Raw genomic sequence first — 55,436 nt, forward strand, 5'->3', positions numbered from 1 at the left:
CCATCACGCTGGAACACTGTCCGCCATCAGCATGGAATCGTGTCCGCCATCGCGTGGAATACGCAGGAAATCGTTGCCGAGGCGCTGGCGCTGCACCCGAGCGGCCCGCTGTTCACCAACATGGATGACGGGCACGGCAAGGCGATCCCGGTCAGTGTCGACACGCTTTCGGCGGCGGTCACGGAAATGTCGAAGGCCATGGTCAAAGCCGAAGAGGCGCGCTCGTCGTTCTCCCTTCGAGACATCCGCAGGACCTGCGAAACCCAGTTGGCCGCCCTGGGCGTGAGCAAGGACGTGCGCGGCCAGTTGCTCAGCCATGGCCTGGGCGGCGTGCAGGACCGGAACTACGACCGGCACAGCTATTGGTCCGAGAAGGTGAGGGCGCTCAAGTCCTGGGAGAAGCGCCTGAAGGCCGTGGCACAGGGGAAGAACGAGAAGGTCACGCCGATTCGGCGAGGGGTTCACGCATGATTGCGGCAGCGGGCATCAAGCCGAGCGAGATGATTGCGCGGTGGGCAGAGGAACAAGCGTTTCTCGCGCGCGCGGTTGATCGAATCCCCTACGCCATGCGCCTGCACCATTACAGATGCTTGCAGCGGGTAGAGAAGTTGATCGCGCAGCACAGAATCGTTACCACGGTGCCGCGCCTGACGAGCGCTTATCGGCAACTCTCCAAGAAGAGTCTCTACGGGGCTGGTGCGCTGGGTGACCTCGGGGCGCGCCCACTGGGGATACTTTTTCTCACGCACGGCGACGAGGAAATCACGGCTCCGCTGGGCCTCCTTCTGGCCGTGCACGATCTCGTCGCAGCGGTGGATCGGATCGTGCAGTTCGATGCGACCAAGTACCTGAGCCCCGCTGTGCACCGCCAGGCTCAACGCAAAAACGCCAAGCGCGGCCGGCCGAACGCCCGGACCAGAGAAGAGAAGCTGAGGGACATTGGCAGGGAGCTGAAGCGCCGTGGCTGGATCGCTGGCAAGCGCAACCAGGACTTGCTCGTCAAAACGATGATCCTCTACGACTGCTGCGAGAAGGACGTGAGGGATGACCTTGCCCCTGTTTCGTGTAGCTCTTAACCCACGGTTCACGCGGCCTTTTTACGCTGTGCCTCGTACCAGCGCTGCTCGTACTGCATCGGGCTGAGGTAGCCCAGCGACGAATGCAGCCTGCGGTGATTGTAGAAGGCCATCCAGTCCATCACCGCCTGCCTGGCCTGCTCACGGGTAGCGAATTTGCACCCATGTACGCTGGCTGTTTTCAGCCGGCCCCAGAAGCTCTCGGTCGGTGCGTTGTCCCAACAGTTACCCTTTCTGCTCATCGATGAACGCATGCCCCAGCCCTTCAAGGCATCCTGGAACTCATGGCTGCAATACTGGCTGCCCCGGTCGCTGTGGAATATCAGCCCAGGAGGCGGCCTGCGGCGCCACCACGCCATGGCCAGCGCGTCCTTGACCAGGCTGGCCTGCATGTGCGGCTGCAGGCTCCAGCCCACCACCTGACGGTTGAACAGGTCGATGACCGCAGCCAGGTACAGCCAGCCCTCGTCGGTTTGGATGTAGGTGATGTCGCCACTCCAGAGCTGGTTGGGCGCCTCGGGGTTGAAGCGCCGCTGTACCAAGTCGGGCGCCACCGGCAGGCTGTGGCGGCTATCGGTGGTCACCACGAACTTGCGTTTGGTCTTGGCCCTGATGCCGTGCTGCTGCATGAGCTTGCGCACCCGGTCTTTGCCCACTCGGATGCCCCGGGCCAGCAGTTCCTTGTGCATGCGTGGCCAGCCGTATTCCCCCTTCACCTCGGCGTGGATGGCGCGCATGTACGCCAGCAGGGCTTCGTCGCTGTGACGCCGGGCAGGTCCACCGTGGCCAGACTCACGCCGGCGCAGCCAGTTGAAGTACCCGCTCGCGCTGACCTCCAGCTGAGGTTGCCCCTGAAAAGTGGAGTTCTTATCCTCTCTTCATGGCCAGAGCGGTCCTGCAAGAGTTGATAGAGTCCTTGCAATCTACCCAGGGAGTAAAGCCATGTTGATTGCCCTGCACAAGAACGCCCGCACCACGCCCGCGGTGCGTGCCGAGATCGCAGCCAGCAACGAGCCAGCCAACGTCCTGGCCCTGCGCTTCGGGATCACTGAGCAGACGGTTTACAAATGGAAGAAGCGCGATGTTTTTGCAGACCGCTCGCATACGGCCCATCACCTGCAGACCGTGCTCACGCCTGCGCAAGAGACCGTGGTGCTCCACCTCAGGCGTACCCTGCTGCTGCCCCTGGATGACCTGCTGGCGGTCACGCGCGAGTTCATTTGCCCCCATGTCTCACGCTCTGGCTTGGACCGCTGTCTGCGCCGCCATGGCGCGGGCAACCTCAACGCCCTCAAACCCCAGGAGCCTGCGGTAGCACACAAGGCCTTCAAGAGCTACGAGCCTGGCTATGTGCACATGGATGTGAAGTACCTGCCCCAGATGCAGGACGAGAGCAGCAGGCGCTATCTGTTCGTGGCCATTGATCGGGCTACGCGCTGGGTGTTTGTGCAGCTCAAGACCAACAAGACGGCCGCCAGTGCGCAAGCCTTCCTGAAGGCATTGCACAAGGCCTGTCCACTCAGGATCACCAAGCTGCTGACCGACAACGGCAAGGAGTTCACAGACCGCCTGTTTGCCAGCCGGGAACGCGAACCCAGCGGCAACCATGAGTTCGATCAACTGTGCCAGGAGCTGGGCATAGAGCACCGGCTGACCAAGCCCAGAACACCGAGAACCAACGGTATGGTGGAGCGGTTCAATGGGCGTATTGCAGACGTCCTGAAGACCCACAGGTTCAACAGCCGCGAGGACATGGAGCAAACCTTGTTGCGCTATGTGGCGCTGTACAACCACCAATTGCCGCAATCAGCGCTCAAGAGCAGTACGCCCATGCAGGCCATGAAACAGTGGTATCAGTCGCACCCGCATCTGTTTAACAAGCGACCATATGATCGTCCGGGATGCGACAGTTAGGACGACTCCACTCGGGAATCAGTAGCTTGCGCAGCAAGACCCATAAAAAAGCCCGGAAGGCGAGTTGTACGCTCCTCATTCCGGGCTCGAGTGCCGTTAAAGCAAGGGTTAGTCCAGCTTTTCAAGCTTGGCTTCAGCAATTACCTTGGCCCAATGCTGCTGGCACTTGATGTATGCCAGGAAGCCGTCCCGCGTGTTGATGAACGGAATACCGCTCTTTCGCATCTCGAGCTGCGCAAATAATTTGCGAATAGGTCTTGTCACGATTCCGCCGTAAATCCGAGTTTTTTGACCAACCGACCCCAGACGTCGTGCTGTTTTCGAAGGCTTTCGCTCATCTCGGCAGCGCTGGAACCCTTTGCGACAAGGCCGAAGCTGGCAAGTGATTCGGCTACATTCCTGCTTCCTAGGGACTGGATGATGCTCTTGTTTGCCTTCGCTATCAGGTCATCAGGTGTAGACGCCGGGGCGAAGAAGCCGAACCACTGCTCCTCGGCAGGATAGCCGTCACCAAATTTCTGTTCGGCGAAGGTGGGGGTTTCTGGTGTGAACGGTGTGCGTCGCACGCCTGATGTGGCTAGAAGCCGCAACTTACCCGATCGCTGAAAGCTCAAGAAATTTCCCGTTGGGGCGATCATGGCGCTGATCTGCCCTCCGACCAAATCGGCTACACCAGGCGCCGCCCCACGGTAAGCCACATGGGTAAGTGGGACTCCTGCTTCTCTGCTCAGCAATGATCCGAGCAAATGCAAGGGGGAGCCCGTGCCCGGAGAGCCGAAACTTGCCTGCTGTGGGTTGGCCTTCGCCCAGGCCATGTAGTCTCTCAGTGTCTTGACCTGATCCGGCACCATGGGTCCAACTGCCAGAGCATCTGTGGTCAATGCCCCAACGGAGATTGGGAGGAAGTCTCTGAAAGGATCGTAGTCGAGCTTGTTGTATATGAACGGGTAAAGCGACAACACCGTGTCGGGTGTCAGCAGCAGAGTGTGGCCGTCGGGCGCGGCGGTCTTGATAGCCGTGCAGGCGATGCGCCCTCCAGCGCCTGACCGGTTGTCAACGACCACTGAATTTGCGTAACCCGCATTGACCATGCCTTCACCAACACGTCGGCTGACCGTGTCGACAACGCCACCCGCCGGGAACCCGTTGATCACCTTCAGCACACTTGTCCCTTGCGCCATTGCGCGGGATGTGGAACCAAGTGCGACGATAGCGCCGATTGAATGAATTATCGAACGTCGGTTGAGCATTCTGCTGAAGTCTCCTCTCATGATTGGGCGGTGAATCCAATTTGCTTCACCACGCCGCGCCAGCGCTGGAGGTCTGAGTTCAGGCGCGCAGCCAAGTCTGCCGAGGAGCTCCAGATTGCCTCCATGCCCATTTGCCCATAGGCATTTACGAGCTCGGTGTTAGTCAGAGCGGCCTTGATTGCAGCATTCGCTTGTTGCACCAGCTTGTCCGGGGTGCCTGCTGGTGCAAAGACGCCAAACCACTCAGTCATGTCGCTGAGTGCAATGCCCAGTTCCTTGAACGTCGGTGCATCCGGCAGAAAGCGTGACCGCGCCTTGCCGGTGACGGCCAGCATTCGGATTTTTCCGCTCTTCATGTGGGGCAGGAATTCGCCAAGGGGCGCTGCCACTGCGGGAATGTGTCCGCCTAGCAGATCCAGTAGCGCTGGTTGCGAGCCGCGATAGCCTGTCTGCGTCATTTTCACGCCCGACAGTCGGCCCAGCAGTTCTCCGAGGAAGTGTGGTCCAGATCCGGTGGCGCCGTGCCCGAATGTTGCAGCAGCCTCCGAAGTCTTGATCCATGCCTGGTAATCCGCCATGGTTTTTACAGACTCTGGCACTGCAGAGCCGACGCCATAGCCGAGTTCAGAAGTCGACACGAGGGCAACAGAAACCAAGTCCTTTACTGGGTCGTAGGCAAGATCCTTATAGGTGTGGGGGTAGATCGCCATCATGGAAGCTGGCGTCAGCAGCAGCGTGCTGCCGTTGGGGGCGGCTGCCTTTACATGTTGGATGGCTAAGCGTGCGCCTGCACCAGTGCGGTTTTCTACGACAACAGTCTTCGCATAGTTGCCGCGGATGCCCTCAGCTAACCTGCGGGCGGCCGCATCAGTGGCGCCACCTGCAGCGAGACCGACTACGATGGTGGCCATGCCGACCGGTGGTTCGGCGTGGGCGAGAGTCGGTATGGTGCCTGCGGCGAGCATCCCAATGCTGGTCAATGCATGACGGCGGGTCATTGTCAAATGTGTCATTTTGATGTCTCCTTCATTAAGTGTTCTTCAAGTAGGAACAGGCGATCGTTGCCCCACCACATCTCATTTCCCACGGCCATGGTGGGTACTCCAAAAACGTGTTGCGCGATAGCGTCCTCGGTGGACTTACGGTACGCCTGCAGTCCTGGTTCGCTTTGGGTGAACTCGATGAAATCATCAGAATCCCAGTTCATGTGGTGGGCTACTGACGCGAGGGTTTTTGGGTCATCCGGTGCTAGTCCGAGACCCCAGACGAGACCGTAGGCTGTACCTACATATTCGGCCTCGCAACCCTTACATGGTTCGTAGTACAAGCCAACATTCAGGCTGCTACTGTTGTAGTTTGGCGGGAACGTCAATGGAATGCCGTAAAGGTCAGCCCAACGCGACAAATCCTTGGCAAGATAAGTTAGTTTCACTGGCATGTCGCGGTTGGCAGGCCCTACATTGCCAATGGCCCTCTTGGCATGACTCAGGTCTATGCTCCGAAAATCTATCTGCCAGCCATGACTGGCAGATAGATTCTTCAGGCGATGTTGCGCCAAATAAGCATAAGGACTGAGAAAGTCAAAATAGAAACGAACCTGCACATTTCCATGTGCGGTTATCTGCTCGTGAGCTTTCTTGTTCATGGCGCTCACCGCGCCGTTTCAGGCCTGCTTTGCGTAGCGCGCATGCAGCGCGGCCCAGGCTTCACCGGATTTCCGAGCGCCAGCCAAGTATTCTTCTGGGACTATGTGATACGGCGGACGGCATGGGCCGGCCTTGAGCCAGCCTGCAGCGTCCATGCGGGCCTTCTCCAAGCCAATGTTGTACTTGGAGAACTCCGAAAAATCTCCGCGAGGAAAGAGCGACAAATCTGCTTGCCGCATGGCATCAGAGATCCCTTTGGCGTCGGTCCAATTCCCGGTTCGTTTTGCTTCGGCCACGACGTCACGCAGGCGCATCGCCGTAGCGGGGCCACACATGGAGCCACTAGACCAGAAGGCGGTCATGCGCTCAGGATCGATCCGCGCAGCTGCGTAGTAATCGTCCTCGTGCGGAAGGAAGCGGATGCTCGGCGCCAGTTTCAGGTCGAGATCGAGCATGCCAATTCCAAGGTACTTGGCGGCAACTACTTGAGGAATGTTCGACACCTGCGCCCAGAACGGCCGCGGAAAATCGAACTTGAAAGCCTCCGGGTTCGCATAAATGGCGATGGCTGCCTCGGGTACTGCCTCTGAGACGTCGCGATAGAACTGTACTGCAGTTGGAACTTCCATCTTGCACCACATCGGAACGCCCAACATGGTTCCGCTTGCGCCAATGTCCATGGCTTCCCGAGTCTGGCGGATGACCTCGCGGGTATGTAAGGCTGTTGTGCCGCAGAAGAACGGCACGCGGCCACGTGCAGTCTCGACTACAGTAGCGATAAAGTCGCGTTTTTCGTCCCATGTCAGGGTGGCACATTCACCAAACGTGCCATTGCTGATGATGCCGTCCACGCCCGCACTGATTAGTGCCTCGACGATGCGGGCCGTTTCGTCCAGATCGACCGTGTGTTGAACGCGCCAGTCGGAAGCGTCTGGAGTTGCAGGTGTTGGCATGATGGTCCATGCGCCGCTGATGTCGTCGGCAGTCAACCGTGTTTTCTTCAAATTTGTCATGAATTTCAGTGCGTTTCGATTCAGAAGGGGTATTGCTGTTTCGATGGCTCAATCGTGAGCCACTTCAGTTCGGTGAACTCATCAATGACGGCGCGTCCGTCGAATCGGCCATAGCCACTGTCTTTAGTGCCGCCATAGGGAGCTTGAGCCTCGTTTTGAACGGTGGCTCCGTTGATGTGGCAGCTGCCAGATTCAATGCGCATCGCTACTGCCAACGCACGAGTGACGTCCCGACCGAATACCCCAGAAGATAGTCCGTAGGCTGTGTCGTTCGCGATGCGCACCGCATCCTCGGTATTTCGCGCTCGGACGACAGTCGTGATGGGGCCAAAGGTCTCTTCGTCGTAAATCTGCATGCCGGGCGTGACGAAGTCGATGATCGTGGCGGGCATCACGGCTCCATCGGCTCGGCCGCCAGCAGCGATCTTGGCGCCCTTGGCCAAGGCATCGTCAATCATGCGGTTGAGTCGTGCGCCGGATTCCCTTACGATCATCGGGCCAATGATGCAGGCCTCCCCAGTGGCAGGGTCACCAACCCGAAGTTCACGAGCCCGTGCGGCGAATTTTTTTACAAACTCATCCGCAATTCTCTCGTCAACTACGATGCGCTCGGTAGACATGCAGATCTGTCCTTGGTAGAGGAACGCGCCGAACACGGCCGCCTTGACTGCTTCGTCGATGTCCGCGTCGTCCAAAACGACAAGGGGTGACTTTCCGCCTAGTTCAAGGAGGCACCGTTTCAGATGGCGGCCAGCTTTCTCTGCGATGATGCGACCAATGCGGGTGGATCCTGTGAAGTTGATGCGACGCACTGCCTTATGAGAGATCAACGCATCAACCACCTCGGCTGCGTCGCTTGGGTCGTTCGTGAGGACATTCAGTACACCTGGCGGCAGCCCAGCTTCCACCAGTGCCTCTGCGATCAACAGGTGGGTTCTAGGGCTGGTCTCTGAAGCGCGGAAAACCACGGAATTTCCGCAAATGATCGGGTACGCGATGGCGCGCGCAGCCAGAACCACGGGGCCATTCCATGGCGCGATGCTCAGGATCACGCCTACCGGTTGACGTACGGTCATCGAGAGCGCGCCAGGCTTGTCGGTCGGGATAGTCTCGCCTTGGATTTGTGTGGCCAGCGCTGCAGCCTCGCGAAACAGGTTGGCTGCCAGCATCACATTGAACCCGGACCAAAGCTCCGAGGCGCCAATCTCCTTTGCCATGGTTTCGATGAATTGCGGTGTTTTCGATTCCAGAATGTCGGCCGCTTTCAACAGGATTCTTCGGCGCTCCGTAGGGCCGCTCTGCGACCAGGACTGGAATGCACGGTGTGCCGATTCCACAGCCGCTACTGCATCGCCTACGCTGGCCGCTGCTGCGCGGGTGACTGCGCTGCCTGTGGTTGGATGGAGTCTGACGTAGGTGGCGTTGCCGGACGCAGGCAAGGCCTGGTTGTCGATGATGAGCTGGGTCTCCATTCTTGGTTTCTCCTGAGTTTGGTCATAGTGCGAAAGAAGACTGCCAACTCTAGGAGTACTACCGATGCCAGTAAAACGGAGAATTCGGATGCCACGTATCGGTCATCCCGATAGTAGTTTGGAACCCCGAGCGTCATCAGTTAGGGATGTCCTGAACAACTCGAATTCGCGAGTGCTACAAGGCCGCAGTTTTCAGATGGCGTAGAGGACGCCATTTTTTCCCTGCAGATGGGCCTGCTTTTATGCGGCCCCGGGGCCCTTGTCGCCGCTTTGGCAACCATTTGGCTTGACCTGCCCCCTTCCTCCGTACCAATCGAACGTAGGAAGTCCGGGGTTGAAAGGTTAATCGATTTGGCTGCTGGGTAACTGGTCTTCGGCAGCATCGACAGCTTGCTGGCGATGCTGCTCCGCAAAGCGTGCGGGGGGAATGCGACCAAGGCTGCTGTGGGGGCGCACCTCGTTGAAATCCTGGCGCCAGGCTGCAACGACAGCTCGGGCTTGAGGCAGCGTTTGGAACCAGTGCTCGTTCAGGCATTCGTCGCGGAACTTGCCGTTGAAGCTCTCGATGTAGCCGTTCTGCATCGGCCGCCCGGGCTCAATCAGGATGTGCCGGATGCCGTGACCTTGAGCCCAGGCCATGAAGGCCCTGCTGGTGAACTCCGGGCCGTTGTCCGTGCGCACGGCACGCGGGTAGCCGCGGAACCGCGCGGTCTCGTCCAGCAGCCGTGTAACGTACTCGCCCGAGATCCCAAAGTCGGCGCCGATCTGCACGCACTCATGGCTGAAGTCATCTGCCACGGTAAGGAACTTGATGCGGCGGCCGCTGGCCAGGCTGTCGCTCACGAAGTCCATGCTCCAGACCTCGTTGACGGCGCGGGCCAGCTGCAACGGCATGCGCTCCGAGGCCGGACGCTTGGCCTTGCGGCGCTTGCGCACCGACAGGTTCGCCTGCTGGTACAGCCGCAGCACCCGCTTGTGGTTGACGCCGGCGAATTCCGGACGCAGCAGGTCGTGGATGCGCCGATAGCCGAAGCGCCGGCGCACATGGGCGATCTCGATGATCTTGGCGCTCAGAGCCTGGTTCATCTCGGTTTCCTGGGGCGGATGGCGGTAGCTGTCACGGGAGAGCCCCACGAGGCGGCAGGCACGGCGCTCAGACAGGTGGAACTGCTCCACCATGGCGGCGATTGCCGTGCGCTTCGCCTGTGGGGCTAGCGCTTTACCCCGAAGACGCCCTTGAGCGCGTGGATGTCCAGGTGGGCCTCCGCCAGCAGCTTCTTCAGCTTGGCATTCTCGGATTCGAGCTCACGCAGCCGCTTGGCGTCGGGCACATCCATGCCACCGTACTTGGCGCGCCACTTGTAGAACGTGGCGTCGCTGAAGCCGCCCTTGCGGCACAACTCCTTCACCGGCATCCCCGCCTCTGCCTGGCGGATGAACCCGATGATCTGCTCCTCCGTAAACCTGCTCTTCTTCATGTCCGTCATTCTCCTGGTTGACGGACCTCGCTAACCTCAGACTGGTACGGCAGGGAGGGGGCAGGTCAGGCTGGGCGGTCTCAAATCTGAAGTGCAACACCCTCACCGAGGGTAATGTATGCAGATGAGAAAGAGATACGAACACTTGCAGCCAGAAGATAGGGTGACGTTGGCATCGCTGCGCCAGCAGGGCTGGAGCATCAGGGCCATAGCCCGCCTTCAAGGCCGCAGCCCAAGCACCATCAGCCGTGAGTTGCGGCGCAACGCCTGCAATGGCAGTTACGCCAGCGCGCCTGCGCAGCGCCTGTGCCAGCAGCGTCGCATTCAGGTCAGGCCATGCCCCAAACTGCACAGCTCCGGGGCGTTGTGGATGCTTGTCACCACCATGCTGTGCTGGCTGTGGTCGCCCCAGCAGATTACACACACACTCCAGCGCATGTATCCCCAAGAGCCAAGCAAGCATGCCTCGCACGAGAGCATCTACACCGCCATCTATGCATACCCACGCGGCGAGTTGCGCCGCCAGCTCATCGCACTGCTGCGCCAGGGCAAGAGTACACGCCGCCCGCGTTCAGCAGGCTCTCATCGGCGCGGTCAGATTCCAGACATGGTCTCTATCCATGTTCGCCCACCCGAGGTCAATGATCGCGTGATGCCGGGGCATTGGGAGGGGGATTTGATCAAGGGCGCTGGCAACAAGTCGGCGGTGGGTGTGCTGGTCGAGCGCTCAACGCGCCTGGTGCTGCTGTGCAAGATGCCTGACGCATCGGCTGAGAGTGCACTGGCTGCGTTCACCAACAAGCTGCGCCAGATTGCAGACCCGATGCGCCAGACGCTCACCTATGACCAGGGCAAGGAGATGGCCCGGCATAAGGAGCTCGCCGAAGCCCTTGGTATGCGCGTGTACTTTTGTGATCCGCACAGCCCTTGGCAAAAGGGCAGTTGCGAGAATACCAATGGGCTGCTGCGCCAGTTCATGCCCAAGGGCACAGACCTGAGCGTGCATGACCAGGAGGCGCTGGATTCCATGGCCGATCTGATGAACAACCGTCCTCGGCAGACGCTCGGATGGGATTCTCCCTATCAGGCCTTACAGCGATTCATGGCGGCTATCGCCGAGAGGAACTCCGCTACCATTCATTGAATATCAACCAGCGGTGTTGCACTTCAGATTTGAGACCGCCCTGTATTCAGGCGCACTCAGCCTCAGATGAAGCCTGGCGCACCAGGTTTCGTAACCAATTCAGGTCTGGAAAGGCTTCTCGGCTTCTTGCCCAGATCATGACCAGATCCATGGTCGGCAACTCGAAGGGCGGTTTGAAGATGTCAATATCGAAGATTTTCACGTAGTGGAGCGCGAGCGATCGGGGCACCAAGCTGATGATGTCTGTATTGACAACCAACTGAGGGAGCAACGTGAAATAGGGAACCTGGAACTGAGTACGTTGTCGCAAGCCTAGGCGGTTCAGAGTTTCCTGCTCAATGGTCTCGTGTCCGTCTGTACGACAATAGACGGCGTGTGGACGTTCGAGGTACTCGAGCTGACTCATTGCCTTTGCACTGCCTGAATGCGCGCGCCACTGGATTGCCACCAAGTCGTCTTGCATGAAAATTTCATACTGAAAATCCTGATCGCTGCGGCTTATGCCGCAGGCTTGCCAATTGGATGGAAGATTGGGGCAGATAATCAGGTCAAGTGATCCGAGTTGCAGTTCTTTGGCGGATGTGCCCGGCGTAGGCGTGAGGGTAAGGGTAATGTTCGGGGCTAGCGTCTGCAGGACAGCCCCTAGCCTCGACGTCACGAGTGCCGAAACATAGTCTGCTGTTGCAATGCGAAAGCGCGATGCAGCCGTGTAAGGATCGAATTGCTCCGTTTGGAACAGACGGCCAGTCAACTCCATGATGCGCTCTACCTCTGGTACCAGTCGCTTGGCTCTTTCAGTAAGAACCATTTCCCGGCCATGCTGCATCAGTAGCTCGTCGCCGAATATCTCGCGCAGCTGACGAAGTGATCCACTGACCGTGGATTGAGTGAGGTGCAGCCTGCCCGCAGCTCTGGTTACATTAGCTGTCCGTAGCAACTCAGCCAATATCGGCAGCAGGTTCATATTGACGCTGCGCAGTGTGTTAACCGAATTTTTCATGGCATGCATTCTCCCGTTTGGCGCAGGCTCTGAACCTTGCCGGACTGCAGTCAATCCAGGCGCAGTATGACCCGCCTGTTTTAATTCTTGATGGGTTAGTCTTACTGTGACCTTGCCCCTGTTTCGTGTAGCTCTTAACCCACGGTTCACGCGGCCTTTTTACGCTGTGCCTCGTACCAGCGCTGCTCGTACTGCATCGGGCTGAGGTAGCCCAGCGACGAATGCAGCCTGCGGTGATTGTAGAAGGCCATCCAGTCCATCACCGCCTGCCTGGCCTGCTCACGGGTAGCGAATTTGCACCCATGTACGCTGGCTGTTTTCAGCCGGCCCCAGAAGCTCTCGGTCGGTGCGTTGTCCCAGCAGTTGCCCTTTCTGCTCATCGATGAACGCATGCCCCAGTCCTTCAAGGCATCCTGGAACTCATGGCTGCAATACTGGCTGCCCCGGTCGCTGTGGAATATCAGTCCAGGAGGTGGCCTGCGGCGCCACCACGCCATGGCCAGCGCGTCCTTGACCAGGCTGGCCTGCATGTGCGGCTGCAGGCTCCAACCCACCACCTGACGGTTGAACAGGTCGATGACCGCAGCCAGGTACAGCCAGCCCTCGTCGGTTTGGATGTAGGTGATGTCGCCACTGCACAGCTGGTTGGGCGCCTCGGGGTTGAAGCGCCGCTGTACCAAGTCGGGCGCCACCGGCAGGCTGTGGCGGCTGTCGGTAGTCACCACGAACTTGCGTTTGGTCTTGGCCCTGATGCCGTGCTGCTGCATGAGCTTGCGCACCCGGTCCTTGCCCACCCGGATGCCCCGGGCCAGCAGTTCCTTGTGCATGCGTGGCCAACCGTATTCCCCCTTCACCTCGGCGTGGATGGCGCGCATGTACGCCAGCAGGGCTTCGTCGCTGTGACGCCGGGCAGGTCCACCGTGGCCAGAATCACGCCGGCGCAGCCAGTTGAAGTACCCGCTGGCGCTGACCTCCAGCACCCCGCAGGACACATTCACCGGGTACAGCTTTCTCATTTGGTGAATCCAGGCGTACCTCGCAGCGTGTCCTGCGCGAAGTACGCCGCGGCTTTTTTTGCGATGTCGCGCTCCATGCGAAGGCGAGCATTCTCTGCACGCAACCGGGCTATCTCCATCTGCTCGGGCGAGACTTGGATTCTCTTGTCACCACCGCCCGCACCGTCCAATTCTCCCTTGGCTGACAGCCGCACCCAGTTGCCCAGGCTCGCTTTGGGAATGCCCAGTACCTTGGCCACCACCGCAATCGCCTGACCCGAGCGGACCTGCCGAACAGCCTCCTGCTTGAACTCTCGCGTGTACTGCGCACGCACCTGCTTGTCACTCATCTCTGAACTCCTTGTCGGTATTTTCAACAAGGGTTAAGAACTCCAGTTTTCAGGGGCAACCTCAGGAGGCAGCGCGTTTGGCTGGACTCACGCGGCGCTACGCGCGGACATAAGCCAGGTCTCCGAGTTCCACATTGTCACCGTCCGAACAGCATCGTATTGACTCGTATAGGTCATTGGAAATCAACGACTTAGCGCTGTCTCGATCGCAAGCATCGCGCCATGAATTGGCAATTTAACCGCTTTGCCAAATTGCTGTGAGTGACCATTGAACGCATCCGAACTAGGACAGCGCCCAATGGAAACCAAGACCACCGCACCCGAGGCAGGGCCACAGCCCACGCAGCAGCCGATCCAGCCGATCGCCGCTGTGATGCCGACAGAGGGCTTTGTCGCCGTAGATCAAATGTTCAGCCTTCGGCCGCGCGGCGACAAGCGAGGCCGCACAGGCTTCACGCCGTTCGGGCGTACGGCCTTCTACGGCTTCATCAAGGATGGCGTGATTCCGAAGCCCAAGCGCCTCGGCAAGCGCTCCATCTACACCGTGGACGCGGCGCGCGACGTGCTGCGCAAGCTCGATCAGCTTGCCAAGGCGTCCTGACATGGACGCCCCAATGAAAACGCCCGGCGGGCAGGCCGGGCGTGGTGAGAACAAGCAGCAATGCTCAATCGAGCCCCGCCAGTCTGCCATGGTGGACACGGCTACGCGCAAGGCCCTGGCCACCCTTCAAGCCGAATTCGCCCTGACCGGCCACGCGATGACCTGGTGCGCCGATGACGACGGCCTCATCACCATCCTGGTCAGCCGCTGGGTCTTTGCCCGCGAGTTCGACAGTATTGAGCAGGCGCGCGCGTTCCTGCGGCAGATCGGGGGGGCCCGATGAACGACATCACCGAGATCAATCGCGTCCGCGCCGCGCTGCATGCCGATGACCGTCCGGCCCGCTGCTGGGGCTGTTTCCAGATGCGCGCTCCCGCCCCCGGCTGGCTGGTGTGCAGCTACAAGCCGCACAACCCCGCCCATCCGAGCCTTGTCTATCTGGTTTGCCCGAAGTGCGCCAAAAGCCAGAAGGCGATGCGGGGCGCGAGGCGCGCCATTGAAACGAAAGCGCGCTCCATTGCGGAGGCGGCGAGGTGAGCGCAGCCCACGAACTCAATCGCGCCCGGGAGGCGCTGGGACACATCCCGCCCGACCTGCCGCGCGATGAATGGGTGCGCGCCGGCATGGCCGCCCAGGCGGCTGGACTGGACTTCGACGCCTTCGACAGTTGGAGCGCCCAGGCCGCCAGCTACGACAGCCGCGCCGCGCGCGACACCTGGCGCAGCTTCAAGCCCGGCAAGGGCGTAGGCGCCGGCACGCTGTACCGCATGGCCACTGAACACGGCTGGCGCGATGACGCCAAGCCCACGCGCCAAGCCCCAGCCAAGCCCCGCAGCAAGCCCCAGGCGCCCACGAAAGCCCCGCGCCCAGGTAGCACCCCTGCCGATGTGTGGGCGCGCTGCGAGCCAGCTACAGCACAGCATGCGTACATCGTGCGCAAGGCCGCCCAGGGCGTGCCGCTCGATCTGCTGCGCGTGTTGCCCCAGGGTGACCCGCTGCGCATCGGTGGGCACAGCATGGCCGGCGCGCTGGTGGTCCCCGCCCATGGCCCGGCCGGCGAGCTGCAAAGCCTGCAGCTGATTCCGCCCGATGGCCCCAAGATGAACCTGGCCGGGGCGCCGATGACCGGCGCATCGCACATCGTCGGCACTGGCGACGGGCCGCTGTACGTGTGCGAGGGTATCGGGGCTGCATGGGCTTGCTGGCAGGCGACCGGGCATCGCGCCGTGGTGTGTTTCGGCTGGGGCAACGTGTCCCGCGTGGCCGCGCAGTTGCGCCAGCGTGATGCATCCGCCCGGCTGGTGCTGGTGCCCGACGTGGGCAAGGAACCGGACGCCGAAACCATTGCGCGCGAGCTGGGCGCCGCCGTGGCCGCGCTGCCCGAGGGCTGGCCCGCCAATTCGGACGTGGGCGACCTGGCGCAGCGTGACGGCTTGGAAGCGCTGGCCGCGCTGCTGGAAGCTGCCGCAGTTCCTGAGCCGCCCGCGCCGCTGCTGACGCCCGTCAGCGTGCTCGACGTGCACAGCAACCCCAGCCCGCCGCCGCGTTTCGTGTGGGATGGCTACTGCCCGCGGAACGTGGTTACGCTGCTAGGTGCGCACGGGGGCACCGGCAAATCGACGGTTGCCCTGATGCTGGCTGCTGCCGTGTCGACAGGACGGGAGCTTTTCGGGGCTGGCACCGACGCCGTGCCCGTGGTGTTTGCCAGCCTTGAGGATGGGGCCGGCATCGTGCGCCACCGGCTGGCGCACATCTGCCAGTGCTGGGGCATCTCCCCTGCCGAGCTGGGCGCACTGCACATCGTTGACGGCACCGAAAACCCGGAGTTGTTCGCCAGTGAAGGCCGCGGGCCTGGAGACGTGACGCCGGTCTATGCCGAGCTGCGCGAGCTGGTGCGCAGAACCGGCGCCGGGCTGGTCACCATCGACAACGCATCGGACGCCTACGGCGGCGACGAAATCCAGCGCCGTCAGGTGAGGGCTTTCATGCGCTCGCTGGCCGCGATTGCCCGCGAAGCCGATGCCGCCGTGCTGCTGCTGGCGCACGTCGACAAGAACACCAGCCGGGCACGCAAGGCCGAAGGCGGCGAGGGTTACAGCGGTTCCACGGCGTGGCACAACTCATCCCGCAGCCGGATTTTCATGAGCCGCGCCGAGGATGGCTCGTTGACGCTGGAGCACCAGAAGAGCAACCACGGCAAGATGCGCGCGCCGCTGGCGCTGGAATGGCCCGAGGGGGGCTTACCGCAGGCCGTGCAGACGCTTTCGCCAGTGGTGCAGGGTATCAGCGACCGCGTGAACACCAAAGCCCTGCTGAGGCTGATTGCCGAATTCACCGAGCGTGGCGAGCACGTCACCACGGCAACGACAAGCCGCACCCATGCCGCGAAGCTGCTTTGCAACGAGCCGGGCTATCCGAGGGGTATCAAGCCCGCCGACGTGTTCGACTTGCTGCGCCGTGCCGAGCGGGCCGGGCAACTGGTGCGCGTGATGCGCAGCGCCGAAAACCGGCACCAGAAAGAGGTATGGGAGCTTACACCGCAAGGCCGCGAGTTTGCCGAGCCGCAGCCCATTGCGCTGACTGCGCTGACTTGCGCTGACTTCGAAGTCAACGCACCCGGCGAAGTGTCTGCGCTGACTGCGCTGACTTCGCAGGGGGGTACGGGGGGAAGCGCGCGCGCAGAGGAAGGCGCAGAGGGGGGTGGGCAATGAGTGCGCCCCGGTCGGTTTTGCGCCGACTTCAAGCCGCCGCCATGCGTGCTTGCGATCACTGGGGCGACTCGCCAGCCGCTCGCCAGGAGATGCGCCGCCAGCTCGCCGAAGTCCCGCCCGAGCACCACGCTGCCCTGCTGGAGCACTTCGAGCGCGCCTACCCCGCACAGGAGATCGATCCATGGGCGCCATGAGCCGCACCAAAGGCAAGGTGGGCGAGCGCGAGATTGCCGCCCTGCTGGCCGAACTGACCGGCTGCGACGTGCGCCGCCGCGTGCGCCAGCACGATGGGGATTCCGACCTGGAAGGCCTGCCCGGCTGGTGCGTGGAGGTGAAGCGCCATGCCCGCGCCTCCCGCGCCCTGATCGCCGGCTGGTGGGCACAGGCCGCCGCCCAGGCCGAACGGCACGGCGGCATCCCGCTGCTGCTGTTCCGCCAGGACCGTGACGCCTGGCGCGCCGTGTGGCCGCTGTCCGTCAACCTGACCATGCAGACCGCTGCCATGTGGCGCGGCTACGAATGGACGGCCGAAGGCTCGCCCAAAGCCTGGGCCGCCGTGTTCCGCGAAACCCTGACCACCACCAACCAGGAAACCACCCCATGATCGATGCACTCGTCGCCGGCAAGCTGTTCGGCCAGGTCCAGCAGCGCACCGGCAAGACCGGTCAGCCCTACGTCACCGCCAAGATTCGCGCGGCCGATGGCCAGGGCGAAGGCCAGTTCATCAACGTGATCGCGTTCAGCCGCACCGCCTGCGATGCGCTCATGGCGCTTGGCGATGGCGACAGCACTGCGGTTTCAGGCGCGCTCACCGTAGGCACCTGGACGGACAACACCGGCAACGCGCGCCCCAGCCTGAACCTGCAGGCGCATGCGGTGCTCACGCCGTACCACGTCACCAGAAAGCGCCAGGCAGTCGCCAAGGACAAGGACACGCCACCGCAGCGCGCACCCGCAGCGGCCGGGTACCTGCCCGACGACGTCATGCCTTTCTGAAAGGCACCCCATGAGCATGGATTGGATGCTGCGCCAGCTTGCCCAGACGGGCGGCGCGACGACGGCGCAGGAAGCGAGAAGGGCCGCCTTCAACCCAAAGCCGCCCGGCAGCGTGCAGGTCGGATCGGCCACGCATCACGTCCTGCGCAAGATGGCGACGGCGCCGGCTGAGTGGTGGGCCTACCGCCAGTTGGCCGTGGGCGTGCCCACCCGGTCGAGTTTCCACTGGGCGCTGACGCTGCTGCTCGCGCGCGGCCACATCGAGGCCAGCCGCAGCGATCCGCGGAACACCCGCAACATGAGGTACCGGCTCACCCCGGAAGGCCAGAAAGCCGCGAGGAAGCGCCCATGAGTAGCTGCACCGATCCCCTGGGATGCGAGCGCGCTCACCAGGCCGTCGTACTGGCGCGTCAGGCGGTTTTGAAGCTGACGGATGGGGCTGCCCAGCTTCGCATCGCCAAAGTCGGTTCTGAGGCGATCCTGGAGCGCCTGGACGAGTTGCGCACCTTGCCGCCCACGCCTGACGGCTCACCACACCCGCGCGCGGTGCAGATCACCCAGTTCGTGCGGCGTGCCATTGACCGGCTGGACAGCCATCTTGACGACGCCTACTGCGAAACCCACGCGCTCATCTACCAACTGGACAGCACGATCGGCCAATGGGAACTTGAGGAGCTGGAACCAGCCCAGCATTGAAGGAGCACACCACCATGACCACCCGCACCAATTACTCGCCTGTCGCCGTCTGGCTGAGTCAGTACCTGGCCAACCGGCCCGACGATCCACCGAAGCGCGCCTGGTTCTTCCTCGTGCGCAACGCGCTGCCCCTGGGTGTCGAGGGCTTCGAGCCTTTCGACATGGAGAGCCGCGAGCTGGTGTACCGGATGCGCAATGGCACGGTGCGGCGGATGAACCGGGAAAGCTTCTCGCGCGTGGTGCGGACGATGCGGGCGAGGATGCGGGAGGCTGCCGAATAGCTGCGCTGGCGCTTTGGTCACACTTTGGACAAACCTCGGATGGCCAGGCGAACCAGCCGCCCGGGTGTTTCCACTGAAAGCGCCGCCTCAGTGCGCTGCGACAGGCTGAGCCACCAGCTTGACCCCGAGCGCCTGGCACACGCGCGAAATGGTGTCGAAGCGCGGCTGACTGTCGGCCCGCAGTGCCTTGTACAGCGCCTCACGACCTAGGCCAGACGCCCTGGCGATCTCGCTCATGCCACGCGCCCGGGCGATCGTTCCGAGCGCCTGCGCCAGTGCGGCCGAGTCGTTTTCCTCGATCACCAGCGTCAGGTAATCAGCAATGGCCTCATCACTGTCCAGATGCTGCGCCATGTCGAATTCGGGTAGGTCGGCTACCTTGACCATCATCACTCTCCTTCGAGCGTTCCGGCCCGCTCCTTGGCCGTTTCAATGTCCTTGCGCTGGGTGGACTTGTCGCCACCGCCCAGCATCACGATCACCACGGCGCCGCGCTGGACGTAGTACATGCGCCAGCCAGCGCCGAAGTGCTCGCGCATTTCCATCACGCCATCACCCACCGGGGCCACGTCGCCGAGGTTGCCAGCCTGCGCCTTCTCCAGCCGGCGCGCCAAGCGTATGCGCACCGTGTGATCCCTCAATCCGCTGAGCCAACGGCTGAACTCGGGCAACAGACGGATGGAATTCATAGGCTGTATTGTATTCGATCGAATACAGATACGCAATAGCGTCCTTCTGAATCTATCGTATGACGATATAGCTTGACACTAGATCATCAATCGTCATACGATATAAGCATGACGGAACCGAGCGACACAGACAAGAAAACCAGGCGCGGCGGTCGCGCGCCACTGGATGCGTCGTCGCCGACGGTGATTGTGTCGGTGCGCATGAGCGAGAAGCAGCGCACGAAGTTGGACAAGTTGGGCGGCGGGCCATGGGTGCGCGAGCGCATCGACCGGGCCAGGCTGCCGGATGAGGAAACCGCCAAGCCCCGCGGCGGATCGAGCGGGGCAAAAAGGCGGGGCCAGTAGGTGGTGACGCACCAACTGGCCCCTGACCATCAATCACGAATGAGGTGAATCAATGGCTACCGAGACTGTAACCGCAGCAACCAAAGCCAAAGTCGGCGTCCTCGACCTACACAGCGAATGGAAGCTGAACCATGACTGTGGGCTCGACAACGACCTGGACTTGCACAGTCACGAAGCCGCCTCCATGGCCTCACGCCTGCGTGGCATCAGCGCGATTGCGCAGGTGCTGCTGGTGGAATCGCCCGGCGTAATGACCATGGGCGCCAACATGCGCGCAGGGCTCTTGGACGCGATCGATGCCCTGGCCGTCGATGCGAACGAGTATCTGGAGCGGGCCAACATCCGCGCGGCGCAGGCTGCCGCGAAGAACACAGCTAGATCGTGGAAATCGAGCCTCGATCAGTTGAAGGCATGGGCGGCAACACCGGAAGGCGGCAGCATCGCATACGCCAGCAACCAGCCGATGCTCGATCGGCTGGGGGCCAGCGCCGACGCCATTTCCGCTGAGCATCCCGACATGGAGCCAGAACAGGTGTGGCGGCGCGCACATGAGCATGTGCTGGTCAGTGTGCGGGAACAGGCCGCAGCAGCCTGACCATCATCAGCACGAGCCCCAGGCCCGCCACCCGGCGGGCTTTTTCATGGGTGCAGAATCGTCCGCCCTAGCGCCCGTACCCTTGTCAGAACCTTGACGTTCCGGGGCCGCTGATTCGTCCGCCCCGATCGCGCTGACCGTAGTAGAACCTTAGTATTCAGATACCCGGAATCCCGGGTATCTCTCGCCGCCACGGCGCACAAAGTGCACCGCCTTCCCCGACCCGCCCTTGTGGTTCAACGCCCCGAAACGATTCGTCCGCCCGGACCGTGAATCTCAACTTTTTTCAACCGGACGAATCACCCCGGCGGCGGCAAACCATGACTTTCCTTAACAGGACGATTCGCCTGCCGCCGTCCGGAATCTCAGGTTTTCTCAGGAGGACGATTCCACCCGACCCCTCCACGCCGGCACAAACCCCACGCCGTCCGCCTCACCCAGCCGCGCCAGCTCCTGCCGCGCCCGGGTGATCTCCGTGCGCAGCGTGCAGCCGTAGGACGGCAGTTCCTGCGCCGCCAGCGCGCGCAGCTTGGCCATGCGCGCTACGGCCAGATTTTCGGCAGCAATCGTCGTCGGATGGGGCGCGGCCTTGGGCACTGCCACCGGCTCAGGCCCGATGCTAAGCACCTTGAAGCCCGTCACCTGCTGGATGCGGCGCTCCAGGTCATCCATGCTGCGCGTGATGACGGTGACGGTGGGATGCGCCAGGCCGGCCAGCTCGGCTTGCAGGCGGGTGACGCCGCGCATGCCGTGGAAGTGCCGGTGCTGGTTGGCCTCGCCGAGCGAGCCGCTGGCCTCCATGCCGCTGTGAAACAGGTCCGGCCGCACGGTGGCCGCGACTTCCGGCGACAGCACGGCGAAGCCGCACGCGGCCATGGCCTGGTGCGCGTAGGTGACGAACTTGCTCATGGGGTTTCTTCCTTTCTTGCCTTCTGGGCTTTGCGGGCGGCCTCCACCGTGGCCTTCAGGTGCGCATTGCGCTGGCGGATCAGGTCATCGAGCTTCTGGCGCTTCTCGTCGGGCGACAGTGCGTCGGAGCGGCGCACGTCGCGCATTTCCTTGTTGATGCCGGCCAGCTCCTTGCCGGCGGCCTCCAGCGGCGAGGCTTCCTCGGCCATGGGGTGCCTTTCCTTGGCGTCGGCCAGCGGCTTTTCTCCCAGCCGATCGAGTTCGCGCAGGGTGCCGCGCAGGCGCTGCGCCTCGTTCAGCATGTCGTAGAACTCGGTTTCGTACCGGGTGCGCCGGGCCGGCTCGTCGGCGTAGAAGCGGCGCAGCACCGGCAATTCGTCCAGGCGCTTGGTCGGCAGCTTGTCGCCAAAGAACGCCTCGTCGCTCAGTTGCAGCCCGTACATCGCCCAGGTGTTGAAGTAGCCGCGCAACAGGGCCTCGGTGCGCGCCGGGTTCACCTGCGCCCACTCGGGCAGTTCGGCCGTGGCCATGCCGAGCGCGCGAAGGGTTTCGCTGGTGTGCGGCTTGGCGCGCATGAACGGCTGCATGTTCTCCATGCCCGGCGTCTCGATGGGCGCCTTGGTGAAGCCGCTGCGGTTGGTGGCCTGCTCCACCAGCGGCGCGATGATCTGCGGGGTGTAGTTCAGGTTGAAGGTCGCGCCCAGGATGCGGGCGAAGTGGCCGCCAGTGCCTTGCGGGTCGGCGTCCACGATCGCCGCCGTCGTGCGCTCGGCGAGGGAGGACATGGCGCCGATCTCCCAAATCTTGGGGTAGCGGAAATGCTGGTCACCGACAAAGAAATGCCAATGCCCGTCCTTGTCCCAGTCGGGCAGGTCCTGGTACTTGGGGTTGTCCCGGTTGAGCAGGTACAGCGCCGAACTCATCAGCGACAGAACACCGGCCTTGGTGGCGATGGCGGCGCGGTTCGGATCGTGTGCCAGGCCGCGGCCAAGGCGGTCGAACGACGTGAGCGCCGGGCGCAGGAACATCACCGTGTCGGTCAGGAAGCCCAGCGCCTGGCTGTCGCCGCGCATGGCAAAGTCCGCGCTGACCTCGCGCCCCAGGTAGGCGGCGTGGCGCGGGTGCTCGCCGGCCTTGATCGCGCGGCTGTACTCGCCCAGGCGGGTGCTGGACTCGAAGGCGTCTGCCAGCGTTTCAACGAAGCCGAGCACCTTGTCAGGGGTGTTCAGCACCGTGCGATGGTCGATGCCCTTGCCGGCGTAGAACTTCTCCAGCTTGGCCCGAAAGCGCCCCTCATCCAGGTAGATCGAGGACAGGCCGCCACCGTTGGCGATGAAGTCCTTGTAAACCGGGTCATTGGTCAGGCGTATCTTCATGCCGCGGATGCTGTCCACCACGGGCCGGAAGCCGGCGCGGCTCATCACGCCGGCCTGTATCGTGTCGCGCGCGATGTTGGCCATCATGAAGTCGGGCGTCAGCGTGATCGTGGTCTGACCCACGCGCTTGGGCAGGCTCAGCCACTTCATCACCGTGGGCATGGCCTTGCGGTCGATGCTTTCCAGCGCGCGCAGCAGGATCGGATCGCCGACCTCGTACCAGGTCGGCTTGCCGTTCCTGAGCACGGCCACCACGTTGCTGCCGGCCGGCGGGATGTTGGTTTGCAGCACGTCGATCAGGCCGGGCGCATCATCCAGCGTCTGGCGCAGGCCGTCGATCAGCGCCTTGGCCTGCGGGTCGGCCTTGTCCAGCCCCATGGCCTTGGCCATGCCGTCGATCATGGCGTCCTTGGTGACGTGCACCGGCCGCGACTCGGGCGGGATGCGGGTCATGAAGCGGCCACCGCCAGCGCCTTCCTTCTCGGCCAGGTTGGCGATCTTCACCCGCGCCTCGTTCTTCACCGCCTTGTCGATCAGCATGGCGGCGTTGGCGGTCATGTTGCTGAGGATGTCGCGCAGGTTCTCGGTGCCGCCGGTGAGCGCCTTCACGCCCGACCAGTCGCCCGGCTTGGCGCGGCCCTGGCCAGGCTGGCCGATGCGGTGGAACGGCATGTATTGGGTGCGCTGCCACTGCGCGCGCGCCTCGGGGTTGATGACGCCCTGCGCCTCGGCGAAGTCCAGGATGCCGCTGTTCCACTTCTGGTACTCGGCGAACGCCTTGTCGTACTCCGGGCGCTTCAGGCGCAGCATGGCGTCGATCTCGCCGCGCGTGAACAGGTGCTCCCGGCCCTGCTTCATCAGCTCATCCGCCGACTTGCCGACGAAGTACAGCAGGCCGTCGTCCAGGCTGCCGGCGATGGGCTTCAGGATGTCCTCCAACCCCTGGCCTTTCCAGGAGAACGAGCCGTCGGCGTTCTTCACCGGCGCGCCGAAGCGCAACGAACCGTCGGCGATGCTGGCCGACGCCCGCGCCAGCCGGGCCGATTCGTAGGGGCCAACCGGGGCGATCTTGCCGCCCGACAGCTCGCGCTCCATGCGGTAGACGCCGTGCAGGTCGTCAAAGACGGCTTGCCGGAAGGCGTCCCGGCGAGTGTCCATGGCGTCCGACAGCGGGCGGTGCATGCCGATCTTGCTGCGGGCGCGGTCGAGCGCGTCCTGTGCGAACCAGTCGCCCATTTCGCGCTGCGCCTTCTTGATGGCCGGGCCGTACTTGTGCGTCTGCACGAAGTCGTCGAACCAGCGCGAGAAGGTGGGCGCCTTGGCCATGGCGGCGTCGGGCTGGGTCAGGTACAGGCGCACGTACTCGGCGAAGCCCTCGAAAACCTTGCCGTTGTCGTAGCTGATCGCGCGCAGCTCCTTGTTGATGGCCTTGGCCTCGGGGCCTTTCAGCCACGCCTGGCGCACCTTGGGCACGCGCCCATCGATCAGGTGCGCGATCTCGTGCGCGGCCACCTCAAGGTCAGCGTGACGCTTCACGCGCACGGTTTCGGTGTCGGTCTTGAAGGTGCCGAGGGTTTTCTTGCCCTTGACGCGGCCGGTGTAGATATTGGTGTCCAGCGCCTTGGCGAAGGGGATCAGAATGTCCTCGCGCCGGATCGGCTTCGCTCGCTTTCCGCCACCGCTGCCGGCGTCGACCAGGCCGCTGCCGGGCACGCCGGCACGCGTCGGACTGTCATCGATCAGGCCGACGTAATTCGCGCCCGGTCCCATGTTGACGGTGCCATCGCGCGGCAGCACCTCGCCATCGTTCAGGGCGTGGCGGGTGGATTGCGCAGCGGCAGCCCCTTGGCCAGCCGGCGCTTGATGGTCGCCCGCGACGGCATCCCCGGCAAGCGCGCGGCCTCGGACAGCAGCATCGTCTGCCCATCCACCTGCACCAGCCTGGCGCAGTTGCGCCGCGCCATCTGCCGGCTGGGCGGCGCCCATTCGCAGTTCGTCGGGCAGTAGTCGCCCGCCGTGTCCTTGCGCACCAGCCAATGGTCTGGGCTGGGCGCCGGCCCCATGTCGCGCAGGAACTGGGCGAAGCTCGCCCGCCATTGCGGGCACATCGTCACGCCCTTGGCCCCGTAGTGGCGATAGTACTTGCTGGTCGGGATGTAGCAGCGCTTCTTGATGTCGCGCCAGATGTTCAACTCGCGGCGGGATGGCATGGTCTGCTCCTTGCGTGGTGCGCGCCAGCCCCACGCCTTCGGGGTCGAGCGCCTGCTCAAGACGGGTCAGCTGGTTGTCGATCTCGGCCAGGCGCATGGCCCGGGCCTGGCCGCCGGGGGCGGCGCGCGCCGGCTGGCGCACCAGCGCGTCGGCCTGTTCATCGAGCCCCAGCCCTTTCAGCTTGCCCCAGCGGGCGGCGGCGCCGGGGTTGTCGAACTGGGGTGAGCCGGGCAGGTCGTTGCCCAGCCGGTCCTGCGCGACCCAGGAGCCCGAGTCGGTACGGCGTGCACGTTCGCTGATGGTCGGGTCGTCGGGCAGCATCGTGCCGGCCGGCGAGCGCGGGCCAGCGGTTTCCTCGGCCAGCAGCTGGCGCGCCAGCTTCGGCGTCATGCCGTCCTGGCGCATCAGTTCCGCGTAGCGCGGGTTGCTGTCCAGCAGCTGGACGTGCGAGGTGGCGGTGATGCCGTCGTGCACGCCGTCGGCCACCAGCGTGGCGCGCTGCTCCAGCGCATCAGCGGCGGCGCGGTAGGCGGTGGCCACGTCGGGCACGCCCCGGGCGTCCATCTCGTCGGCAGCGGCGCGCACGCGGGCGGCCTCGCCGCGGTAGCTATCGACCCGCTGCATGGGCTCGGGCGTGGCAGCGTCGATGCTGTCGGCCAGGTTGCGTGCGATCACGTCCACGCCGCGCTGCTCGGGTGTCAGCTTGGCGGGCAGTGGGTCCACTGCGGGCGGCGCATCCGGCAGCACGGCGTCGGGCGCCAGCGCGGCAGGCGGCAGCGCGTCGGGGCCATCCATGACCGCATCGGCCACGCGCGGCGTGCGCGGCTGGGTGGCCAGCGGCTGAGCCTCATCGATCGGCACGAAACCGCTGCGCTGGCCGGCCTGCACCGCCTGCACCGGAACACCGGCTCGGCGATCCCAATGGGCCAGGGTGTCGGCGACGGTCCTGCCCTTCAGGTAGCGGTTGGCCGCCATCTGCTGCTTGCTGAGGATCGACGCCATGGGCGTGTCGGGCGCCGCCTGCGCCATGCGGATGGCAGCATGAGGCCCGAAGTGGTGCGCCGCGTACAGGGTGTGGTTGTTGACTTCGACGCCCTGCGAGCGCAGCGCGGCGGCGTTGTTCGCGTCCAGTACGCGCGCCATCTGCGCCGACTTGGCGGGGTCGGTGCGCAGTTCCAGCAGTTCAGCCCGGTTCAGCCCCTTGGCCCAATCCGGTGACGCCTGCTCCACGGTGCGCAGCCATGTGCCCTCGATGAACTGGTCCGGCCCCAGCGCCGTGCTGCTCGGGTTCTTGGCCGTCGCCCGGCCGCCGGATTCCAGTGTGCGGCGAAAGGTTTGGTAGCTGGTGGGGGCCTCGGGTGCCGGCCGTGCAGCTGGGCGCCCACCCCGCTTGCCCACCAGCCCGGGCAGCGCCATCGGCAGCGCCTGAATCGTGGTATCGACCGCCGTGGCGGCCAGTGGGCTGCCGGTGGCGTCCAGGGTCTTGTTGCCGACCCAACCGGCGCCCTGCGCCAGCTTCTCGAACGGATAGGCGACGATGCCGGCGGCCTGCTGGCCCATCTCGCCACGCGGCTGGTAGGTCAGCGCCTCGCCGACCGACTGCACCACGTCGGCGCCGCGCTTGTCGGTCAGTCCGACCTGGTGCGCTGCCTCGGTGGCCAGGCCCGCCCACCCGGCGATCGGCTGGGCTGCGCCCATCGACAGCAGGTTCAGCCCCGCCTCCCCGATGGCCGTCAGCGGGTTATTCAGCAGGACGGTGCGCAGCACGCCAGCGGTGGCGGGCGATGGTTTGTCCGGCTCGGCGGGCTGGGGCTCGGCCTGCGCCAGCGGCACGAAGCCCTGTGCGGGCTCGGTGGCGGACGGCGCGGCTGCCTGTGCCTCGGCCAGCGGCACGAAGCCGCGGCGCTCGGGGTCTGCTGCGACCGCCGCCGCCGTGGCGGTGTCGGCGTCCTCGATCTCGGCAAGCGGGGTGAATCCCATGGCGCCCCCCCCCGATCAGCGGTAGTAGCCCACGAGCTTGCCGCGCGCGTCGAGCACTTCCGTGCCCTTGTCGGTGTCCTTGCCCAGCCGGTATTTGTTCATCGTCCGGTCGGTGTTGAAGCGGGCGGTGACTTCCTTGCGCAGCTCGGCCGGCGACTTGGGCGGCGGGCGCTGGGCGCCGTCGAACTGATCGTCCTCGCCGATCTTGCGGCGCGCAGCCAGTCCAGCCTGGCGCGCCAGGGCGGGGTCATAGTCCGGGTTCTCGCGGCCGGTGTTCGTGGTCTTGGCGGTGCGCCGGCGGATTTCGTCTGGGTCCATGCCGCTGATGTACTCGCGCGCGGCGTCGATTTCCAGGTTTGTGCGCTGCTGGGTGACAGTCAGGGGCTTGGCGTTCGGGTTGCCCTTCGCGTCGAGCGTGCGGGTCAGGCGCTGGTCGGCGGCGTCGATGGTGCGCTGCGCGCGGGCATCGGCGGCGGCGATCTGCCGGTCTGTGCGGGCATCGCGGCGATCATCAGCAGCGGCGCGGCCATCCTGGCGCTGGGTTTCGAGCGTGGTCTGGCGTTCCAGCAGTGCGGCGCTGTCCTCGCGCTTGGCGTTGCGCTCGGCGAAGTGCTTCACCGCCTCATGCGGCGCCATGTAGATCGCGGCCTGGGACAGCAAGTCGTCGGTCTTGAGCGTTTGGGCGCCCAGCTCCTCGCCCTTCGGGCCGAACATCGTCACCACCATGGCGCCGGCTTCCTTGCCCGGCGTCAGGCGCACGCTCTGACCATCACGCGCCAGCTGGCTGTTGTACAAACCTTCGAAGGACTTGAGCGCGCCATTGGTGTCGCCGAACGAGAAGCGGCGCACGCCGTCGGTCCAGGCTTGGGCGTACTTGCGGCCCTGTTCCGTGTCGATGAAGGTCTGATAGGCCTTGGCCTGGTCAATCTTTCCCTGCCGCAGCAACTCGTCGACCACCCGCGGCGTGCTGGTTTGCAGATAGTTGGTCAGGGCGCTGTCTTGCACCCCTTGGCTGGCAGGGCCTGGCTGGGCAGCGCCGCCGACTGCGGCGCCTGGCAAGGGGCCGCCCGGCGTGAAGGTGCTCGCGGCCGGGGCGCCTGCGGTGGCGCTGCTGGGCATCCCGCCGCGGTCTGCACGCACGGCGGCAGCCAGGCGCTGGCGGTCGGCTTCCTCTCGATCCTCCTTGGCCCGAAGGCGCTCGGCCTGGTCCAGTTGCACGCCGGCCGCGGCAGCGCGCAGCGGGTCGCTCATGGCGCCTGCCTCGATCAGCTTGCGCGCGCGCAGGCCGGACACCTCACGCTCGGACAGCTCGCCGGCATGGCGGGTGCCCATGAAGTCGGTGACGGTCTGGCGCTGCACGACCTGGCTGGGCAGGATGCCGGCGCCCTGCATGCCACCGCCGGCCAGGTTCGGCGTCGCGGTGTAATTGCCGGCGTCGTCGGTGCCGATGGTGTACAGCGGCTGGCCCTCGGCGTCCTTGGCGTTGGCCAGCGCCTCGATGCGCTTGCCGTCCTCGGCGGTGTAGCCCTGCGATTGCTCGGGCTTGGCGGATAGCGCCGCGTCGGCGGCCTGATTCTGCTGAATCTGCCGGCCCAGGTGGTAGCCCTTGAGGCCGCCGTCGATCAGGCCAGTGAGAAAGCTGAGGTTTGCCCGTCGGCTCATGGTTGCGCTCCTTGGTTCGTAGAGTCGTCGCGCGCCAGCACCATCACCATGGGCCGCACGCCGTTGAAAACGGTGGTGTAGAAAGCCTCGTCGCCCATCAAGCGAAGAAGCGGGGTGTCGACCGGCTCGGGGAACCATACGCCCACGAGGTCGAGCCCGGCCAGGGCTGCGGTGTCGCGCGTCTGCTGCCATGGCCAGGCCGTCGAGTGGGTGTGGTGGGCCAGCAGGTGGTTGTCGCCGTGCTGGCGCTCCATGTCGTAGATCAGCACCCGGCCGCCCGGACGAAGCACGCGCGCGGCTTCCCGGAATGTGGTGAGCCAGTCGGCGGCGTGGCAGATGGCGTGGTTGAACATCACGGCATCGAACGACTCATCCGGCGTCGGGATGTCGTCGAAGCTGGCCAGCAGCTGGGGCATGCCAGCCGGCGCCAGGTCAAGCTGGGCCTGGCTGATGTTCAGCAGCGTGAAATGCAGGTCGGGCCGCTGCTCGCGCATCAGGCGCGCCACTTCGCCCACGCCACAGCCGGCGTCCAGGATGCGCGCGCCCGGCGGCGGGTTCAGGTGGTCGAGCAGGATCGCGCAATGCTCGGCATCGGTTTCGGCCAGCTTCCAGATGTGAAGCAGGCGCACGCCGCGCTCGATGACTATGTGCGGCGTGGCGGCGTCAAGGATGCAGGCGTGGTCGGCGATCGAAAGCATGCCCGTAGTGGGCCATGCTGGATACGGAAACCGGGCGATTTGCGCGAAACCCCCGGGCTGGCGTCACTCGCGGTTACGATTGCGCGCACACAACTACCCGGAGGAAGTGTCATGAAGAAGCTTGTCGTGCTATTGCTCGCCGCCGTCCTCGCCGGATGCGCCACGGTGAACTATCAAGCCTATGAAGGCAAGAACAACCTGCACGAGGGACAGGGCGGCTCAAAGGTAGTAGCCGACGGGGTGGATTTCTGGGCGAATGGCGCGCCGCCCCGCAAGTACACCATCATCGGGGTGGCCGAGGCCGAAGTCGGGGAGGGGTGGGGCGACAACGACATCCTGCGCAGCGCCGTCGCCAGCGAGGTGAAGAAGCAGGGCGGGCATGCCGCGATCCAGATGGCCAGCGAAAGCAGCTTTGGCGGCGTGATGCCGATCGGCGGGATGATGTACGCCCTGAACAACAAGAAGGTTCGCTACCAGGTCATCAAGTACGTGGACTGAACCCAGCATCGCCGGCGGTTCGGCCAATTTGTAACGCCGCAGGGCCGCATCCAGGCCGCCCTACCCGACTGCAAACGGCAACCATACGGCAACGGCGAGGCCCAAAAGAAAAAGCCCGCTAGCGTTTGCATAGCGGGCTTTCCTTGCCTTATGTGGCTCCCCGACCTGGGCTCGAACCAGGGACCTGCGGATTAACAGTCCGTCGCTCTACCGACTGAGCTATCGGGGAATAGCCTTGCATTATAGCCCGAATTTCACGGCATTCGAGCGCGCTGAAAAATTTCTTGGCGTGCGTTCAAGGCTGGCCGCGTTCGCAGACGAAGGTGAGGGCCACGCGTTCGTATTCGGTGGCCAGATTGGCGCGGCCCTGCAGGCCGCCGCGCGCTGGCAGGCGTTCCTTGCGCACATCGAGTGTGCGTGCGGACATGGCAACGCTGGAACAGTAGGTGATGGCTTCCTGGCGCGCCGATTCTTCGGGCGAGAGATCGCCTTCGCGCCCCGTGACGGGGCCTTCGCGATAGATGGTGCGCGCCTGCGGATGGCCACGCAAGGCTTGCGTGGCGTCGCGTTGCGCATCGCCTAGCGTGCCACTGTAGGAGTAGGGCGTGCGGCCATCGGTTGCACAGGCAGCAAGCAGCAATGCAGTCAAGGCCGCAGCAAGGGCAGGGCGAAAAGCGGTCATGTCGAATCTCCTTTTCGCGCTATTATGGGCAACACACTCCGGGGTGCCCGCACACGCGAGCTGAGATGGCTGACCGCAGCCGAACCCGTCAACTTGATCCGGTTAGCACCGGCGTAAGGAAGAGCAGCACCTTCAGCGCATCACCTCGGCATGAGGCCGAATGCGCAACAGGCAGCCCGGAGTCTTTGCATACAGACGCCACAGGAGACTGCCGATGAACGCCCCCGATAAATTCGCCCAGTTGCTCACGCTCACGCGCGAGCCGTTTCCCGCCTCGACCAAGACGTATCTCGAAGGCACGCGGCCGGACATCCGCGTGCCGGTGCGCGACATCCGCCTGACCAATGGTGCTCAGGCCAGCGTGTACGACACCTCGGGGCCCTACACCGATCCGCAGGCCGCCATCGACGTGCGGCGCGGCTTGCCGGCACTGCGGCAGGCATGGATCGACGAGCGCGGCGATACGGAAAGCTACGAAGGCCGGCTGGCGCACATCCTGGACGACGGCGGCAAGCACGATGCGCGCGACAGCGAACGCATCGAGCAACTGCGGCGCGAAGCCGCCGGCCTGCAGCGCCAGCCGCGTCGCGCCAAGGCTGGCGCCAACGTCACGCAGATGCACTACGCGCGCCAAGGCATCGTCACGCCCGAGATGGAATACATCGCCCTGCGCGAAAACGGCCGGCTGGAGTGGGCACGCGAGCACCTGGGCGACCCGAAGCGCGAGGCGCGCCGCCGCGGCAACCCCATGGGCGCCGTGATGCCCGAGGTCATCACGCCCGAATTCGTGCGCGATGAAGTGGCGCGTGGCCGCGCCATCATTCCGGCCAACATCAACCACCCGGAGATCGAGCCGATGATCATCGGCCGCAACTTCCGCGTGAAGATCAATGCCAACATTGGCAACTCGGCCGTCACCAGCAGTATCGAGGAAGAGGTTGAGAAGCTGGTGTGGTCGATCCGCTGGGGCGGCGACACGGTGATGGACCTTTCAACCGGCAAGTACATCCACACCACACGCGACTGGATCATCCGCAACTCGCCCGTGCCGATCGGCACCGTGCCGATCTACCAGGCGCTGGAGAAGGTGGGCGGCATTGCCGAAGACCTGAACTGGGCGATCTTCCGCGATACGCTGATCGAGCAGGCCGAGCAGGGCGTGGACTACTTCACCATCCACGCCGGCGTGCGCCTGCCGTTCATCCACCTGACGGCCGACCGTGTGACGGGCATCGTCAGCCGCGGCGGCTCGATCATGGCCAAGTGGTGCATCGCGCACCACCAGGAGAGCTTCCTCTACACGCACTTCGAGGAGATCTGCGAGATCATGAAGGCGTATGACGTGAGCTTCAGTCTCGGCGACGGCCTGCGGCCCGGCTGCGCATCGGACGCGAATGACGAGGCCCAGTTCGCCGAACTGCGCACGCTGGGCGAGCTGACGCAGATCGCCTGGAAGCACGACGTGCAGACCATGATTGAAGGCCCCGGCCACGTGCCCATGCACATGATCCAGGAGAACATGACGGAGCAGCTCAAGCACTGCCACGAGGCGCCGTTCTACACCCTGGGCCCGCTCACCATCGACATCGCGCCCGGCTACGACCACATCGCCAGCGCCATCGGCGCCGCCATGATCGGCTGGATGGGCACGTCGATGCTGTGCTACGTCACGCCCAAGGAGCACCTGGGCCTGCCGGATCGCGACGACGTCAAGCAGGGCATCATCGCCTACAAGATCGCCGCCCACGCCGCCGACGTCGCCAAGGGCCACCCCAGCGCCCGCGCGCGCGACGACGCGATCAGCAAGGCGCGCTTCGAATTCCGCTGGGAAGACCAGTTCAACCTGGGCCTGGACCCGGACACGGCGCGCGACTTCCACGACGAGACGCTGCCCAAGGACAGCAGCAAGACCGCGCACTTCTGCAGCATGTGCGGGCCGAAGTTCTGCTCGATGAAGATCACGCAGGACGTGCGCGACTACGCCGCGAACCTGGGTGTGAGCGAGCAGGAGGCGCTGCAGCGCGGGATGGACGAGAAGTCGAAGGAGTTTGCGGCGAAGGGTGGGGAGTTTTACATCCCGATCAACAAGGCTTGATCTGGCGAAGCGCACTTCAGCCAAGATAAGCTCGATGGAAGAAACAGGCCTCCAGCCTTATCTATCTAGCGCAAGCAGCTATAAGAGAAGTAGCTATTCATGAGCAAAGCCTTGCACATGGGCATCGCCGGTGCCGGCCTGCTGGGTCGGCTGCTGGCTTGGCAGTTGTCCCGGGCGGGGCATCGCGTCAGCGTGTTCGACCCGTCGAGCAGCGCGCAGCCCGTCGCGCGCAGCCAGGCGCCCGATCCCTACGTGCCCACGGCGGCGGCGTTCACGGCGGCGGGCATGCTCAGCCCGCTGTCCGAACTGGACAACGCCGAGCCCGCCGTGGCTGCGCTGGGCTGGCGCTCGATTGCCTTGTGGCGGCAGATCGCCGCGCAACTGGGGCGCCCGGAACTGGTCAGGGCCGAAGGCAGCCTGATGCTGGCGCACCGCGCCGACCTGGGTGCCGCGCAGCGCGTGCTGGACCGGCTGAAGGCGGCCACCGCCACGCCCGAGTGGCAAGCGGCCAGCCCGCGCGAGGGCGTGCAGCCGCTCGACCTGGCAGCGCTGCGCGCGCTGGAGCCATCGGTGCAAGGCCCCGCGCACGCTTGGCTGCTGCCGGGCGAGGGGCAGATCGACACCGTGGCCGCGATGGCGGCGCTGCACGATGGCGCGAAGGATGTCGATTGGCATTGGGGCACCCGCGTGCTCGCCGTTGATGGGGGCGAGGGCGGCGGCACGCTGCGCCTGGCCGATGGGCGCGTACTGGCCTTCGATGTGGTGATCGATGTGCGCGGCGTGGGGGCCAAGGCGGCGCACCCTCACCCCAGCCCTCTCCCGCAGGCGGAAGAGGGAGCCAAAGAGGACATCCGTGAGTCGGCTGTTTCTCCCTCGCCCCTCTGGGGAGAGGGTCGGGGTGAGGGGCCGGTCACTGTTGAGGTGGAAGCCCGGTCAGCCCCCACCCCAACCCTCCCCCAGCGGGGGAGGGAGTCGATCGCCTCGCCATGCGACGCCTCAGCCGTCCGCGGCGTCCGCGGCGAAGTGATCTGGCTCGACTGCCCCGGCCATGGCCTCACGCGCCCGGTGCGGCTGCTGCATCCGCGCCACCGCGTCTACGTCGTGCCGCGCACGGCGCGCGACGTGCTGGTCGGTGCCAGCGAGATCGAGAGCGAAGACCGCTCGCCCGTCAGCCTGCGCAGCGCGGTCGAACTGCTGGCCGCCGCGCACAGCGTGGTGCCGGCGCTGGCCGAGGCGCGCATCCTGAAGATGGACGTCAACCTGCGCCCCGCGCTGCCCGACAACAATCCTTTGGTCGACTGGCAGGGCCGCAAGCTCACCATCAACGGCTTGTTCCGCCACGGCTGGCTGCTGGCGCCAGCGCTGGTGGAGCAGGCGCTGCGGCAGACGGGTTGGTGTGCAGCGGAAGAGGTTGCTCCTGAAATCGAAGCTTCCAGCGCAGTATAGACGGGGGTTGCGGCATGAAATCGTTTGATAAAAGCACGAGTGCTCCGGTCGAGGCATCGGCCAAGGGCGTCACGATTCAGCTGGATGACCAGCCGAAGCATGTGCCGGCCGGCACCACACTGGCGGAGCTGGTGGCCGCGCTGGGCCATGCACCGCAGGCGGTCAGCACGGCGGTCAATGGCGCCTTTGTGGCGCGCACGGCGCGTGACCGGGTTCTGGCGGAAGGTGACACCGTGCTGCTGTTTCAACCGATCGTGGGTGGATGAGTGGGCGCAGCAGACCGACGCGCAGGTTGTGGTGAGAAAGTGGAACCATGAGTGATGTGATGAACAAGGGTGCTGCGGCCGATTCGTGGATGGTGGGTGACGTGACCCTCGCCAGCCGCTTCCTCCTTGGCACCGCCGGCTACCCTTCGCCGCAGGTGCTGGCCGATGCGATCGCCGCCTCGGGCGCGCAGATCGTCACCGTAGGGCTGAAGCGCCAGCTGGCCGCCGCGGGCGACAACAGCTTTGTCGAGATCATCCGTGCGGCGATGGCCACGCACGGCGCGCGGCTGCTGCCCAACACCGCCGGCTGCACGACGGCGCGCGAGGCGGTGCAGCTGGCCCACATGGCGCGCGAGCTGTACGACACGCCCTGGGTGAAGCTGGAGGTGGTGGGCGACGAATACACGCTGCAGCCCGACCCGGTGGAACTGGTCGAGGCCGCGCGCCAGCTCGCCAGGGACGGCTTCACCGTGTTCCCGTACTGCACCGACGACCTGGTGACGTGCAAGCGCCTGCTCGATGCCGGCTGCCCGCTGCTGATGCCCTGGGGCGCGCCCATCGGCTCGGGGCAGGGCCTGGTCAACCCCTTCGCGCTGCGGCTGCTGCGCGAGCGCCTGCCCGATGTGCCGCTGATCATCGACGCCGGCATCGGCGCGCCCAGCCACGCCGCGCAGGCGATGGAGATGGGTTACGACGCGGTGCTGCTCAACAGCGCCGTCAGCCAGGCCAGCGACCCGGTGCGCATGGCAGGAGCGTTCCGCCAGGCCATCGAGGCGGGGCGCACGGCCTACCGGGCCGGCGTGATGGCCAAGCAGGACTTCGCGGTGGCGACGACGCCGGTCACTGGCAATCCGTTTCTCATCAATTGAATATGCCCTCAGCGCTCGATCTGCTTGCGCCAGCAGCTCCTGAATCCGTAGCTAAACCGATTATCTGGAGCATCGCCGGCAACGATTCGGGCGGCGGCGCGGGCCTGAGTGCCGACCAGCGCGCGGCCGAGGCCTTCGGTGTGCACCTGTGCCCGGTGGTCGCGGCGGTCACGGCGCAAAACTCGGTGGGCGTGGCGCGCGTCGAGCCCGTGTCGCCCGAACTGCTCGACGCGCAGCTGGCCGCGCTGGCCGACGACATGCCGCCCGCTGCCGTCAAGACCGGGCTGCTGGGCAGCGCCGAGAACGTGGCGGTGGTGGCGCGCTGGATCGACCGCCTGCGCGCGCGCGATCCCCGCGTGGCGCTGGTGGTGGACCCGGTGCTGGGCGCCAGTACCGGCGCGGCGTTCGCCGATGAGGCGGTGCTGCGCGCCTATGTCGAACTGTTGCTGCCGCGCGCGACTGTGGTCACGCCAAATGGGCGCGAGGCAAGGCGGTTGATCGTGGCCTTGCGGCAGGATGCGGCGCGGCCCCTCACCCCAGCCCTCTCCCCAGAGGGGCGAGGGAGCAAGACGGCGCAGGCGCCTGGGAGCAGCCAGCGCTTGGCGCACACACCAGCAGGCGGTTCGGGCCGGCATGACGCCGCCGGCAGCACGGGTGATTTTCTCCCTCGCCCCTCTGGGGAGAGGGTTGGGGTGAGGGGCGAGCCGTCATCGCCACCCTCCCGCACCGCCATCCCCACGCTTTCAGCCGCCCTGCGCGCCACCGGCGCCCAGGCCGTCGCCCTCACCGGCGGCGACAGCGCCGATGCACCCGGCTGGTCGCTCGACTGGATCGACACCCCACACGCCAACGGCTGGCTGGCGCTGCCACGCATCGACACACCGCAGACGCACGGCACCGGCTGCACCTTTGCCACCAGCGCGGCGTGCGCGCTGGCGCGCGGCTTCGTGCTCGCCGACGCGCTGGTGCTGGCCAAGATGGCCACCACGCACGCGCTGCGCCACGGCTATGCGGCCGGGCAGGGCGCGGGCCCGGTGGCGGCGCGCGCGGGCTTTGCCACCGAGCCGGCGCTGATACCCTTCATGTCCTGGTCTGAGAGCTTTGATTTTGATAGCTGCTTGCGATTGATGGACGCGCGCTGCAGACCGATTTCATCTGAAAACGCCGACATCGGCCTGTACGCCATCGTCGACAGCGCCGAGCGCGTGCAGCAGGTGGTGCAAGCGGGTGTGCAGACGGTGCAATTGCGCATCAAGACGCCCGACGCCCCCGACGCCGCCTGGCACGCCGCGCTGCGTGAATCCATCGCGCAATCGCTCGCCGCGTGCCGCGGGGCGGGCGCCACGCTGGTGGTCAATGATCACTGGCGGCTGGCCGCCAAGGTGGCCGCGGGCAACCGGCAAGGCCTGGCGATCCATCTAGGGCAGGAAGACCTGCTCGCCCTGGGCGACGCCGGCCGCGCCGAACTGGCTGCCACGCTGCTGCCGCTGGGCATCAGCAGCCACAGCCTGTGGGAGCTGGCACGCGCCCGCAGCCTCAGCCCCTGGTATGTGGCGTGCGGCCCGGTGTGGCCCACGCTGACCAAGGCCATGCCCTGGGTGCCGCAGGGGCTGGACAACCTGGCCTGGTGGGTGCACATGGCCGGCGTGCCGGTGGTCGCCATCGGCGGCATCCTGGACCATGCCCAGGCCGCGCAGGCGGCCCAAAGCGGCGCCAGCGGCGTGTGCGTGGTGCGCGGGCTGGGCGACGACCCGGCGCAGACCCTGCCCGCGTGGCAGGTGGCACTGCAGGCCGGCCGCGCCGCACCGCGCCTGCCGGTGCCGGCGTGGCCGCACCCGTCGCTGCACGTGACGGCGTGAGCGCGTTGTGTCACGATGCGGCAGGTCAGGGCAGCGCTGCCGGTTGCTCTTTTTAACATAGCTGCTCGCGCTTGTGTGACGGGCGCTGGAGGCCATTTTGACCATGAAGAAGCTCGACCACAGCCAGGAATACCTTCGCGTACTGACCATCGCCGGCTCCGATTCGGGCGGCGGCGCCGGCATCCAGGCCGATCTGAAAACCTTCGCCGCGCTGGGCGCCTACGGCATGAGCGCCATCACCGTGCTGACGGCGCAGAACACGCTGGGCGTGGCCGGCATCCATGCCGCGCCATCCGACTTTCTGGCGGCGCAGATCGACGCCGTGGCCAGCGACATCGGCGTGCACGCGGTGAAGATCGGCATGCTGCATTCGCCCGAGCTGGTGCACACGGTGGCGCAGGCCATCGACCGCCATGCGCTGCCGCACGTGGTGCTCGACCCGGTGATGACCTCGGCCACCGGCGCGCGCCTGATCGAGGCGCCGGCCGTGCAGGCGCTGGTGGCCGAGCTGTTTCCGCGCGCCGCACTGATCACCCCCAACCTGGACGAAGCCGCGTTGCTGCTGGGCCGCCCGGTGGACAGCGCGGCCGACATGCCCATCGCCGCGCAGGCGCTGCTGCAGATGGGCGCGCGCGCCGTGCTGCTGAAGGGCGGGCACCTGCCGGGCGAGCAGGTGCTCGATCTGCTGATCGAGCGCGGCGCCGAGCCGCACGCCATGCAGCATGAGCGCGTCGACACGCGCAACCTGCATGGCGCGGGCTGCACGCTGTCGTCGGCGCTGGCGGTGTTTCTGGCGCAGGACTTGCCGCTGCGCCTGGCGGCCGAGGCGGCGCGCAGCTACGTGCTCGACGCGATCAAGGAAGGTGCGCTGGTGACCACGGGGCAGGGCGTGGGGCCGCTGAACCACGGCTTCTCGCCCCGCGCCACGGTGCTGCGCCAGCCCAAGGCATGAAAAAACCCGCCGGTGGCGGCGGGCTCCGGGGCGGGTGGGGCGCCGGCGCCACGGCGCCAACGCCCGGGTGAGCATCACTTGCCGCGAATGCGCTCCACCGCGGCGTCGTAGGCAGCGCGCGCTTCGCGTTCGCAGCGGTCTTCGGCCTCGCCCCGCAGGTCGTCGCAGCGTTCTTCGGCGACTTCGTAGGTGGCCTTGGCCTTGGCCAGTTCCACCGCGCGGGCGTTCTTGTCGCTCGGCTCGCGCTGTTGCTCCAGCTCGGCGCGCGCGATGTTGCGCTTGCCCTTGGCTTCTTCCTCGCAGATGTCCTCGGCGTTGCCTTTCAGCTTGTCGCACTGGGCCTTGGCCGCTTTGTAGTCGGCGTTGATGCGGTCGCGCGCGGCGCTGTATTCCGCGCTGGTCAGCGCCAGGCTGCTGCCGGCGAACGTGCCGGCGGCCAGTGCCAGGATGAGTGCGGGGGTGAACTTGTGCATGGGGGTACTCCTTGGGGATGGTTGTCGCACGGTGTGGTGCGATGACTGAAAGTCTAGGAACATGAACTTAAGTTGCTCTGAACGCTGAGCCCGTCGGCCAGCGCACGGCATTGCTGTGAGACCAGGCCGACGCACCTTGCACCGCGCACCGCATCCCCCACAATCGCGCCATGCTGACCTACCTGAATCCCGGGCAAAGCCAGCACGCGCCGCGCTTCGAGTTCTTTCGTGGCGAGCGCGTGCCCTGCTTCGAAGGGCCGGCCCGGGCCGATTTTGTCGAGCAGGCCTTGCGCGCGCGCGGCCATGCGCTGCGCATGCCCGAGGTGGACAGTACGCCGCAGCTCGAACGCATCCACACGCCGCGTTACCTCTGCTTTCTGCGCACCGCGTGGGACCAGTGGCTGGCGCTGGGTGCGGCCAATGCCGACGTGCAGCCGTTTCCTTCCGTGTGGCCCGTGCGCACGCTGCGCAGCGATGTGGAGCCGGCCAACTTCACCGCGCGCCTGGGCCTGTATTCGATGGACAACGGCAGTCCCTTGTCGGCCGGCACCTGGGCCGCAGCCAAGATGGCCGCCGATGCGGCAGCCAGCGCCGCGCAGGCGCTGCAGGGTGGCGAGCGCGCCGCGTTCTGCGCCACGCGCCCGCCCGGCCACCACGCAGGGCCGGACTTCATGGGCGGCTACTGCTTTCTGAACAACGCCGCCGTGGCCGCGCAGGCGCTGCGCGACGGCGGCGCGGCGCGCGTGGCCGTGCTGGACGTGGACTACCACCACGGCAATGGCACCCAGGCCATCTTCTACGACCGTGCCGATGTGCTGTTCGTCAGCATCCACGGCGACCCGCGCACCGAATACCCGTTCTACCTGGGCCACGCCGATGAAACCGGGGCGGGCGAGGGCGCCGGCTGCAACCTGAATCTGCCGCTGCCCGCCGGCAGCAGCGCGGCGACGTGGTTCGCCGCGCTCGAAGCGGCCTGCGCGCGTGTGGCGCGGCACCGGGCCGATGCGCTGGTGGTGTCGCTGGGGCTGGACACCTTCGCGGGCGACCCGATCAGCACCTTCCAGCTGCAGGCAGCGGATTTCACGTGCCTTGGCCAGCGGCTGCGGCGGCTCGGCCTGCCGGTCATCTTCGTGCTGGAAGGCGGCTACGCGGCGGCCGCCCTGGGTGAGAACGCCGTTTGCGTGCTGGAAGGGTTCGAGACATGAGCGCCGAGCAGGTCGATACCGTGGTCATCGGCGCCGGCGTGGTGGGCCTGGCGGTGGCGCGCGCGCTGGCCCTGGCTGGGCGCGAGGTGATGGTGCTGGAGGCTGAACACACCTTCGGCACCATGACGAGCGCGCGCAACAGCGAGGTCATCCACGCCGGCATCTATTACCCGGCCGGATCCCTGAAAGCGGGGCTGTGCGTGCAGGGCCGGCGGATGCTGTACGACTACTGCACCGAGCGTGGCATCGGGCACCGCCGCTGCGGCAAGCTCATCGTGGCGTGCAACGATGCGCAGGTGCGCGAACTGCGCGCCATCGAGGCGCGCGCCGTCGCCAACGGCGTGACCGACCTGCGCTGGCTCCCGCGTGCCGAGGCGCATGCGCTGGAGCCGCAGCTCAGCTGCCAGGCCGCGCTGCTGTCGCCTTCCACCGGCATCGTCGACAGCCATGGCCTGATGCTGTCGCTGCTGGGCGACGTGGAGAACGCCGGTGGCGTGCTGGCGGTGAATTCCAAGGTGAATTGGCTTGCAGCGCAGTCAGGGCCGGCGCTAGCAGCTATCAATATAGGAGTTTCCGACCCCGGCCAGAGCGGTGACGAACTGGTGCTGCAAGCCCGTCAGGTCGTCAACGCCGCCGGCCTGGGCGCCATCGCGCTGGCGCATCGAACGCAGGGCCTGGCGCCCGAGCATCGCCCGCCAATGCCGACGCACTGGGCCAAGGGCAACTACTTCACCCTCGGCGGCCGTGCGCCGTTCGCGCACCTGATCTACCCCGTGGTCGAGCGCGATTCGCCCAGTCTGGGCGTGCATCTCACGCTCGACCTGGGCGGCCAGGCCAAGTTCGGGCCAGACGTTCAGTGGCAGGACGCGGGCGACGACTATCGCGTCGACGCGGCGCGCGCCGACAGCTTCTACGACGAAGTGCGCCGCTACTGGCCCGGCCTGGCCGACGGCGCGCTGCAGCCGGGCTACGCCGGCATCCGCCCCAAGCTCACCGGCCCGGGCGAAGCGGCCGCCGACTTCATGATCCAGGGCCCGCGCGAGCACGGCGTGCCGGGGCTGGTCAACCTGTTCGGCATCGAGTCGCCTGGGCTGACAAGTTGTCTGGCGCTGGGCGCCGAGGTGGCCCGATGCCTTGATCCATAGCGGCTGGGCGCGGCTCAGGAACGCAGGCCGAAGCAATGCGTCCGCTTCTTGATTCTGGACAAGTGGCCACACTGCCGAACGCATGGGCAAGGCGTTTCGCCAGCGCTTGCCTGTCTACACTTTGGCCGGCGCGAGGACCGGTCCTTGCCGCCGCCCCAAGGACGACCCATGACTTTCAAGACGCAATACCAGGCCAGGCGCTGCAGCGCGGCCGATGCCCTGCGGCATGTGCAGGACGGCGACACCATCGTGGTGCCCACCGGTGTGGGCGAGCCGCCCGCGCTGCTGACGGCGCTGTCGGAGCAGCGCACGCGCTTCAAGGGCGTGGAGGTGTCGCAGATTCTGCCGGTGCGCAGGTTCGGCTACTTCGACCCGGCCACGGTGCAGCATGTGCGGCACACGGCGTATTTCTTCGGCAGTGCCTCGCGCGCGGGCGGGCAGGAGGGCTGGGTGGATTACCGGGCCTCGTACTTCTCGGAGATGCCGCAGCTCATCGAGCGCGGGCTGATGCCGGCCGACGTGGTGTTCACGCTGGCCTCGCCGATGGACGAGCATGGCTACTTTGCACTCAGCCTGGGGCCCGACTACACCATGGCCGCCATCAGCAAGGCGCGCGCCGTGGTGCTGGAGGTGAACCCGCACGTGCCGTTCGCCTTCGGGCAGTGCCACATCCACGTGTCGCAGGTGGCGGCGCTGGTGGAGGACGAAACGCCGATCACCGAAGTGGGCCTGCCCACCATCGGCCCGGTGCAGCAGACCATTGGCAAATACGTGGCCGACATGATCGACGACGGCGCCACGCTGCAGATCGGCTACGGCGGCATTCCGGACGCGGTGGTGATGCAGCTCACCGACAAGCGGGATCTGGGCGTGCACACCGAGATGATCGGCGACGGCATCATGACGCTGGTGGAATCGGGCGCGGTGACCAACCGCCGCAAGAACCACCTGCCGGGCAGGATCATCGCCACGTTCGGACTGGGTTCGCGCAAGCTGTATGACTTCATGCACCGCAACCCGGGGTTGGAGATGCACCCGGTGGATTTCACCAACGACCCATACCTGGCGGGGCAGAACGACAACCTGATCTCGATCAACGGCAGCATGCAGGTCGATCTGTTCGGGCAGTGTGGCTCGGAAAGCCAGGGCTTCAAGCCGTATTCGGGCACAGGCGGGCAGAGCGATTTCGTGCGAGCGGCCAACCGCAGCAGGGGCGGCAAGTCGTTCATCGTGCTGCCGTCCACCGCCAAGGACGACACCATCTCACGCATTGCCCCGGTGCTGAGCCCGGGCACCCACGTTTCGACCAGCAAGAACGATGTCAACTACGTGGTCACCGAACACGGCGTGGCACAACTGCGCGGCAAGACGGCGAAGGAGCGCGCACGCGCGCTGATCGGCATCGCGCATCCCAGGTTCCGCGACGAACTGACCGAGGCGGCGCGGAAGATGAAGCTGCTCTGATTTCCGCGCCGATGCGCGTTGACGCTGGCCAACGCCTTGTCATACAATGCATGACAAGGAGACGATGCCATGCGAGTCAACGCCCGATTCGACGCCGAGGCCGAGCAGCAGGTCACATATCTGGCCGAAGTGACGGGCATGGGCGTGAGCGAAGTGCTGCGCACCAGCGTGCAGCACTACTACGACATGGTGCGCGCCCGGCGCGGCGGGCTCAGGCATCTGTCGGCCTTCATCGGCCAGGGCGACAGCGGCCGCAGCGACGTGGCCGGCACCTACAAAGCGCGGCTGGCCGAGGGCTGGTCGGCCAAGCATGGCGTGCCAATTGATGCGCCCCACGCCGTGCACGAACCCGAGGCAGCCTTCAAGCGCAGCCAACCGGCGGGCGGCGCGTGATCATTGCCGATGCCGGTTTCTTCTATGCGCTGATCGACCGGCGCGACGCTTGGCACAGCCGCGCCGTGAGCGCGCTGGATACGCAGGCCGAAGGCTGGATCACCACCTGGCCGGTGCTGACCGAAGCCACGCATCTGCTCACCCGCTGGATTGGCACCGACGCCGCGCAGGCGCTGTTGCGCGAGGTGGCCGACGGCGCCATCGCCGTGTGGAGTTGGCCACTGGCGCACACAGAGCGTATGGTGCAGTTGATGGCGCGCTATGCCAGCCTGCCGATGGATCTGGCCGATGCCTCGCTGGTGCTGCTGGCAGAAGAACTGGGCCATGGCCGCATTCTGACGACCGATGCGCGCGACTTCGGCGCCTACCGGTTCAAGAGCCAGCAGCCGTTCCAGAACCTGCTGTTGGAGAGCGCCCATGGCTGAACTTGCGGTAACCGAGCCGCCCAGTCCGCCCGCGGGTGCGCCCCAGCCCCTGCCACCGCTGCCGTCGTCCACATCGCCGAGCCGCCGTGCGTGGCAGCGCTTCAAGCGCAACCGGCTGGGCTTCTGGAGTCTGGTCATCTTCTGCACCTTGGTGGCGCTGAGCCTGCTGGCCGAGGTCCTTTCCAACGACAAGCCGCTGGTCGTGCGCTACGAGGGACAGTTCTACTTTCCGCTCGTCAAGACATATGCCGAGAAAACCTTCGGCGGCGATTTCGAGACGGAAACCGACTATCTCGACCCCTTCATCCGCGATCGGTTCTCAAAGGACGGCAACTGGGCTGTTTATCCGCCCAACCCCTATGGCAGCAAGACCATCAACTACTTCGCCAGGCAGCCCAACCCCAGCGCGCCCAGCCGCGACAACTGGCTGGGCACCGACGACCGCGGGCGGGACCTGCTGGCGCAGCTGATCTACGGCTTTCGCGTCAGCGTGCTGTTCGCGCTGGCGCTGACCACGGTGGGCGTGCTCCTGGGCGTGGCGGCGGGGGCGGTGCAGGGCTTCTTCGGCGGCAAGACGGACCTGGCCTTCCAGCGCTTCATCGAGGTGTGGGGCTCGATGCCCGAGCTGTACCTGCTCATCATCTTCAGCGCCATCCTGGCGCCGAGCATCGGGCTGCTGCTGGTGCTGCTCAGCCTGTTCGGGTGGATGGGGCTGTCGGACTACGTGCGCGCCGAGTTCCTGCGCAACCGCCAGCTTGATTACGTCAAGGCCGCGCGCGCGCTGGGCGTGCCCAACCGGCAGATCATTTTTCGCCACATCCTGCCCAACAGCATGACGCCGGTGGTCACCTTCCTGCCGTTCCGCATGAGCGCGGCCGTGCTGGCGCTGACCTCGCTCGACTTCCTGGGCCTGGGCGTGCCGCCGGGCACGCCCAGCCTGGGCGAACTGCTCAGCCAGGGCAAGAACAACATCGATGCATGGTGGATTTCGCTGTCCACCTTCGGCGTGCTGGTCTTGACGCTGCTGCTGCTGACCTTCATGGGCGATGCGCTGCGCGATGCGCTGGACCCGCGAAAGGCCGATGCATGAGCGCCGTCCTACCGAGTAACCCAACAGCCATACGCAGAGGGCGCAGAAGTCACGCAGAGGGCGCAGAAGCAAGGCGAAGATCACTTTGGAGTTTTTTGCGTCTTCTGCGAAATCTCTGCGTCCTCTGCGTCCGGCTGTTCAAGCCGCGCTAGAACCCGATGTCGAATCTGCTTCAAGTCCAAGAACTGCACGTCGCCTTCGGCCCCAAGACGGTGGTGGAGGGCGTTTCGCTGTCCATCGCGCCGGGCGAAAAGCTGGCGCTGGTGGGCGAATCCGGCTCGGGCAAGACGGTGACGGCGCTGGCGCTGCTGCGCCTGCTTCACGGCGCGCGCATCAGCGGGCAGGCGCTGTTCAACGACGGGCGGCAGACACGCGACCTGCTGGCGCTGCCGGAGCGCGAGCTGCGCGGCCTGCGTGGCGACGACATCGCCATGATTTTTCAGGAGCCGATGACGGCCCTGAACCCGCTGATGACGGTGGGCGAGCAGATTGCCGAGGTCATTCGGTTGAAAAGGGCGGTGACGTCCGCCCAATCTGCGCAGGCAGCTATCGAACTGTTAGCAAAGACGGGCATCCCCGAGCCCGAACGCCGCGCCGGCGCCTACCCGCACCAGTTGAGCGGCGGTCAGCGCCAGCGCGCCATGATCGCCATGGCGCTGGCCTGCCAACCCAAGCTGCTGCTGGCCGACGAACCGACCACCGCGCTCGACGTCAGCCTGCGCGGCCAGATTCTCGATCTGCTGGGTGACTTGCAACGCGACAACGGCATGGCCGTGCTGCTGATCACGCACGACCTGAACCTGGTGCGCCGCTTTGCCGACCGCGTGGCGGTGATGCAGCACGGCCAGTTGGTGGAGCTGGGCGCCACGGCCGACATCTTCCACGCACCGCGGCACCCCTACACGCAGAAGCTCATGGCCAGCAAGCCCGAGCGCGATGTGGATGAAAGCCCGCACGCGCCCGGCGCCACGCCCGCGCTGGCGGCGCAGGGGCTGCGCGTGGTCTACCCCACGCCGTTGCCCGGCATCCGCGGCTGGTTCAAAAAGGGCGAGTTCGTGGCGCTGCACGGCGCCGATTTCGCCATCGCACCCGGCCGCACGCTGGGCGTGATCGGCGAATCGGGTTCGGGCAAGTCCACGCTGGCGCAGGCCGCGCTGGGCCTGCTGGCGCGCACGCAGGTCACGGGCGACGTGCTGGTGTCGGGCCAGCGCTGGCAGCTGAAGGCCGCGGCCGACAAGCCGCTGCGCCGCGTGGCGCAGGTGGTGTTCCAGGACCCGTTCTCGTCGCTGTCGCCGCGCCTGACCGTGGAGGAGATCGTGGGGGAGGGCCTGCTGGTGCACGCGCCCGAGGTGGCGGCGCCCGAGCGCGCTGCCCGCGTGCGCTCGGCGCTGGCCGAGGTGGGGCTGACCGAGGCGCAGTTCCCCCACCTGCTGGCGCGCTATCCGCATGAGTTCTCCGGCGGGCAGCGCCAGCGCATCGCCTTGGCGCGGGCGCTCATCGTCGAGCCGCAGCTGCTGGTGCTGGACGAACCCACCAGCGCGCTCGACGTGACGATCCAGAAGCAGGTGCTGGCGCTGCTGCAGAAGTTCCAGCGGGAGCGGGGCTTGAGCTACCTGCTCATCACGCACGACGTGGATGTGGTGCGCGCCATGGCGCACGAGGTCATCGTGCTGAAGGACGGCGCCGTGGTCGAAGCCGGTCCTGCCGGTCAGGTGCTGACGGCTGCGCAGCACCCGTACACGCAGAAGCTGCTGGCCGCGGCTTGATTCAACTATCGTTTATGTGGCTGATGGCGCAATGCACACGGGCGCTGGAGCCCAAAACGGCTTGGAAATCGATTCTGCCCGGCCGCCAGGCGCCTCAGGCGCCTTGGCGCACGTAGGTCCTTGTCAGCACGGCGCTTTTCGTACTATAATTCCATGGATTAGACGACGACCAAATGGGCGGCTTCCAACCCGCCCATTTTTTTTGCCCATCGATTTTCAGGTGGGCCGCGAGCCATCAGGATAACGTGACGCTGCAGCAGACGACAGAAGACACCGTGCGAGGCCTCGGCTTCGAGTTGGTGGAACTTGAACGTTCCGCCGGTGGATTGCTGCGCGTCACCATCGATTTTCCCTGGTCACCCGGCGATCTGGCCGATCGCCTGATCACGGTCGAGGACTGCGAGCGCGTCACGCGTCAGCTGCAATACGTGCTGGAGGTGGAGGGCGTCGATTACGCGCGCCTCGAAGTCTCGTCGCCCGGCATTGATCGTCCGCTGCGGCATGCGCTGGATTTCGAGCGCTTCGAGGGCGAGCTGGTGGATGTGGCGCTGAAGGCCCCCATCGGCCAGGCGGCGGCGGGCCAGGTGCATGCCAACCGCAAGAAATTCCGCGGCACTTTGCACAAGGCCGAGGGCGAGCAGTGGCAGATCGTCTGGCGCGACGAGCCCGCCCCCGCCAAGCCGGGCCAGCGCGTGAGCGCCAAGCGCCCGCCCGCACCCGAGCAGGCCCTGACGTTCTCGCTGGATGAGCTGCAGTCGACGCGACTGGCGCCGGTGGTGGACTTCAAAGGCCGCAAGTCGGCCCCATCTGGGGCGAAAGAAGATTGACTAACAGATGGAAGGCGCGGCAGGCGCTTTCGTTTTAAGAGCATTTGGAACAGGTAGAAATCATGAATCGCGAACTGTTGATGCTGGTCGAAGCGATTTCCCGCGAGAAGAACGTCGAGCGCGACGTGGTGTTCGGCGCCGTCGAGGCGGCGCTGGCGCAGGCTGCCAAGAAGCTGTACGAGGGCGAGGTCGACCTGCGCGTGGCGATCGATCGCGACAGCGGCGAGTACGAGACCTTCCGCCGCTGGCACGTGGTGCCCGACGAGGCGGGCCTGCAGCTGCCCGACCAGGAAATCCTGCTGTTCGAGGCCAAGGAGCAGATCCCGGACATCGAGGTCGACGAGTACATCGAGGAGCCGGTCGACTCCGTGCCCATCGGCCGCATCGGCGCCATGGCTGCCAAGCAGGTGATCCTGCAGAAGATCCGCGACGCCGAGCGCGAAATGCTGCTGAACGACTTCATGAGCCGTGGCGAGAAGATCTTCACCGGCACCGTCAAGCGAATGGACAAGGGCGACATCCTGGTCGAGTCCGGCCGGGTCGAGGGCCGCCTGCGCCGCAGCGAGATGATTCCGAAGGAAAACCTGCGCAACGGCGACCGCGTGCGCGCCATGATCATGGAGGTCGACCTGACCCTGCGCGGCGCGCCGATCCTGCTGTCGCGCTCGGCGCCCGAGTTCATGATCGAGTTGTTCCGCCAGGAAGTGCCCGAGATCGAGCAGGGCCTGCTGGAGATCAAGAGCTGCGCGCGCGACCCCGGCAGCCGCGCCAAGATCGCCGTGCTGAGCCATGACAAGCGCGTCGACCCCATCGGCACCTGCGTCGGCGTGCGCGGCACGCGCGTGAACGCCGTCACCAACGAACTGGCCGGTGAGCGCGTCGACATCGTGCTGTGGTCCGAGGACCCGGCGCAGTTCGTGATCGGCGCGCTGGCGCCGGCCAACGTGTCGTCCATCGTGGTGGATGAAGAGAAGCACGCCATGGACGTGGTGGTGGACGAGGAGAACCTGGCCATCGCCATTGGCCGCGGTGGCCAGAACGTGCGCCTGGCGTCCGAGCTGACGGGCTGGAAGATCAACATCATGGACGCCAATGAATCGGCCCAGAAGGAGGCCGAGGAAACCGGCGCCACGCGCCAGCTGTTCATGGAAAAGCTGGACGTGGACCAGGAAATCGCCGATATCCTGATCGAGGAAGGCTTCACCAACCTGGAAGAGGTCGCCTACGTGCCGATCCAGGAGATGCTGGACATCGACGCCTTCGACGAAGACACCGTGAACGAGTTGCGCGCCCGCGCCAAGGATGCGCTGCTGACGCTGGAGATTGCGCGCGAGGAAAGCGTGCAGTCGGTGTCGCAGGACCTGCGCGACCTGGAAGGGCTGACGCACGAGCTGATCGCCAAGCTGGCCGAGGCCGGCGTGCAGACGCGCGACGACCTGGCCGACCTGGCCATTGACGAATTGACCGACATCACCGGGCAGTCCGAGGAGGACGCCCGCGCCCTGATCATGAAGGCGCGCGAGCACTGGTTCGCCGATCAAGAGTAAGGGTATGGAGACAAGCACCGAATATGACGAACATCACCGTTGCCGAATTCGCGAACGAACTCAAACGCCCTGCTGACACCCTGATGGAGCAGTTGCAGGCCGCCGGCGTGCCCAAGCAATCGGCGTCCGACGCGCTGACCGACGCCGACAAGCAGAAGCTGCTGAACTACCTGCAGGGCGGTGACGCCGCGCCGCGCCGCAAGATCACGCTGACCAAGAAAACCACCAGCGAGATCAAGCAGGCTGACGCCACGGGCAAGGCCCGCACCATCCAGGTCGAGGTGCGCAAGAAGCGCACCTTCGTCAAGCGCGACGACGAGCCGGTGGCCGCGCCCGAGCCGGTCGAGGCCCCGGCACCGGCTCCTGCCGCGCCGGTGATCGACGCCGCCGAGCAGGCCCGCCGCGACGACGAGGCGCGCCGACAGCAGGAGCTGATGCGCCGCCAGGAAGAGGAGGCCGCCGAAAAACGTCGCCAACGCGAAGAGCAGGAGCGCCAGGCGGCCGAGCGCACGGCTGCCGCCGACGCGCCCGCCGCTGCGCCGGCACCCGCGGCCGAACCTGCGCCTGCGGCCGCTCCTGCCGCATCCGCGCCTGCGCCGCTGGCCGAGCCCGCCGCGGCGCCGGCCCCTGCCGCCGAACCAGCGCCGGCCCCCGCACCCGCCCCTGTGGCCGCTGCCCCCAGCGCCGAGGCCGAGGACGAGGCCGTCCGTGCCCGCGAGCAGGAGGAAAGCCGCCGCAAGGCCCTGGCCGAAGCCGAGGCCATCCGCGCCATGATGAGCGCGCCGCGCAAGGTGCTGGTCGCCAAGAAACCGGAAGACCGCAAGGCCGACGAAGCCAAGGCCGGTGCCAAGGGCACGCTCACCAAGCCGGCCGGCACCGCCGCCAAGACCACGACCACCGCCAACAAGGAGGTCAAGTCGGCCAAGCTGTCGTCCAGCTGGGCCGGCGATCCGGCCAAGAAGAAGGGCATCCCGACCCGTGGCGACACCAGTGGTGGCGTGGGCCGCGGCAACTGGCGCAGCGGCCCGCGCGGCCGCCGTGGCGATCGTGATCGCGACGAACGCAGTGCACCGGCCGCACCGGTCGAGCAGCGCGTGATCGAGGTGCACGTGCCCGAAACCATCACCGTGGCCGAACTGGCGCACAAGATGGCGGTCAAGGCCTCCGAGGTCATCAAGGCGCTGATGAAGATGGGCCAGATGGTCACCATCAACCAGCCGCTGGACCAGGACACGGCCATGATCGTGGTCGAGGAAATGGGCCACACGGCCGTGGTGGCAGCGCTGGACGACCCCGAGGCCTTCACCGAGGACGAGGTGCAGGCCGCCGCCGCCGAGGCGCTGCCGCGCCCGCCGGTGGTCACCGTCATGGGCCACGTCGACCACGGCAAAACCTCGCTGCTGGATTACATCCGCCGCGCCAAGGTGGCGGTGGGCGAGGCCGGCGGCATCACGCAGCACATCGGCGCCTACCACGTCGAAACGCCGCGCGGCGTCGTCTCGTTCCTCGACACGCCGGGCCACGAGGCCTTCACCGCCATGCGTGCCCGTGGCGCGCAGGCCACCGACATCGTCATCCTGGTGGTGGCTGCGGACGACGGCGTGATGCCGCAGACGCGCGAGGCCATCAAGCACGCCAAGGCGGCGCAGGTGCCGATCGTGGTGGCGATCACCAAGTCCGACAAGCCCGAGGCCAACCCCGACAAGGTCAAGGGCGAGCTGGTGGGCGAAGAAGTGGTGCCCGAGGAATTCGGCGGCGATTCGCCGTTTGTTTCGGTGTCCAGCAAGACCGGCCAGGGCATCGACGAACTGCTGGAGCACGTGCTGCTGCAGGCCGAAGTGCTGGAGCTGAAGGCGCCGGTCGAGGCAGCCGCCAAGGGTATCGTGATCGAAGCCAGTCTGGACAAGGGCCGCGGCCCGGTCGCCACCGTGCTGGTGCAGTCCGGCACGCTGAAAGTGGGCGACGTGGTGCTGGCCGGCCAGACCAGCGGTCGCGTGCGCGCCATGCTGGACGAGAACGGCCGTCAGGCCAAGTCCGCCGGTCCTTCGATCCCGGTCGAGATCCAGGGTCTGGCTGATGTGCCGCAGGCCGGCGACGACTTCATGGTGATGGCCGACGAGCGCCGCGCGCGCGAGATCGCCACCTACCGTGCCGGCAAGTTCCGCAACACCAAGCTGGCCAAGCAGCAGGCCGCCAAGCTGGAGAACATGTTCGCCGACATGACGGCGGGCGAGGTCAAGACCCTGCCCATCATCATCAAGGCCGACGTGCAGGGTTCGCAGGAAGCGCTGTCGCAGTCGCTGCTCAAGCTGTCGACCGACGAAGTCAAGGTGCAGCTGGTGTACACCGGCGTCGGCGGCATCAGCGAGTCCGACATCAACTTGGCGATCGCCTCCAACGCGGTGGTCATCGGCTTCAACGTGCGTGCCGACGTCGGTGCGCGCAAGCTGGCCGAGGGCAACGACATCGACATCCGCTACTACAGCATCATCTACGACGCTGTGGACGAGCTGAAGACCGCCATGTCGGGCATGCTGGCGCCCGAGCAGAAGGAAGAAGTCATCGGCACGGCCGAGATCCGCACCGTGTTCGTGGCCTCGAAGATCGGTACCGTGGCCGGCTCCTACGTCACCAGTGGCGTGGTGCGGCGCGATGCGCACTTCCGCCTGCTGCGCGACAACGTGGTCATCTACACGGGCGAGATCGAATCGGTCAAGCGCATGAAGGACGACGTCCGCGAAGTCAAGGAAGGCTTCGAGTGTGGTATCAAGCTCAAGAACTACAACGACATCAGGGAAGGTGATCAGTTGGAGATCTTCGAGATCAAGGAGATTGCGCGGACGCTGTAAGAACAGCCGAACGCAGAGGACGCAGAGGTTCCGCAGAGAACGCAAAATTTTGTTTTGAATCTCTTGCGCCTTCTGCGCAATTTCTGCGTCCGGCATTTGTCATTCTCTTCATGCCCAAGAAGCATTCCACCCCCAACCGCGGCTACCGCGTCGCCGACCAGATCCAGCGCGATCTGTCGGAATTGATCGCGCGCGAGCTGAAGGACCCGCGCGTCGGCATGGTCACGCTGAACGCCGTCGAGGTGACGCCCGATTACGCGCACGCCAAGGTGTATTTCAGCCTGCTCACGGGTGACCCGGCCGAGACCGAGGAGGCGCTCAACCACGCCGCCGGCCACCTGCGCAACGGCCTGTTCAAGCGCCTGCACATCCACACTGTGCCCACGCTGCACTTCATCTTCGACCGCACCACCGAGCGCGCGGCCGACATGAACGCGCTGATCGCCAAGGCGGTGGCCTCGCGCTCGAAGGAAGACGACGCATCGTGATGGCTGCTCCTCGTGCGCGGGTGCAGCGGCGCCCGGTGCATGGGGTGTTGCTGCTCGACAAACCGCTGGGCCTGTCCAGCAACCAGGCGCTGCAGAAGGCCAAGTGGCTGCTGCGTGCCGAAAAGGCCGGCCACACCGGTACGCTCGATCCGCTCGCCACCGGCGTGCTGCCCTTGTGCTTTGGCGCGGCCACCAAGTTCAGCGGCCTGCACCTGGACGCCGACAAGACGTACGAGGCCACGATCCAGCTGGGCGTGACCACCACCACCGGCGATGCCGAAGGCGAGGTGCTGGCGCAGCGCGCGGTCCCCGCCATCACCGCCGAACAGCTCGAAGCGGTGCGCCAGCGCTTTCTGGGCCGCATCACCCAGGTGCCGCCCATGCACAGCGCGCTGAAGAAGGACGGCAAGGCGCTGTATGAATACGCGCGCCAGGGCATCGAGGTGGAGCGCGCGGCGCGCACCGTCCAAATTTATAAGCTGAATATGGCTCCAGCGCAATCTGGGCAAGCGCTGGTAGCTATCGATATTGAAGTTTCCTGCAGCAAGGGCACCTACATCCGGACGTTGGGCGAAGACATCGGCCAGGCGCTGGGCTGCGGTGGGCACCTGAGCCGCTTGCGCCGCACCGCGACCGGCCCCTTCCTCACCGCCCAGTGCATCACCTTGCAAGCCCTGGAGGCGCTGGATGACGCGGCGCGGCTGGCGGCCTTGCTGCCGCCCGAGGCCCTGCTGCCCGATCATTTACCCATCACCCTGGAAGGCGAGGAGGCCGGGCGCTTTCTGGCCGGCATGCGCCGGCGTGGCGACTGGCCCGATGCGGCGCAGGTGGCCGTGTTCGGCGCGCGGCCGCGCGCGCTGCTGGGCACCGCGCATGTTCGCGCGGGCGAGCTGATCGCCCAGCGCCTGCTCTCGCCCGTCGAGTTGCAGCAGATGCTGGGGGTTGCATGAGCGCCGACCGGCCGCGCCGAAGGCGCTCGCACCCGCAGCCCGCAGGACGGAGGGTAGTCCGGTGAGCACCGCGCCTTCTTCTTCGGCCATGGCGCCGGCCGAGCAATGGGCGCAGGTCCTGCGGGCCTGGCAGGCCGGGGCGTGCGCCGAGGTGCTGGCGCTGCTGGCGCCCTCACTGGATGCGTCGCAACCCGCCGATGACGTGCTGCAGCTGGCGGCGCTGGCTCACCAGCGCCTGGGAGAGTTGCCACAAGCGCTGCAGCGTCAGCAACAGTGGGTCGATCGCCATCCACAGCAGGCGGCTGGGTGGATCAACCTGGCCAACATCCAGGCCGATCTGGGCCAGGTCGATGCCGGGCTGGACAGCCTGGCGCGTGCACTGGCGCTCGATCCGCAGCAGGCTGCCGCCCACTTCAATCGTGGCAACCTGCTGATGCGCCAGGGCGACGCCGGCGCCGCATTCGATGCGTTTCGCCGTGCTGGTGAGCTGGCGCCCGAGCGCCCCGATCCACTGTGCAATCAGGCCCAGGCCTTGTGCGCGCTGGGCCGGTTTGGCGAGGCGCTGGCGATCATGCAGTCCGTGGTGGCCCGCTATCCGGGCCTGGCTGCTGGCTGGAACGGGCTGGGCATGGTCTGGCACCGTTTGTCCGACGACGCTCAGGCGCTGCGGAGCTATCAACGTGCGGTGCAAATCGATGCCAACCTGGTGGACGCCTGGAGCAACGCCGCGCAGGTGCTGGCGCGGCTGGAGCGCCCGGACGAGGCGGCGCAATGGGCGCGGCGCGCGGTCGAGCTGGGCGGCGGCCAGGCGGCCGCGCGGACGCTGGGCGTGGTGCTGGTGTCGGACCGGCAAAACCCCGAGGCCCGCCAGTGGCTGGAACAGGCGCTGCAGCGCGACCCCGGCGACACCGTCGCCTTGAACAACCTGCTGACGCTCGACAGCGTGCAGTGCGACTGGGACGCGCTGGATCGACATTTGCAAGCCTTGCGCACGCAGTGGCAGCAGGGGCGCATCGAAGGCCTGCAGCCCTGGCGGCTGCTCAGCCTGCCGGTGGGCGCCGCCGAGCTGCGCGCCGTGACCGAACAGGACTGCGCCCGGCGCTTTGCCCACGTGGCACCTACCGAGCCCGGCCGCTGGCGCGTGCACGTGGGCAAGCCGCGCCCGGCGCGGCTGCGGGTGGGCTATTTTTCGAGCGACTTTCACCAGCACGCCACCAGCGTGCTGATGGCCGGCCTGTTCGAGCGGCACGACCGTTCGCGCTTCGAGGTGTTCGGGCTGTGCCTGGGGCGTTACCGCACGGATGCGCCTGACCCCATGCGCGCGCGCGTGCAGGCCGCATTCGAGCATTTCGAAGCCGTTGGCCGGCAGGGTGATCCGCAGGTGATCGAGCGCGCGCGGGCGCTCGACCTGCACATCGCCGTGGACCTGAAGGGCTACACCCACCAAAGTCGCCCGCGCCTGTTTGCCGAGCGGATGGCGCCGATCCAGATGCACTACATCGGCTACCCCGGCACGCTGGGCATGCCGGGCGCCATCGATTACCAGGTGGCCGACCGCATCGTCGTACCACCCGAGGCGCGCGACGGCTACAGCGAAAAAATCATCGAACTGCCGGTCAGCTATCAGGCCAACGACCGCACGCGAATGATGGATCCGCAGGTGCCGGCGCGCGCCGCGCTGGGCCTGCCGGACGGCGCTTTCGTGTTCTGCTGCTTCAACAACAACTACAAGATCACGCGCGAGGTGTTCGCGCTCTGGATGGATTTGCTGCGCGAGCGGCCGGGCAGCGTGCTGTGGTTGCTGGCCGAGCAGGGCGACGCCCAGCGCAACCTGCGCGCCGCCGCAGCGGCGCAGGGTGTCGACCCGGCGCGGCTGGTCTTTGCCGAGCGCGCGCCATTGCCCCAGCACCTGGCGCGGCATGCGCAAGCCGATCTGTTTCTGGACACCTGGCCCTGCAACGCCCACACCACCGCCAGCGACGCGCTGTGGGCCGGCTTGCCGCTGATCACCCATGCTGGCAGCACCTTTGCATCGCGGGTTGCCGCCAGCCTGTTGCACGCCTGCGAGCTACCGCAGTTGGTGGCCGACAGCCCGCAGGCCTATCGCGCGCTGGCGCTGTCGCTGTCGGCCGCGCCCGAGCGGCTGCAGGCCATCCGGCGCCAACTGATGGATACGCGGCAGACCTTGCCCCTGTTCGACGCCGAGCGCTTTGCGCGCCACCTGGAGCGCGCCTTCGATCTGGCGTGGGAGCGCCACGTCCGGGGCCAGCCGCCGGATCACCTGGTGGTCGCGCCCCTGCCCCAATGAATTTTTGATTTTTTCCGGAACCAAGCACCATGACCCGTCCCATTCGCAACATCGCCATCATCGCCCACGTCGACCACGGCAAGACCACCATGGTCGACCAGCTGCTGCGCCAGTCCGGCACCTTCGCCGACCACGAGAAAGTGGTCGACACCGTGATGGACAACAACGCCATCGAGCGCGAGCGCGGCATCACCATCCTGGCCAAGAACTGCGCCGTGTCCTGGCAGGGCACGCACATCAACATCGTCGACACGCCTGGCCACGCCGACTTCGGCGGCGAGGTGGAGCGCGCGCTGTCCATGGTCGACGGCGTGGTGCTGCTGATCGACGCGCAGGAAGGCCCGATGCCGCAGACGCGCTTCGTCACCAAGAAGGCGCTGGCGCTGGGCCTCAAGCCCATCGTCGTCGTCAACAAGGTCGACAAGCCCGGCGCGCGGCCCGACTACGTGATCAACGCCGCGTTCGACCTGTTCGACAAGCTTGGCGCCAACGACGAGCAGCTCGACTTTCCGGTGGTCTACGCCTCGGGCATCAACGGCTGGTCGAGCCTGGAAGAGGGCGCGCCGGGCGAGCAGTGGGGCGAGGACATGGCGCCGCTGTTCAACACCATCCTCAAGCACGTGCCGCCGCATGAGGGCGATGCCGCTGCGCCGCTGCAGCTGCAGGTTTCGGCGCTGGATTACTCCACCTTCGTCGGCCGCATCGGCGTGGGCCGCATCAACGCCGGCACGCTGAAGCCGGCGCAGGACGT

53 protein-coding genes, 1 tRNA gene, 1 pseudogene and 1 riboswitch (1 of these 56 running past the window's edge) are annotated in these 55,436 nt (G+C 65.9%); of the genes and pseudogenes, 37 read left to right on the forward strand and 18 right to left on the reverse strand.

Features of this window, described 5'->3' with window-relative positions; translation table 11 throughout:
* Both ACFSCU_RS17830 and ACFSCU_RS17835 read left to right on the forward strand, forming a co-directional pair.
* Window positions 1–471, forward strand: a 471-nt coding sequence (locus tag ACFSCU_RS17830; RefSeq protein WP_465264385.1) for a site-specific integrase, incomplete at its 5' end; no start/stop codon positions are given.
* Window positions 468–1,076, forward strand: a complete 609-nt coding sequence (locus ACFSCU_RS17835) for a hypothetical protein (protein WP_180549158.1) — start codon at window positions 468–470, stop codon at window positions 1,074–1,076. The genes ACFSCU_RS17830 and ACFSCU_RS17835, both read left to right, overlap by 4 nt.
* 8 nt (window positions 1,077–1,084) lie before the next feature.
* Here the strand turns inward: ACFSCU_RS17835 and ACFSCU_RS17840 are convergent.
* A pseudogene (locus tag ACFSCU_RS17840) lies at window positions 1,085–1,915 on the reverse strand (IS3 family transposase); the annotation flags it as partial.
* Between the two features lie 103 nt (window positions 1,916–2,018).
* On the opposite strand from ACFSCU_RS17840, the gene ACFSCU_RS17845 reads away from it, so the two are divergent.
* On the forward strand, window positions 2,019–2,990 hold the full coding sequence (locus ACFSCU_RS17845) for an IS481 family transposase (RefSeq protein ID WP_210570768.1): 972 nt from the start codon (window positions 2,019–2,021) through the stop codon (window positions 2,988–2,990).
* 260 nt (window positions 2,991–3,250) lie between these two features.
* Here ACFSCU_RS17845 and ACFSCU_RS17850 read toward each other — a convergent pair whose 3' ends face one another.
* From ACFSCU_RS17850 to ACFSCU_RS17875, 6 genes are all read right to left on the reverse strand, one after another.
* Window positions 3,251–4,153 carry a tripartite tricarboxylate transporter substrate-binding protein gene (locus tag ACFSCU_RS17850; protein WP_377561297.1) on the reverse strand — a complete coding sequence of 301 codons (903 nt, stop codon included), beginning with the start codon at window positions 4,151–4,153 and terminating at the stop codon, window positions 3,251–3,253.
* Between the two features lie 104 nt (window positions 4,154–4,257).
* On the reverse strand, window positions 4,258–5,238 hold the full coding sequence (locus tag ACFSCU_RS17855; protein WP_377561298.1) for a Bug family tripartite tricarboxylate transporter substrate binding protein: 981 nt from the start codon (window positions 5,236–5,238) through the stop codon (window positions 4,258–4,260).
* An 11-nt stretch (window positions 5,239–5,249) separates the two neighbouring features.
* Complete coding sequence (locus tag ACFSCU_RS17860; RefSeq protein ID WP_257645523.1) at window positions 5,250–5,885, reverse strand: 2-hydroxychromene-2-carboxylate isomerase; 636 nt, start codon at window positions 5,883–5,885, stop codon at window positions 5,250–5,252.
* 18 nt (window positions 5,886–5,903) lie between these two features.
* The gene (locus ACFSCU_RS17865; protein ID WP_180551610.1) at window positions 5,904–6,899 is read right to left on the reverse strand and encodes a dihydrodipicolinate synthase family protein; all 996 of its coding nucleotides are present in this window, start codon (window positions 6,897–6,899) and stop codon (window positions 5,904–5,906) included.
* Between the two features lie 20 nt (window positions 6,900–6,919).
* Complete coding sequence (locus ACFSCU_RS17870) at window positions 6,920–8,371, reverse strand: aldehyde dehydrogenase (protein ID WP_377561299.1); 1,452 nt, start codon at window positions 8,369–8,371, stop codon at window positions 6,920–6,922.
* 342 nt (window positions 8,372–8,713) lie between these two features.
* Window positions 8,714–9,849, reverse strand: a protein-coding gene (locus ACFSCU_RS17875) for an IS3 family transposase (protein WP_377561300.1) whose coding sequence is annotated in 2 segments (ribosomal slippage) — window positions 8,714–9,600 and window positions 9,600–9,849 — 1,137 coding nt in all. Because the reading frame shifts where the segments join, the coding sequence is not laid out codon by codon here.
* 124 nt (window positions 9,850–9,973) lie between these two features.
* Here ACFSCU_RS17875 and ACFSCU_RS17880 point away from each other — a divergent pair.
* Window positions 9,974–10,993, forward strand: a complete 1,020-nt coding sequence (locus ACFSCU_RS17880; protein WP_210570764.1) for an IS30 family transposase — start codon at window positions 9,974–9,976, stop codon at window positions 10,991–10,993.
* 46 nt (window positions 10,994–11,039) lie between these two features.
* Here the strand turns inward: ACFSCU_RS17880 and ACFSCU_RS17885 are convergent, their stop codons facing one another.
* Together ACFSCU_RS17885 and ACFSCU_RS17890 are read right to left on the reverse strand one after the other, a co-directional pair.
* A complete protein-coding gene (locus tag ACFSCU_RS17885) occupies window positions 11,040–11,993 on the reverse strand; it encodes a LysR family transcriptional regulator (protein WP_377561301.1) in 954 nt (317 codons plus the stop codon).
* A gap of 146 nt (window positions 11,994–12,139) precedes the next feature.
* Window positions 12,140–13,338 (reverse strand): IS3 family transposase gene (locus tag ACFSCU_RS17890; protein WP_377561302.1). Its coding sequence is split into 2 segments (ribosomal slippage): window positions 12,140–13,071 and window positions 13,071–13,338, totalling 1,200 coding nucleotides; the frame shifts between segments, so codons are not numbered across the junction.
* 298 nt (window positions 13,339–13,636) lie between these two features.
* Here ACFSCU_RS17890 and ACFSCU_RS17895 point away from each other — a divergent pair.
* Genes ACFSCU_RS17895 through ACFSCU_RS17940 form a run of 10 tightly spaced genes read left to right on the forward strand, consistent with a single transcriptional unit; the run spans window position 13,637 to window position 18,623 of the window.
* On the forward strand, window positions 13,637–13,939 hold the full coding sequence (locus ACFSCU_RS17895; protein ID WP_180549154.1) for a MerR family transcriptional regulator: 303 nt from the start codon (window positions 13,637–13,639) through the stop codon (window positions 13,937–13,939).
* Between the two features lie 13 nt (window positions 13,940–13,952).
* Window positions 13,953–14,222, forward strand: coding sequence for a hypothetical protein (locus ACFSCU_RS17900; protein WP_377561303.1), 270 nt, complete (start codon window positions 13,953–13,955; stop codon window positions 14,220–14,222).
* On the forward strand, window positions 14,219–14,476 hold the full coding sequence (locus tag ACFSCU_RS17905; RefSeq protein WP_377561304.1) for a RidA family protein: 258 nt from the start codon (window positions 14,219–14,221) through the stop codon (window positions 14,474–14,476). The genes ACFSCU_RS17900 and ACFSCU_RS17905 overlap by 4 nt, the downstream gene beginning before the upstream one ends.
* Window positions 14,473–16,650, forward strand: coding sequence for an AAA family ATPase (locus ACFSCU_RS17910; RefSeq protein WP_377561305.1), 2,178 nt, complete (start codon window positions 14,473–14,475; stop codon window positions 16,648–16,650). The genes ACFSCU_RS17905 and ACFSCU_RS17910 overlap by 4 nt, the downstream gene beginning before the upstream one ends.
* A gap of 41 nt (window positions 16,651–16,691) precedes the next feature.
* On the forward strand, window positions 16,692–16,844 hold the full coding sequence (locus ACFSCU_RS17915; protein WP_377561306.1) for a hypothetical protein: 153 nt from the start codon (window positions 16,692–16,694) through the stop codon (window positions 16,842–16,844).
* The gene (locus ACFSCU_RS17920) at window positions 16,841–17,254 is read left to right on the forward strand and encodes a putative PDDEXK endonuclease (protein ID WP_377561307.1); all 414 of its coding nucleotides are present in this window, start codon (window positions 16,841–16,843) and stop codon (window positions 17,252–17,254) included. The genes ACFSCU_RS17915 and ACFSCU_RS17920 overlap by 4 nt, the downstream gene beginning before the upstream one ends.
* On the forward strand, window positions 17,251–17,646 hold the full coding sequence (locus ACFSCU_RS17925) for a single-stranded DNA-binding protein (RefSeq protein WP_180549147.1): 396 nt from the start codon (window positions 17,251–17,253) through the stop codon (window positions 17,644–17,646). Before ACFSCU_RS17920 ends, ACFSCU_RS17925 begins: the two co-directional genes overlap by 4 nt.
* Window positions 17,647–17,662: 16 nt before the next feature.
* Window positions 17,663–17,998, forward strand: coding sequence for a hypothetical protein (locus ACFSCU_RS17930; protein WP_377561308.1), 336 nt, complete (start codon window positions 17,663–17,665; stop codon window positions 17,996–17,998).
* Window positions 17,995–18,342, forward strand: a complete 348-nt coding sequence (locus tag ACFSCU_RS17935) for a hypothetical protein (RefSeq protein WP_180551604.1) — start codon at window positions 17,995–17,997, stop codon at window positions 18,340–18,342. Before ACFSCU_RS17930 ends, ACFSCU_RS17935 begins: the two co-directional genes overlap by 4 nt.
* Window positions 18,343–18,356: 14 nt before the next feature.
* The gene (locus ACFSCU_RS17940; RefSeq protein ID WP_180551603.1) at window positions 18,357–18,623 is read left to right on the forward strand and encodes a hypothetical protein; all 267 of its coding nucleotides are present in this window, start codon (window positions 18,357–18,359) and stop codon (window positions 18,621–18,623) included.
* A gap of 87 nt (window positions 18,624–18,710) precedes the next feature.
* Here ACFSCU_RS17940 and ACFSCU_RS17945 read toward each other — a convergent pair whose 3' ends face one another.
* Both ACFSCU_RS17945 and ACFSCU_RS17950 read right to left on the reverse strand, forming a co-directional pair.
* Window positions 18,711–19,010 carry an addiction module antidote protein gene (locus tag ACFSCU_RS17945; RefSeq protein ID WP_180549143.1) on the reverse strand — a complete coding sequence of 100 codons (300 nt, stop codon included), beginning with the start codon at window positions 19,008–19,010 and terminating at the stop codon, window positions 18,711–18,713.
* A 2-nt stretch (window positions 19,011–19,012) separates the two neighbouring features.
* Window positions 19,013–19,312: a type II toxin-antitoxin system RelE/ParE family toxin gene (locus tag ACFSCU_RS17950; RefSeq protein WP_180551602.1), complete on the reverse strand. Its 300-nt coding sequence runs from the start codon at window positions 19,310–19,312 to the stop codon at window positions 19,013–19,015.
* 108 nt (window positions 19,313–19,420) lie between these two features.
* Between ACFSCU_RS17950 and ACFSCU_RS17955 the strand changes: the two genes are divergently transcribed.
* Window positions 19,421–19,657, forward strand: coding sequence for a hypothetical protein (locus tag ACFSCU_RS17955; RefSeq protein ID WP_377561309.1), 237 nt, complete (start codon window positions 19,421–19,423; stop codon window positions 19,655–19,657).
* Window positions 19,658–19,709: 52 nt separating this feature from the next.
* Window positions 19,710–20,252 (forward strand): hypothetical protein, encoded by a 543-nt coding sequence (locus ACFSCU_RS17960; protein ID WP_180551601.1) that lies wholly within the window; start codon window positions 19,710–19,712, stop codon window positions 20,250–20,252.
* A 375-nt stretch (window positions 20,253–20,627) separates the two neighbouring features.
* On the opposite strand, the gene ACFSCU_RS17965 is transcribed toward ACFSCU_RS17960, so the two are convergent.
* Genes ACFSCU_RS17965 through ACFSCU_RS17980 form a run of 4 tightly spaced genes read right to left on the reverse strand, consistent with a single transcriptional unit; the run spans window position 20,628 to window position 29,088 of the window.
* A complete protein-coding gene (locus tag ACFSCU_RS17965) occupies window positions 20,628–21,161 on the reverse strand; it encodes a hypothetical protein (RefSeq protein ID WP_180551600.1) in 534 nt (177 codons plus the stop codon).
* Window positions 21,158–26,728 (reverse strand): LPD38 domain-containing protein, encoded by a 5,571-nt coding sequence (locus ACFSCU_RS17970; RefSeq protein WP_377561310.1) that lies wholly within the window; start codon window positions 26,726–26,728, stop codon window positions 21,158–21,160. The genes ACFSCU_RS17965 and ACFSCU_RS17970 overlap by 4 nt, the downstream gene beginning before the upstream one ends.
* Before the next feature lie 15 nt (window positions 26,729–26,743).
* Window positions 26,744–28,390, reverse strand: coding sequence for a hypothetical protein (locus tag ACFSCU_RS17975; protein WP_377561311.1), 1,647 nt, complete (start codon window positions 28,388–28,390; stop codon window positions 26,744–26,746).
* The gene (locus ACFSCU_RS17980; RefSeq protein WP_180551594.1) at window positions 28,387–29,088 is read right to left on the reverse strand and encodes a class I SAM-dependent methyltransferase; all 702 of its coding nucleotides are present in this window, start codon (window positions 29,086–29,088) and stop codon (window positions 28,387–28,389) included. Before ACFSCU_RS17980 ends, ACFSCU_RS17975 begins: the two co-directional genes overlap by 4 nt.
* Window positions 29,089–29,199: 111 nt before the next feature.
* Between ACFSCU_RS17980 and ACFSCU_RS17985 the strand changes: the two genes are divergently transcribed.
* The gene (locus tag ACFSCU_RS17985) at window positions 29,200–29,586 is read left to right on the forward strand and encodes a hypothetical protein (RefSeq protein ID WP_180551593.1); all 387 of its coding nucleotides are present in this window, start codon (window positions 29,200–29,202) and stop codon (window positions 29,584–29,586) included.
* A 153-nt stretch (window positions 29,587–29,739) separates the two neighbouring features.
* Here ACFSCU_RS17985 and ACFSCU_RS17990 read toward each other — a convergent pair.
* Together ACFSCU_RS17990 and ACFSCU_RS17995 are read right to left on the reverse strand one after the other, a co-directional pair.
* Window positions 29,740–29,815, reverse strand: a tRNA-Asn gene (locus tag ACFSCU_RS17990).
* Window positions 29,816–29,881: 66 nt separating this feature from the next.
* Window positions 29,882–30,268, reverse strand: coding sequence for a hypothetical protein (locus tag ACFSCU_RS17995; RefSeq protein ID WP_180551592.1), 387 nt, complete (start codon window positions 30,266–30,268; stop codon window positions 29,882–29,884).
* 29 nt (window positions 30,269–30,297) lie between these two features.
* Window positions 30,298–30,406, forward strand: a riboswitch (TPP riboswitch).
* Window positions 30,407–30,482: 76 nt separating this feature from the next.
* Here ACFSCU_RS17995 and thiC point away from each other — a divergent pair.
* The 6 genes from thiC (at window position 30,483) to thiD (ending at window position 37,755) form a co-directional block, all read left to right on the forward strand.
* On the forward strand, window positions 30,483–32,363 hold the full coding sequence (gene thiC / locus ACFSCU_RS18000; protein ID WP_377561312.1) for a phosphomethylpyrimidine synthase ThiC: 1,881 nt from the start codon (window positions 30,483–30,485) through the stop codon (window positions 32,361–32,363).
* Window positions 32,364–32,462: 99 nt separating this feature from the next.
* A complete protein-coding gene (locus tag ACFSCU_RS18005; protein ID WP_377561313.1) occupies window positions 32,463–33,809 on the forward strand; it encodes an FAD-dependent oxidoreductase in 1,347 nt (448 codons plus the stop codon).
* Between the two features lie 14 nt (window positions 33,810–33,823).
* Window positions 33,824–34,075 carry a sulfur carrier protein ThiS gene (gene thiS / locus ACFSCU_RS18010; protein WP_180551588.1) on the forward strand — a complete coding sequence of 84 codons (252 nt, stop codon included), beginning with the start codon at window positions 33,824–33,826 and terminating at the stop codon, window positions 34,073–34,075.
* Window positions 34,076–34,122: 47 nt separating this feature from the next.
* Window positions 34,123–34,944: a thiazole synthase gene (locus ACFSCU_RS18015; RefSeq protein WP_377561314.1), complete on the forward strand. Its 822-nt coding sequence runs from the start codon at window positions 34,123–34,125 to the stop codon at window positions 34,942–34,944.
* Window positions 34,945–34,946: 2 nt separating this feature from the next.
* Window positions 34,947–36,803, forward strand: coding sequence for a bifunctional hydroxymethylpyrimidine kinase/phosphomethylpyrimidine kinase (locus ACFSCU_RS18020; RefSeq protein ID WP_180551586.1), 1,857 nt, complete (start codon window positions 34,947–34,949; stop codon window positions 36,801–36,803).
* A 103-nt stretch (window positions 36,804–36,906) separates the two neighbouring features.
* Window positions 36,907–37,755 (forward strand): bifunctional hydroxymethylpyrimidine kinase/phosphomethylpyrimidine kinase, encoded by an 849-nt coding sequence (thiD, locus tag ACFSCU_RS18025; RefSeq protein WP_180551585.1) that lies wholly within the window; start codon window positions 36,907–36,909, stop codon window positions 37,753–37,755.
* A gap of 74 nt (window positions 37,756–37,829) precedes the next feature.
* On the opposite strand, the gene ACFSCU_RS18030 is transcribed toward thiD, so the two are convergent.
* A complete protein-coding gene (locus tag ACFSCU_RS18030) occupies window positions 37,830–38,228 on the reverse strand; it encodes a hypothetical protein (protein ID WP_180551584.1) in 399 nt (132 codons plus the stop codon).
* 170 nt (window positions 38,229–38,398) lie between these two features.
* Between ACFSCU_RS18030 and ACFSCU_RS18035 the strand changes: the two genes are divergently transcribed.
* From ACFSCU_RS18035 to typA, 14 genes are all read left to right on the forward strand, one after another.
* Complete coding sequence (locus tag ACFSCU_RS18035) at window positions 38,399–39,433, forward strand: histone deacetylase family protein (protein ID WP_180551583.1); 1,035 nt, start codon at window positions 38,399–38,401, stop codon at window positions 39,431–39,433.
* Window positions 39,430–40,578: an NAD(P)/FAD-dependent oxidoreductase gene (locus ACFSCU_RS18040; RefSeq protein WP_377561315.1), complete on the forward strand. Its 1,149-nt coding sequence runs from the start codon at window positions 39,430–39,432 to the stop codon at window positions 40,576–40,578. The genes ACFSCU_RS18035 and ACFSCU_RS18040 overlap by 4 nt, the downstream gene beginning before the upstream one ends.
* A gap of 168 nt (window positions 40,579–40,746) precedes the next feature.
* Window positions 40,747–42,042 carry an acetyl-CoA hydrolase/transferase family protein gene (locus tag ACFSCU_RS18045; protein ID WP_180551582.1) on the forward strand — a complete coding sequence of 432 codons (1,296 nt, stop codon included), beginning with the start codon at window positions 40,747–40,749 and terminating at the stop codon, window positions 42,040–42,042.
* Window positions 42,043–42,111: 69 nt separating this feature from the next.
* Window positions 42,112–42,435: a hypothetical protein gene (locus ACFSCU_RS18050; RefSeq protein WP_180551581.1), complete on the forward strand. Its 324-nt coding sequence runs from the start codon at window positions 42,112–42,114 to the stop codon at window positions 42,433–42,435.
* Window positions 42,432–42,860, forward strand: a complete 429-nt coding sequence (locus ACFSCU_RS18055; RefSeq protein ID WP_180551580.1) for a type II toxin-antitoxin system VapC family toxin — start codon at window positions 42,432–42,434, stop codon at window positions 42,858–42,860. The genes ACFSCU_RS18050 and ACFSCU_RS18055 overlap by 4 nt, the downstream gene beginning before the upstream one ends.
* Window positions 42,853–43,950 carry an ABC transporter permease gene (locus tag ACFSCU_RS18060; protein ID WP_180551579.1) on the forward strand — a complete coding sequence of 366 codons (1,098 nt, stop codon included), beginning with the start codon at window positions 42,853–42,855 and terminating at the stop codon, window positions 43,948–43,950. Before ACFSCU_RS18055 ends, ACFSCU_RS18060 begins: the two co-directional genes overlap by 8 nt.
* Before the next feature lie 158 nt (window positions 43,951–44,108).
* Window positions 44,109–45,716: an ABC transporter ATP-binding protein gene (locus ACFSCU_RS18065; RefSeq protein ID WP_377561316.1), complete on the forward strand. Its 1,608-nt coding sequence runs from the start codon at window positions 44,109–44,111 to the stop codon at window positions 45,714–45,716.
* A 245-nt stretch (window positions 45,717–45,961) separates the two neighbouring features.
* Window positions 45,962–46,543 (forward strand): ribosome maturation factor RimP, encoded by a 582-nt coding sequence (gene rimP, locus ACFSCU_RS18070; protein WP_180551578.1) that lies wholly within the window; start codon window positions 45,962–45,964, stop codon window positions 46,541–46,543.
* A 62-nt stretch (window positions 46,544–46,605) separates the two neighbouring features.
* Entirely contained in the window at window positions 46,606–48,090 is a 1,485-nt protein-coding gene (gene nusA / locus ACFSCU_RS18075; RefSeq protein ID WP_333707606.1) for a transcription termination factor NusA, read from the forward strand.
* Window positions 48,091–48,113: 23 nt separating this feature from the next.
* Entirely contained in the window at window positions 48,114–50,939 is a 2,826-nt protein-coding gene (gene infB / locus ACFSCU_RS18080) for a translation initiation factor IF-2 (RefSeq protein WP_180551577.1), read from the forward strand.
* Between the two features lie 110 nt (window positions 50,940–51,049).
* Entirely contained in the window at window positions 51,050–51,427 is a 378-nt protein-coding gene (rbfA, locus tag ACFSCU_RS18085) for a 30S ribosome-binding factor RbfA (RefSeq protein WP_333707975.1), read from the forward strand.
* Complete coding sequence (gene truB / locus ACFSCU_RS18090) at window positions 51,427–52,377, forward strand: tRNA pseudouridine(55) synthase TruB (RefSeq protein WP_180551891.1); 951 nt, start codon at window positions 51,427–51,429, stop codon at window positions 52,375–52,377. Before rbfA ends, truB begins: the two co-directional genes overlap by 1 nt.
* Before the next feature lie 61 nt (window positions 52,378–52,438).
* A complete protein-coding gene (locus ACFSCU_RS18095; protein WP_377561317.1) occupies window positions 52,439–54,685 on the forward strand; it encodes an O-linked N-acetylglucosamine transferase family protein in 2,247 nt (748 codons plus the stop codon).
* Window positions 54,686–54,714: 29 nt separating this feature from the next.
* A protein-coding gene (typA, locus tag ACFSCU_RS18100) for a translational GTPase TypA (RefSeq protein ID WP_180551574.1) crosses the window boundary here: on the forward strand, window positions 54,715–55,436 show its beginning. The gene runs 1,108 nt beyond the window's last position; the window shows 722 of its 1,830 coding nt (coding positions 1–722); its start codon is at window positions 54,715–54,717; its stop codon lies beyond the right edge, outside the window.

The organism is Ottowia beijingensis (assembly GCF_042680925.1).
GTDB lineage: Bacteria > Pseudomonadota > Gammaproteobacteria > Burkholderiales > Burkholderiaceae_C > Ottowia > Ottowia beijingensis.

What these genes read in the sequence shown, in the direction of transcription:
- ACFSCU_RS17950 (WP_180551602.1), bottom strand. Translation starts at nt 19,312, where the DNA reads ATGAATTCCATCCGTCTGTTGCCCGAGTTCAGCCGTTGGCTCAGCGGA.
- ACFSCU_RS17845 (WP_210570768.1), top strand. Translation starts at nt 2,019, where the DNA reads ATGTTGATTGCCCTGCACAAGAACGCCCGCACCACGCCCGCGGTGCGT.
- ACFSCU_RS17915 (WP_377561306.1), top strand. Translation starts at nt 16,692, where the DNA reads ATGCGTGCTTGCGATCACTGGGGCGACTCGCCAGCCGCTCGCCAGGAG.
- thiD (WP_180551585.1), top strand. Translation starts at nt 36,907, where the DNA reads ATGAAGAAGCTCGACCACAGCCAGGAATACCTTCGCGTACTGACCATC.
- ACFSCU_RS18035 (WP_180551583.1), top strand. Translation starts at nt 38,399, where the DNA reads ATGCTGACCTACCTGAATCCCGGGCAAAGCCAGCACGCGCCGCGCTTC.
- ACFSCU_RS18030 (WP_180551584.1), bottom strand. Translation starts at nt 38,228, where the DNA reads ATGCACAAGTTCACCCCCGCACTCATCCTGGCACTGGCCGCCGGCACG.
- ACFSCU_RS17925 (WP_180549147.1), top strand. Translation starts at nt 17,251, where the DNA reads ATGATCGATGCACTCGTCGCCGGCAAGCTGTTCGGCCAGGTCCAGCAG.
- ACFSCU_RS17870 (WP_377561299.1), bottom strand. Translation starts at nt 8,371, where the DNA reads ATGGAGACCCAGCTCATCATCGACAACCAGGCCTTGCCTGCGTCCGGC.
- ACFSCU_RS17955 (WP_377561309.1), top strand. Translation starts at nt 19,421, where the DNA reads ATGACGGAACCGAGCGACACAGACAAGAAAACCAGGCGCGGCGGTCGC.
- ACFSCU_RS17965 (WP_180551600.1), bottom strand. Translation starts at nt 21,161, where the DNA reads ATGAGCAAGTTCGTCACCTACGCGCACCAGGCCATGGCCGCGTGCGGC.
- ACFSCU_RS18020 (WP_180551586.1), top strand. Translation starts at nt 34,947, where the DNA reads ATGCCCTCAGCGCTCGATCTGCTTGCGCCAGCAGCTCCTGAATCCGTA.
- ACFSCU_RS17940 (WP_180551603.1), top strand. Translation starts at nt 18,357, where the DNA reads ATGACCACCCGCACCAATTACTCGCCTGTCGCCGTCTGGCTGAGTCAG.
- ACFSCU_RS17920 (WP_377561307.1), top strand. Translation starts at nt 16,841, where the DNA reads ATGAGCCGCACCAAAGGCAAGGTGGGCGAGCGCGAGATTGCCGCCCTG.
- ACFSCU_RS17905 (WP_377561304.1), top strand. Translation starts at nt 14,219, where the DNA reads ATGAACGACATCACCGAGATCAATCGCGTCCGCGCCGCGCTGCATGCC.
- ACFSCU_RS18065 (WP_377561316.1), top strand. Translation starts at nt 44,109, where the DNA reads ATGTCGAATCTGCTTCAAGTCCAAGAACTGCACGTCGCCTTCGGCCCC.
- ACFSCU_RS17945 (WP_180549143.1), bottom strand. Translation starts at nt 19,010, where the DNA reads ATGGTCAAGGTAGCCGACCTACCCGAATTCGACATGGCGCAGCATCTG.
- ACFSCU_RS17995 (WP_180551592.1), bottom strand. Translation starts at nt 30,268, where the DNA reads ATGACCGCTTTTCGCCCTGCCCTTGCTGCGGCCTTGACTGCATTGCTG.
- ACFSCU_RS17970 (WP_377561310.1), bottom strand. Translation starts at nt 26,728, where the DNA reads ATGGGATTCACCCCGCTTGCCGAGATCGAGGACGCCGACACCGCCACG.
- ACFSCU_RS17930 (WP_377561308.1), top strand. Translation starts at nt 17,663, where the DNA reads ATGGATTGGATGCTGCGCCAGCTTGCCCAGACGGGCGGCGCGACGACG.
- ACFSCU_RS17885 (WP_377561301.1), bottom strand. Translation starts at nt 11,993, where the DNA reads ATGAAAAATTCGGTTAACACACTGCGCAGCGTCAATATGAACCTGCTG.
- ACFSCU_RS17975 (WP_377561311.1), bottom strand. Translation starts at nt 28,390, where the DNA reads ATGAGCCGACGGGCAAACCTCAGCTTTCTCACTGGCCTGATCGACGGC.
- ACFSCU_RS17860 (WP_257645523.1), bottom strand. Translation starts at nt 5,885, where the DNA reads ATGAACAAGAAAGCTCACGAGCAGATAACCGCACATGGAAATGTGCAG.
- ACFSCU_RS17985 (WP_180551593.1), top strand. Translation starts at nt 29,200, where the DNA reads ATGAAGAAGCTTGTCGTGCTATTGCTCGCCGCCGTCCTCGCCGGATGC.
- nusA (WP_333707606.1), top strand. Translation starts at nt 46,606, where the DNA reads ATGAATCGCGAACTGTTGATGCTGGTCGAAGCGATTTCCCGCGAGAAG.
- ACFSCU_RS17960 (WP_180551601.1), top strand. Translation starts at nt 19,710, where the DNA reads ATGGCTACCGAGACTGTAACCGCAGCAACCAAAGCCAAAGTCGGCGTC.
- thiS (WP_180551588.1), top strand. Translation starts at nt 33,824, where the DNA reads ATGAAATCGTTTGATAAAAGCACGAGTGCTCCGGTCGAGGCATCGGCC.
- ACFSCU_RS18040 (WP_377561315.1), top strand. Translation starts at nt 39,430, where the DNA reads ATGAGCGCCGAGCAGGTCGATACCGTGGTCATCGGCGCCGGCGTGGTG.
- ACFSCU_RS17855 (WP_377561298.1), bottom strand. Translation starts at nt 5,238, where the DNA reads ATGACCCGCCGTCATGCATTGACCAGCATTGGGATGCTCGCCGCAGGC.
- ACFSCU_RS17865 (WP_180551610.1), bottom strand. Translation starts at nt 6,899, where the DNA reads ATGACAAATTTGAAGAAAACACGGTTGACTGCCGACGACATCAGCGGC.
- ACFSCU_RS17935 (WP_180551604.1), top strand. Translation starts at nt 17,995, where the DNA reads ATGAGTAGCTGCACCGATCCCCTGGGATGCGAGCGCGCTCACCAGGCC.
- thiC (WP_377561312.1), top strand. Translation starts at nt 30,483, where the DNA reads ATGAACGCCCCCGATAAATTCGCCCAGTTGCTCACGCTCACGCGCGAG.
- ACFSCU_RS17895 (WP_180549154.1), top strand. Translation starts at nt 13,637, where the DNA reads ATGGAAACCAAGACCACCGCACCCGAGGCAGGGCCACAGCCCACGCAG.
- ACFSCU_RS18045 (WP_180551582.1), top strand. Translation starts at nt 40,747, where the DNA reads ATGACTTTCAAGACGCAATACCAGGCCAGGCGCTGCAGCGCGGCCGAT.
- ACFSCU_RS18015 (WP_377561314.1), top strand. Translation starts at nt 34,123, where the DNA reads ATGAGTGATGTGATGAACAAGGGTGCTGCGGCCGATTCGTGGATGGTG.
- ACFSCU_RS17900 (WP_377561303.1), top strand. Translation starts at nt 13,953, where the DNA reads ATGAAAACGCCCGGCGGGCAGGCCGGGCGTGGTGAGAACAAGCAGCAA.
- ACFSCU_RS17880 (WP_210570764.1), top strand. Translation starts at nt 9,974, where the DNA reads ATGAGAAAGAGATACGAACACTTGCAGCCAGAAGATAGGGTGACGTTG.
- ACFSCU_RS18050 (WP_180551581.1), top strand. Translation starts at nt 42,112, where the DNA reads ATGCGAGTCAACGCCCGATTCGACGCCGAGGCCGAGCAGCAGGTCACA.
- ACFSCU_RS18060 (WP_180551579.1), top strand. Translation starts at nt 42,853, where the DNA reads ATGGCTGAACTTGCGGTAACCGAGCCGCCCAGTCCGCCCGCGGGTGCG.
- truB (WP_180551891.1), top strand. Translation starts at nt 51,427, where the DNA reads ATGGCTGCTCCTCGTGCGCGGGTGCAGCGGCGCCCGGTGCATGGGGTG.
- ACFSCU_RS17980 (WP_180551594.1), bottom strand. Translation starts at nt 29,088, where the DNA reads ATGCTTTCGATCGCCGACCACGCCTGCATCCTTGACGCCGCCACGCCG.
- infB (WP_180551577.1), top strand. Translation starts at nt 48,114, where the DNA reads ATGACGAACATCACCGTTGCCGAATTCGCGAACGAACTCAAACGCCCT.
- ACFSCU_RS17835 (WP_180549158.1), top strand. Translation starts at nt 468, where the DNA reads ATGATTGCGGCAGCGGGCATCAAGCCGAGCGAGATGATTGCGCGGTGG.
- rbfA (WP_333707975.1), top strand. Translation starts at nt 51,050, where the DNA reads ATGCCCAAGAAGCATTCCACCCCCAACCGCGGCTACCGCGTCGCCGAC.
- ACFSCU_RS18005 (WP_377561313.1), top strand. Translation starts at nt 32,463, where the DNA reads ATGAGCAAAGCCTTGCACATGGGCATCGCCGGTGCCGGCCTGCTGGGT.